Source organism: Iamia sp. SCSIO 61187, assembly GCF_019443745.1.
Classification (GTDB): domain Bacteria; phylum Actinomycetota; class Acidimicrobiia; order Acidimicrobiales; family Iamiaceae; genus Iamia.
Window position 1 is genome coordinate 4,977,770 of the sequence record NZ_CP050948.1, and the last position, 57,671, is coordinate 5,035,440.

The 57,671-nt window shown below is 71.8% G+C and carries 47 protein-coding genes (2 of these 47 running past the window's edge); 20 read left to right on the forward strand and 27 right to left on the reverse strand.

Annotation, left to right across the window (positions count from 1 at the left end):
- The 6 genes from HC251_RS24025 to HC251_RS24050 form a co-directional block, all read right to left on the reverse strand.
- Window positions 1-254 carry the 5' portion of a carboxymuconolactone decarboxylase family protein gene (locus tag HC251_RS24025; RefSeq protein ID WP_219943147.1) on the reverse strand. 337 nt of this gene lie to the left of the window's left edge, so only the first 254 of its 591 coding nucleotides appear in the window; the start codon lies at window positions 252-254; its stop codon lies off the left edge, out of view.
- Between the two features lie 77 nt (window positions 255-331).
- Complete coding sequence (locus tag HC251_RS24030) at window positions 332-1,195, reverse strand: ABC transporter permease (protein WP_219943148.1); 864 nt, start codon at window positions 1,193-1,195, stop codon at window positions 332-334.
- Window positions 1,192-2,181: an ATP-binding cassette domain-containing protein gene (locus HC251_RS24035; protein WP_219943149.1), complete on the reverse strand. Its 990-nt coding sequence runs from the start codon at window positions 2,179-2,181 to the stop codon at window positions 1,192-1,194. Before HC251_RS24035 ends, HC251_RS24030 begins: the two co-directional genes overlap by 4 nt.
- Before the next feature lie 486 nt (window positions 2,182-2,667).
- Complete coding sequence (locus HC251_RS24040) at window positions 2,668-3,957, reverse strand: hypothetical protein (RefSeq protein ID WP_219943150.1); 1,290 nt, start codon at window positions 3,955-3,957, stop codon at window positions 2,668-2,670.
- Window positions 3,954-4,400 (reverse strand): hemerythrin domain-containing protein, encoded by a 447-nt coding sequence (locus tag HC251_RS24045; protein WP_219943151.1) that lies wholly within the window; start codon window positions 4,398-4,400, stop codon window positions 3,954-3,956. The genes HC251_RS24040 and HC251_RS24045 overlap by 4 nt, the downstream gene beginning before the upstream one ends.
- Before the next feature lie 12 nt (window positions 4,401-4,412).
- On the reverse strand, window positions 4,413-4,670 hold the full coding sequence (locus HC251_RS24050) for a DUF2249 domain-containing protein (RefSeq protein ID WP_219943152.1): 258 nt from the start codon (window positions 4,668-4,670) through the stop codon (window positions 4,413-4,415).
- A gap of 172 nt (window positions 4,671-4,842) precedes the next feature.
- Between HC251_RS24050 and HC251_RS24055 the strand changes: the two genes are divergently transcribed.
- From HC251_RS24055 to HC251_RS24070, 4 genes are all read left to right on the forward strand, one after another.
- The gene (locus HC251_RS24055; protein WP_219943153.1) at window positions 4,843-6,132 is read left to right on the forward strand and encodes a hypothetical protein; all 1,290 of its coding nucleotides are present in this window, start codon (window positions 4,843-4,845) and stop codon (window positions 6,130-6,132) included.
- Window positions 6,129-6,623 carry a hemerythrin domain-containing protein gene (locus HC251_RS24060; protein WP_219943154.1) on the forward strand — a complete coding sequence of 165 codons (495 nt, stop codon included), beginning with the start codon at window positions 6,129-6,131 and terminating at the stop codon, window positions 6,621-6,623. Before HC251_RS24055 ends, HC251_RS24060 begins: the two co-directional genes overlap by 4 nt.
- Window positions 6,620-6,961 (forward strand): metal-sulfur cluster assembly factor, encoded by a 342-nt coding sequence (locus tag HC251_RS24065; RefSeq protein WP_219943155.1) that lies wholly within the window; start codon window positions 6,620-6,622, stop codon window positions 6,959-6,961. Before HC251_RS24060 ends, HC251_RS24065 begins: the two co-directional genes overlap by 4 nt.
- A gap of 120 nt (window positions 6,962-7,081) precedes the next feature.
- Window positions 7,082-7,873 carry a VOC family protein gene (locus tag HC251_RS24070; RefSeq protein WP_219943156.1) on the forward strand — a complete coding sequence of 264 codons (792 nt, stop codon included), beginning with the start codon at window positions 7,082-7,084 and terminating at the stop codon, window positions 7,871-7,873.
- Here HC251_RS24070 and HC251_RS24075 read toward each other — a convergent pair.
- Window positions 7,852-8,286 (reverse strand): helix-turn-helix domain-containing protein, encoded by a 435-nt coding sequence (locus HC251_RS24075; protein ID WP_219943157.1) that lies wholly within the window; start codon window positions 8,284-8,286, stop codon window positions 7,852-7,854. The two genes, HC251_RS24070 and HC251_RS24075, sit on opposite strands and share 22 nt — an antisense overlap.
- A 110-nt stretch (window positions 8,287-8,396) precedes the next feature.
- On the opposite strand from HC251_RS24075, the gene HC251_RS24080 reads away from it, so the two are divergent.
- Window positions 8,397-9,314, forward strand: a complete 918-nt coding sequence (locus HC251_RS24080) for an NADP-dependent oxidoreductase (protein ID WP_219943158.1) — start codon at window positions 8,397-8,399, stop codon at window positions 9,312-9,314.
- Window positions 9,315-9,359: 45 nt separating this feature from the next.
- Here the strand turns inward: HC251_RS24080 and HC251_RS24085 are convergent, their stop codons facing one another.
- From HC251_RS24085 to HC251_RS24095, 3 genes are read right to left on the reverse strand one after another with little or no spacing between them, the layout of a single operon-like run.
- Window positions 9,360-9,758: a VOC family protein gene (locus tag HC251_RS24085; RefSeq protein WP_370651322.1), complete on the reverse strand. Its 399-nt coding sequence runs from the start codon at window positions 9,756-9,758 to the stop codon at window positions 9,360-9,362.
- A gap of 52 nt (window positions 9,759-9,810) precedes the next feature.
- Window positions 9,811-11,088 (reverse strand): acyl-CoA dehydrogenase family protein, encoded by a 1,278-nt coding sequence (locus HC251_RS24090; RefSeq protein WP_219943160.1) that lies wholly within the window; start codon window positions 11,086-11,088, stop codon window positions 9,811-9,813.
- A gap of 6 nt (window positions 11,089-11,094) precedes the next feature.
- A complete protein-coding gene (locus tag HC251_RS24095) occupies window positions 11,095-11,880 on the reverse strand; it encodes an enoyl-CoA hydratase/isomerase family protein (protein WP_219943161.1) in 786 nt (261 codons plus the stop codon).
- Between the two features lie 33 nt (window positions 11,881-11,913).
- Between HC251_RS24095 and HC251_RS24100 the strand changes: the two genes are divergently transcribed.
- The 3 genes from HC251_RS24100 (at window position 11,914) to HC251_RS24110 (ending at window position 14,421) form a co-directional block, all read left to right on the forward strand.
- Entirely contained in the window at window positions 11,914-12,510 is a 597-nt protein-coding gene (locus HC251_RS24100) for a TetR/AcrR family transcriptional regulator (RefSeq protein WP_219943162.1), read from the forward strand.
- Window positions 12,507-13,274 (forward strand): enoyl-CoA hydratase/isomerase family protein, encoded by a 768-nt coding sequence (locus HC251_RS24105; RefSeq protein WP_219943163.1) that lies wholly within the window; start codon window positions 12,507-12,509, stop codon window positions 13,272-13,274. Before HC251_RS24100 ends, HC251_RS24105 begins: the two co-directional genes overlap by 4 nt.
- Window positions 13,275-13,542: 268 nt before the next feature.
- Entirely contained in the window at window positions 13,543-14,421 is an 879-nt protein-coding gene (locus tag HC251_RS24110; protein WP_219943164.1) for a hypothetical protein, read from the forward strand.
- A 73-nt stretch (window positions 14,422-14,494) separates the two neighbouring features.
- Here the strand turns inward: HC251_RS24110 and HC251_RS24115 are convergent, their stop codons facing one another.
- The 4 genes from HC251_RS24115 to HC251_RS24130 form a co-directional block, all read right to left on the reverse strand.
- Window positions 14,495-15,049: an MOSC domain-containing protein gene (locus HC251_RS24115; protein WP_255566543.1), complete on the reverse strand. Its 555-nt coding sequence runs from the start codon at window positions 15,047-15,049 to the stop codon at window positions 14,495-14,497.
- Between the two features lie 7 nt (window positions 15,050-15,056).
- Entirely contained in the window at window positions 15,057-15,503 is a 447-nt protein-coding gene (locus HC251_RS24120; RefSeq protein WP_219943165.1) for an ester cyclase, read from the reverse strand.
- Between the two features lie 40 nt (window positions 15,504-15,543).
- Entirely contained in the window at window positions 15,544-16,998 is a 1,455-nt protein-coding gene (locus tag HC251_RS24125; protein ID WP_219943166.1) for an NADH-ubiquinone oxidoreductase-F iron-sulfur binding region domain-containing protein, read from the reverse strand.
- Window positions 16,999-17,104: 106 nt separating this feature from the next.
- The gene (locus tag HC251_RS24130; RefSeq protein WP_370651323.1) at window positions 17,105-19,471 is read right to left on the reverse strand and encodes a glycoside hydrolase family 65 protein; all 2,367 of its coding nucleotides are present in this window, start codon (window positions 19,469-19,471) and stop codon (window positions 17,105-17,107) included.
- A 268-nt stretch (window positions 19,472-19,739) separates the two neighbouring features.
- On the opposite strand from HC251_RS24130, the gene HC251_RS24135 reads away from it, so the two are divergent.
- Window positions 19,740-20,312 (forward strand): hypothetical protein, encoded by a 573-nt coding sequence (locus HC251_RS24135; protein ID WP_219943168.1) that lies wholly within the window; start codon window positions 19,740-19,742, stop codon window positions 20,310-20,312.
- Window positions 20,309-20,698, forward strand: coding sequence for a hypothetical protein (locus HC251_RS24140; RefSeq protein WP_219943169.1), 390 nt, complete (start codon window positions 20,309-20,311; stop codon window positions 20,696-20,698). The genes HC251_RS24135 and HC251_RS24140 overlap by 4 nt, the downstream gene beginning before the upstream one ends.
- Before the next feature lie 50 nt (window positions 20,699-20,748).
- Here HC251_RS24140 and HC251_RS24145 read toward each other — a convergent pair whose 3' ends face one another.
- Together HC251_RS24145 and HC251_RS24150 are read right to left on the reverse strand one after the other, a co-directional pair.
- Entirely contained in the window at window positions 20,749-22,404 is a 1,656-nt protein-coding gene (locus HC251_RS24145; RefSeq protein ID WP_219943170.1) for a YecA family protein, read from the reverse strand.
- Between the two features lie 315 nt (window positions 22,405-22,719).
- Window positions 22,720-23,547, reverse strand: coding sequence for a hypothetical protein (locus tag HC251_RS24150; RefSeq protein ID WP_219943171.1), 828 nt, complete (start codon window positions 23,545-23,547; stop codon window positions 22,720-22,722).
- Between the two features lie 280 nt (window positions 23,548-23,827).
- On the opposite strand from HC251_RS24150, the gene HC251_RS24155 reads away from it, so the two are divergent.
- Window positions 23,828-25,441, forward strand: a complete 1,614-nt coding sequence (locus HC251_RS24155; RefSeq protein WP_219943172.1) for a nuclease-related domain-containing DEAD/DEAH box helicase — start codon at window positions 23,828-23,830, stop codon at window positions 25,439-25,441.
- On the opposite strand, the gene HC251_RS24160 is transcribed toward HC251_RS24155, so the two are convergent.
- A complete protein-coding gene (locus HC251_RS24160) occupies window positions 25,397-26,785 on the reverse strand; it encodes an SIR2 family protein (RefSeq protein ID WP_219943173.1) in 1,389 nt (462 codons plus the stop codon). The two genes, HC251_RS24155 and HC251_RS24160, sit on opposite strands and share 45 nt — an antisense overlap.
- Window positions 26,786-27,215: 430 nt before the next feature.
- Between HC251_RS24160 and HC251_RS24165 the strand changes: the two genes are divergently transcribed.
- Entirely contained in the window at window positions 27,216-27,941 is a 726-nt protein-coding gene (locus HC251_RS24165) for a hypothetical protein (protein WP_219943174.1), read from the forward strand.
- An 82-nt stretch (window positions 27,942-28,023) separates the two neighbouring features.
- Here the strand turns inward: HC251_RS24165 and HC251_RS24170 are convergent, their stop codons facing one another.
- Both HC251_RS24170 and HC251_RS24175 read right to left on the reverse strand, forming a co-directional pair.
- Complete coding sequence (locus tag HC251_RS24170; RefSeq protein WP_219943175.1) at window positions 28,024-28,230, reverse strand: hypothetical protein; 207 nt, start codon at window positions 28,228-28,230, stop codon at window positions 28,024-28,026.
- A 350-nt stretch (window positions 28,231-28,580) separates the two neighbouring features.
- Window positions 28,581-29,813 (reverse strand): IS256 family transposase, encoded by a 1,233-nt coding sequence (locus HC251_RS24175; RefSeq protein ID WP_219942972.1) that lies wholly within the window; start codon window positions 29,811-29,813, stop codon window positions 28,581-28,583.
- A 370-nt stretch (window positions 29,814-30,183) separates the two neighbouring features.
- Between HC251_RS24175 and HC251_RS24180 the strand changes: the two genes are divergently transcribed.
- Together HC251_RS24180 and HC251_RS24185 are read left to right on the forward strand one after the other, a co-directional pair.
- Window positions 30,184-30,696, forward strand: coding sequence for a hypothetical protein (locus tag HC251_RS24180; RefSeq protein ID WP_219943176.1), 513 nt, complete (start codon window positions 30,184-30,186; stop codon window positions 30,694-30,696).
- 64 nt (window positions 30,697-30,760) lie between these two features.
- Complete coding sequence (locus HC251_RS24185; protein ID WP_219943177.1) at window positions 30,761-30,949, forward strand: hypothetical protein; 189 nt, start codon at window positions 30,761-30,763, stop codon at window positions 30,947-30,949.
- Between the two features lie 115 nt (window positions 30,950-31,064).
- Here the strand turns inward: HC251_RS24185 and HC251_RS24190 are convergent, their stop codons facing one another.
- A complete protein-coding gene (locus HC251_RS24190; RefSeq protein WP_219943178.1) occupies window positions 31,065-32,285 on the reverse strand; it encodes a hypothetical protein in 1,221 nt (406 codons plus the stop codon).
- Window positions 32,286-33,548: 1,263 nt separating this feature from the next.
- Complete coding sequence (locus tag HC251_RS24195; RefSeq protein WP_219943179.1) at window positions 33,549-34,895, reverse strand: MGMT family protein; 1,347 nt, start codon at window positions 34,893-34,895, stop codon at window positions 33,549-33,551.
- Between the two features lie 114 nt (window positions 34,896-35,009).
- Between HC251_RS24195 and HC251_RS24200 the strand changes: the two genes are divergently transcribed.
- The 3 genes from HC251_RS24200 to HC251_RS24210 are packed head-to-tail and all read left to right on the forward strand — an operon-like array spanning window position 35,010 to window position 41,286.
- The gene (locus tag HC251_RS24200; protein ID WP_219943180.1) at window positions 35,010-36,197 is read left to right on the forward strand and encodes a DUF6361 family protein; all 1,188 of its coding nucleotides are present in this window, start codon (window positions 35,010-35,012) and stop codon (window positions 36,195-36,197) included.
- Window positions 36,197-38,038 carry a phospholipase D family protein gene (locus HC251_RS24205; RefSeq protein ID WP_219943181.1) on the forward strand — a complete coding sequence of 614 codons (1,842 nt, stop codon included), beginning with the start codon at window positions 36,197-36,199 and terminating at the stop codon, window positions 38,036-38,038. The genes HC251_RS24200 and HC251_RS24205 overlap by 1 nt, the downstream gene beginning before the upstream one ends.
- Window positions 38,035-41,286 (forward strand): helicase-related protein, encoded by a 3,252-nt coding sequence (locus HC251_RS24210; RefSeq protein WP_219943182.1) that lies wholly within the window; start codon window positions 38,035-38,037, stop codon window positions 41,284-41,286. The genes HC251_RS24205 and HC251_RS24210 overlap by 4 nt, the downstream gene beginning before the upstream one ends.
- Here HC251_RS24210 and HC251_RS24215 read toward each other — a convergent pair.
- Window positions 41,226-42,503 (reverse strand): ISL3 family transposase, encoded by a 1,278-nt coding sequence (locus tag HC251_RS24215; RefSeq protein WP_219941251.1) that lies wholly within the window; start codon window positions 42,501-42,503, stop codon window positions 41,226-41,228. The two genes, HC251_RS24210 and HC251_RS24215, sit on opposite strands and share 61 nt — an antisense overlap.
- 433 nt (window positions 42,504-42,936) lie before the next feature.
- On the opposite strand from HC251_RS24215, the gene HC251_RS24220 reads away from it, so the two are divergent.
- A complete protein-coding gene (locus tag HC251_RS24220) occupies window positions 42,937-43,920 on the forward strand; it encodes an EcsC family protein (RefSeq protein WP_219943183.1) in 984 nt (327 codons plus the stop codon).
- 707 nt (window positions 43,921-44,627) lie between these two features.
- Window positions 44,628-44,891 carry a hypothetical protein gene (locus HC251_RS24225; protein ID WP_219943184.1) on the forward strand — a complete coding sequence of 88 codons (264 nt, stop codon included), beginning with the start codon at window positions 44,628-44,630 and terminating at the stop codon, window positions 44,889-44,891.
- 1,659 nt (window positions 44,892-46,550) lie between these two features.
- On the opposite strand, the gene HC251_RS24230 is transcribed toward HC251_RS24225, so the two are convergent.
- Entirely contained in the window at window positions 46,551-49,925 is a 3,375-nt protein-coding gene (locus tag HC251_RS24230) for a TM0106 family RecB-like putative nuclease (RefSeq protein WP_219943185.1), read from the reverse strand.
- 8 nt (window positions 49,926-49,933) lie between these two features.
- Complete coding sequence (locus HC251_RS24235) at window positions 49,934-50,413, reverse strand: hypothetical protein (protein WP_219943186.1); 480 nt, start codon at window positions 50,411-50,413, stop codon at window positions 49,934-49,936.
- Between the two features lie 338 nt (window positions 50,414-50,751).
- On the opposite strand from HC251_RS24235, the gene HC251_RS24240 reads away from it, so the two are divergent.
- The gene (locus HC251_RS24240) at window positions 50,752-55,512 is read left to right on the forward strand and encodes an AAA domain-containing protein (protein WP_219943187.1); all 4,761 of its coding nucleotides are present in this window, start codon (window positions 50,752-50,754) and stop codon (window positions 55,510-55,512) included.
- 64 nt (window positions 55,513-55,576) lie between these two features.
- On the opposite strand, the gene HC251_RS24245 is transcribed toward HC251_RS24240, so the two are convergent.
- The 3 genes from HC251_RS24245 to HC251_RS24255 all read right to left on the reverse strand — a co-directional run.
- A complete protein-coding gene (locus HC251_RS24245; protein ID WP_219943188.1) occupies window positions 55,577-57,046 on the reverse strand; it encodes an ADP-ribosylglycohydrolase family protein in 1,470 nt (489 codons plus the stop codon).
- The gene (locus HC251_RS24250; RefSeq protein ID WP_219943189.1) at window positions 57,043-57,198 is read right to left on the reverse strand and encodes a hypothetical protein; all 156 of its coding nucleotides are present in this window, start codon (window positions 57,196-57,198) and stop codon (window positions 57,043-57,045) included. Before HC251_RS24250 ends, HC251_RS24245 begins: the two co-directional genes overlap by 4 nt.
- 114 nt (window positions 57,199-57,312) lie before the next feature.
- Window positions 57,313-57,671, reverse strand: the 3' portion of a protein-coding gene (locus HC251_RS24255; protein ID WP_219943190.1) for a hypothetical protein. The gene runs 595 nt beyond the window's last position; the window shows 359 of its 954 coding nt (coding positions 596-954); its start codon lies off the right edge, out of view; its stop codon occupies window positions 57,313-57,315.

Consider the following 57,671-nt stretch of genomic DNA (forward strand, 5'->3'; position numbering starts at 1 on the left):
AAGTCGAGGCAGGCCGAGCAGCCGATGAACGCCGCCGCCGCCATGTGGGCGAAGGACCTGAGGTGGGGGTCGAGCTGGTCCCACGCCCGGGTCTTGCGGCCGAAGGTCATGGACGCGTTCAGCACCGCTCGGTTGTGCCACATGACGCCGAGGCTCTCGGGGACGTCGCCGAGCATCTTCTTGCTGAACCGCTTCACCAGGTACCCGTACGGGCCGGTGATCTCGGTCGGGGGGATGCGGGGGGTGCCGGGCATGGTGCGCTCCTTGTGTCGTGGACGCCATGGAGACACCGGCCGGCCCTCGGCTGTGACACCCCCCGCTCCCCGCCCGCTCACTCGGTCCGGCTGAACTTGGCGATGGCGACGGCCAACATGGCCACCCCCAGGACCAGCACGATGGCCACCTCCAGGAGCGGGGGCACGGTCCAGCCCCACCACGTGACCCCGGGTGCGAGCCGGTCGCTCGCCGCCGCGGAGATGTCGAGGCGGTCGAACACCAGCCGGCGGACGGGGTCCACGGCGTAGGTGAGCGGGTTGAGCCGGTTGAGCACGCCCAGCCAGCTCGGCAGGCCCGCCACGGGGTACATCGCCCCCGACAGGAAGATGAGCGGGAAGAGCATCGCCTGCATCACGCTGTTGAACGTCGGCGCCCGGGTGACGGTGGTGGCCACCATGACCCCGAGCGAGGTGACGGCGAAGGCGATGAGGATCTGCAGGCCGAGGAGGCCGACGAGCAGCACCGGGTCGTAGGGCACGCCGGCCAGGCCGGCGAGGGCCAGCAGGACGACACCCTGGACCGTCGCCGTCGTCACGCCCCCCAGGACCTTGCCCAGGAGGAGCGACGAGCGCCGGACCGGCGCCACCATCATCTCCCGCATGAACCCGAGCTCGCGGTCCATGACCAGCGAGGCGGCGCTGATCATGGCGCTGAACCAGATCGCCATGCAGACGACGCCGGGGAACATGAACGTGGTGAGCTCGACGCCACCGGTCGACGCCTCCGACAGCGTCTCGAGCCCGGGGGCGAGGACGAACAGGAACAGCAGGGGCTGGATCAGCGCGGTCACGATCCGCACCCGGTCGTCGGCGAAGCGGATCATCTCGCGCCACCACACCGCCTTCACGACCCGACCCTCGGACCGCCAGGTGCGCTCGGGCACCCGGACGGCGACGACGTCGACCACGGCCGCGCTCATCGGGCCGCCTTGGCGAACACCTGCATGGCGCTCGGTCGTCGGTCCGGTGAGCTCTCGGCGTCCCGGAGCGTGGCGCCCGTGTAGCGCATGAAGACGTCGTCGAGGGTCGGGCGGGCCACCGTGACCGAGGTGATCTCGACGCCGAGCTCGGCGAAGAGGCGGGGGACGAAGGCCTCCCCCGCGGCGACGTGGAACGTCACCGCCCCCTCCGCCGTCGTGGCCTCGATCCCGAACCGGTCGCGCAGCGCCGCCAGGGCGGCCTCGTCGTCCGCGGTGCCGACCACGACCCGGTCGGCCCCCACGCCCGCCTTGAGCGCCTCGGGGGTGTCGAGGACCACGATCTCGCCGCGGTCCATGATGGCGATGCGGTCGCAGTACTCGGCCTCGTCCATGTAGTGGGTGGTCATGAAGATGGTCATCCCCTCGCTCGCCTGCAGCGCTCGGATGTACTGCCAGACCGCGCTGCGGGTCTGGGGGTCGAGGCCGATGGTCGGCTCGTCGAGGAACAGCACCCGGGGCGAGTGCATGAGCCCCCGGGCGATCTCGAGGCGGCGCTTCATCCCGCCCGAGAAGGTCATCACCGGCTGGTCGCGCCGGTCGACGAGGTCGACCATCTCGAGCATCTGGTCGATCCGGCCCGGGACCGCGTCACGGTCGATGCCGTAGAGCTCGGCGTGCAGGCGCAGGTTCTGGGTGGCGGTGAGCTGGCCGTCGAGCGTCGGATCCTGGAAGACCAGGCCGATGTGGCGCCGGACGTCGTCGCGCTGGCGCACGACGTCGAACCCGCTGACCCGGGCGGTGCCGGACGTGGGCCGGGCCAGCGTGCAGAGCACGTTGATCGTCGTGCTCTTGCCGGCGCCGTTGGGGCCGAGGAAGCCGAAGACCTCGCCGGCGGCGACGGTGAACGAGACGTCGCGGACGGCCTCGATCTCGCCGTAGGTCTTCCCGAGGCCCTCGACCTCGATGGCGGGGGTGGTGGGTTCCAATGATCATCCTCTCGTTGGATGTGGGCGGCGTCGTCGCCGGGGCGCGCCGAAGCAGACCCCCTGGCGCCGTCTCCCCCGGCCGGCCCGGCGGCGGGGCCGAGGGGTGGCGACGACCCGCCGATCATCAGGGGTAGACCGCGTTTGCGGCAAGCCCCCCTCCTGCACGTATCGTTCTGTCAAGCGGGGGAAGAGGCGGCCGGCGGAGTGGCCCGGAGGGGTGGTCGTCGGCTGGCGATCCGTGGGCGATTCGACCCCCGACGGGCGGCCGTCCGGCGCCGGCGAGGCGCCAGCCGAGTGGCCTGGAGGCACGGCCGGCGAGGCGCCAGCCGAGTGGCCTGGAGGCACGGCCGGCGAGGCGCCAGCCGAGTGGCCTGGAGGCACGGCCGGCGCGGCGCCCCCGCTTCTGTCAATCCCCATGGGGCGTGGGCGCACATGAGGATTGACAGAACACGGTCAGGAGGTGACCGGCCGGTCGCCCCGAGCGGATCAGCGGGGCGCGGGCGCCTCGCCGGGGCGATCAGCGCGGGCGGTGCCCACCCGAGCGGCGCGCCAGGCGCTGTCGAGCACCCACACGGCGACGACCGTGGCGGTGACGGCGACGGGCTGGTCGGTGGCGGCGCTGAGCCCGGCGACGTTGGCGGCCCCCAGGCCGAGCCACGACCGGGTCGAGGCGAACCCCTCGCTGAGGCGTTGGTGGCCGCCGCCGCGCAGCATGGGCAGCAGGTAGGCGAGCGACCCCCACAGGATCTGGGCGTAGCCGGCGACGACGAGCACGACGAGCCAGCGGTCGCCGAGCACGACCCGGTCGGCGGCGGCATCGAGCGCCGTCGCCGCCACCGCGACCGCCCACCAGAGCCCGCCGGCCCACAGGGCGAGGACGCGGGGCCCGGCCCACTGGAGCTGGCGGCGTGTGGGGCGGGGCAGCGACTCGAGCACGGCGAGGATGCCGAGGGCGTAGCCACCGAAGGCGATCCCGGCGAGCACGGGCGCGTCGGCGGCCAGGGCCACGACGGCGACCACCAGCGTCGTGGCCTGGCCGACCACGGAGACGAAGAGCCGGCGTCGGCTGGCGTGGGGCGCCATCTTCGAGCGACCGACGGTGGACGCGAAGTACGGCAGCGTGCCGCCGGCGACGAGGCCGACGAGGCCCAGCACGTTGATCGTCACGTGCGCCGGTCGCATCCAGACCGACTGCGTGACGACGGCCATCCAGGCGCCGAGCCCGACCCCGACGGTCCCGAAGGCGAGGGCGGTGAGGTAGGCCGCGACGGCCGGGTCGAAGCGCCGCTCCACCCCGCGCCGGGCGGTGACGGCCAGCAGCCCGGCGAGCAGGGCGAGACCGCCGAGGTAGGCGACGGCGGCCACGCCGACCACCGCATCACCGAGCTCGGCGTGGCGGCCGACGGCGACCCCCGCCGCCCCGGCGGCGAGCAGCGTGCGCTGGGCTGTCGCCCACCGGTCCGGGGGGGCGGGCGCCGCCGACCAGGTGACGGTCAGCATGAGCGACACCCCGCTGATGGCGAGCATCATCGCCCCGGCCAGGAACAGGTGCAGCGGCAGCCACCGGGCCGTGCCGGCCGCACCGGCCAGCGCCGCGGCCACGATGAAGGCCAGGGCGACGCGCATCGTGGTGCGCGTCTGGGCGTGGGACAGCCGGACCCGGTCGGCCGCACCCCGGGCGCCCGACGCGGGCGTGGCCCGCTCTCGGCTCGTCGGTCGCTCCGGCATCGACCCACCAGTGTCGCGGCCCGGCGTGGCGCCCGGCGCGGCCGTCACGGGGCGACGGTGGCCGGTCCGGTGTCGACCGTCCGGTGGGCGATGCGGGTCGCCTCCCACTCCTCGTCGTCGAAGCCGAGCATGGCGGCCGGGAAGAGCTCCATCTCCTCGTCCTCGATGTGGGCGGCGAGGGCGTAGTAGTCGCGCCGGTCGAAGGTGCCCTCGGTGAGTGAGCGGCGGATGTCGTCGTGCTCCGCCTCGAGGTCGTCCACGGCGGCGGAGGCGACGGCGCCGATGGCGGTGAGCTCGGGGTAGAGCCCGGTCTCCTCCTTGGCGACGTGGCGGTCGAGGAGCTCGAGCAGGTCGCGGCGCACGGTCTCGTCCGGCTCGGCGCCCGCTCGCGGGGCTTCGGCGAGCGCCCACGCCAGGTGGAGGATCCTCTCGTGGTCGGCGGTCAGCTCGGCGATCGGCGGGAACTCCCGGCATCCGCAGTGGTCACACATCAGGCCTCCGGTTCAGTGCCGGACGAAGGTGACGCGCCAGTCACCGTCGTCGATCGGGTCGGCGGCGAAGGTGAAGCCCATCTCGCCGAGCACCCCCTCGAGCGGGACCGGCTCGAACGGTGCGAAGACGACGAGCGCCTCGCCCACGCCGACCTGGCCCGCGGCGTCCATGATCTCGGCGAAGGGTTCGCCTCCGGCGGCCAGCGTCGGGCGGGCGTCGACGACCCGGGCGGGGCGCATGGTGGCGGGGGGCCCGTCGGGCGTGGGCATGGGTGACCTCCTGGCCATGTGGAGCACCGTGATCGTCGGTGTTATTCTTCTATCTGACACTAGAAGAACATGAGGGAGCGATCCAGTGGTGGTCGGGGACGAGCGGAGGGGGGCACCGGCCCCGAGCGCACCGTTCCTGCCGGGCGGGCCGGGAACGGTGCCGCCGGCGTCGGTGCCGCTCGGGTTCCTCGCCGCCGCCGGTGGCGGCCTGTGGGCGTTCGGGCTGGCGGTGTGGTTCGCCGCGGATCGGCTCGTCGAGACGCCGACGCACCCGGGGGCGGTGTCGGCCGTGCACGTGGGGATGCTGGCCTTCCTCACCACCGCCGTGCTCGGCGCCGTCCACCAGTTCGCCCCGGTGGTCGGCCGCCGGCCGCTGCGCTCGGTCCTCGCCGCCCGGCTGACCCTCGGTGGGATGGTCGCCACGGCGTGGCTGCTCCCGTCGGGGTTCGCCCACGGGCCCGAGGCGCTCGTCGCCGCCGGTGGGGTGATCGGGGCGGTCACCGTGGCGCTGGCGGCGTGGAACCTGTCGGGGCCGCTCGCGGCCCGGGAGGGGGGCGTGCCGGTCGCCGGGTTGCGGCTGTCGGTCGGGTTCCTCGTCGTCACCGTCGCCTTCGGGGTCGTCTACGCCTTCGACCGCCAGACCGGGTGGTTCCCGCTGCTCCCGCACCGGGTGCTGGCCCACGCCCACCTGGGGCTGATCGGCTGGCTCGGTCTCACCTACGTGGCGGTGGCCGAGAAGCTCTGGCCGATGTTCCTGCTCGCCCACCGTCCTCGGGCCCGTGCGGGTGCGTGGGCGGTGGGCCTGATCGCCGCCGGCACGCCCCTGGTGGCCACCGGCCTCCTGGTCGCCGTCCCCGCCCTGGCCTGGCCCGGCGGGGTCGCCGTCGCTGCCGGGCTCGGCTGCCACCTGGCCTCCCTCGCCGGCGCCGTCCGTCACCGTCGACGGCCCCTCGAGCTGCTCCACGGGTTCCTGCTCATCTCGGCCGGGTTCCTCGTCGCAGCCGTCGTCCTCGCCGCCGCGGCCGCCCTCGCCGACGTCGACCCCGCGGCGCGCTCCCGCCTGGTGGCCGCCGAGGTCGCCGCCCTGGTCGGCTGGCTCGGGCTCGCGGTGGTGGGCCACGCCCACAAGATCGTCCCCTTCATCGGCTACTCGGCTCTCCGCGCCCGCGGCGTCACCACCGGACCGGCCGGCCGCCCCCTCCTGTTCGGCGACCTGTTCCACCACGGGGTCGCCCGCACCACCCTCGCCACCGCGACCCTCGGCTTCGCGGCCGCCCTCGGCGGCATCCTCGCCGCCTCCCCGGCGGTTGTCGCCGGCGGCGGCGTGCTCCTGTCCCTGACCGGGGCGCTCGCCACCGTGAACCTCGCCGCCGGCCCCCGTCGGGTGGCACGGACCCACCGCGCCGTCGCCGCGGACGCGACGGCACGGACCGACCTCATCCCCTCCGGGAGGACCGCATGAGCGACCAACGACCGACCGCACCGCTGCGGGCCGAGCACCGCGACCTGATGCCGCACCTGCTCGCCCTCGACGCCGCCGCCGACGAGGCTGCCGGGTGGGGCCGCGACGTGGCCGTCGCCACCCTCGCCGAGATCGTCGACTTCCTGCGCGGGCACCTCGTGCCCCACGCCGCCGCCGAGGAGGCCGTCCTCTACCCCGCCGTCGAGGAGGCGATGTCCGCTCCCGGCGCCACCGCGACCATGCGCGCCGACCACGAGGAGATCGTGGCCCGCATCGACCAGCTCGCCGACGCCGTCTCGCGTGTCGAGCAGCGGTGGCCCGACGCCGAGCTCGGCCGCGACGTGACCCACCAGCTCGTCGGGCTGTCGGCGATCCTCCAGCTCCACTTCCGCAAGGAGGAGGAGGTGCTGCTGCCCGTGCTCGACGCCAGCCTCGACGACGCCACCGCCGCGGCGCTGTTCGCCCGCATGGAGGAGGCGGGCCACCGATGATCACCCTTCCGTCCACCGACGGGGAGGACGCAGCGCGGCGCGAGCAGGTGCTCGCCGCCCTGGGCGACGTGTGGGACCCGGAGCTCGGGCTCGACGTCGTCTCGCTCGGGCTCGTCTACGACGTGCGCATCGACGGCGACGTCATCGAGGTCGACATGACCCTCACCACGCCTGGCTGCCCGGTGTCCGAGCAGCTCCCCGCGGAGGCCGAGGCCGCCGTGCGGGCGGCGGTGCCGGACGCGGACGTGCGCATGGCGCTCGTGTGGGAACCGGCGTGGACACCCGAGCGGCTGTCGCCGACCGCCCTCGAGCAGCTCGGCTTCACCCGCCGCCGGTGAGCGGCCCCGAGAGCACCACCGACCGCCGGTGCCGGTGACGCCCTGACGAGGAGCTGACATCCCCACGACGCGACGGGAAACGGCGGAGTCGCACGCCTCGTGCCGTGGCACGGTGGCGAGGTGCCAGGGAGCGATCGGTCGACGGGTGACGGCACCGCGGCGCGGCTGGTCGCCCTCTCGGTCGACGCCCAGGACCCCCTCCGCCTGGCGCGCGTCTGGGCCGCCGCGCTGCGGTGGGAGGTCGGGGCCGCGACCGACGACGAGGTCGGTCTCGTGCCCACCGACGGCACCCGGTTCGGGATCGTGTTCCGGCGGGTGGCGGAGCCCAAGGTGGGCAAGAGCCGCATCCACCTCGACCTGACGACGTCGTCGCTCGACGACCAGCGCGACTCCGTGGCGCAGCTCGTGGCGCTCGGGGCGCGGCCGATCGACATCGGCCAGCGGCCCGACGAGGAGCACGTCGTGCTGGCGGACCCCGAGGGCAACGAGCTCTGCCTGATCGAGCCGGGGAACTCCTTCCTGGCCGGGTGCGATCGGCTCGGCGCGCTGTCGTGCGACGGCACCCGTGCGGTCGGGCTCTTCTGGAGCGCGGCGCTGGGGTGGCCGCTGGTGTGGGACCAGGACGAGGAGACGGCGATCCGGGACCCGGACGGCACCGGGCCGCTCATCACCTGGGGCGGTCTGCCGCTGCCACCGAAGGTCGGCCGGAACCGCCTCCGCCTCGACATCGCCCCGACCGACGGCACGGACCAGCGGGCCGAGGTGGACCGCTTGGTCGCCCTCGGCGCGACGCCGGCCGACATCGGCCACCGGCCCGCCGGCGGGGTCGGCCTGACCGATCCCGACGGCAACGAGCTCTGCCTCCTGCCCGCCCCGGCGGCCCGGCGGGGTCAGGAGGCGGCGGCGTCGTAGCGGTCGCGGTTGGCGAGCACCTCGCCCATGTGGACCTCGGCCCAGTCCTTGAGCCCGATCATCACGCCGTGGAGGGACCGGCCCAGGTCCGTGAGCTCGTAGGTCACCGTGACGGGCACGGTGGGCGTCACCGTGCGGGTGATCAGCCCGTCGCGCTCGAGCGCCCGCAGCGTCTGGGTGAGCATCTTCTGGCTGACCCCCACCAGGCGGCGGGACAGCTCGGAGTAGCGCATGGGCCGGGCGTCCGCCGGCTCGTCGCACCCGGGCTGGCGCAGCGTGTCGCCGAGGGCGGCCAGCACTAGGGCGACCCACTTGTCGGAGAGCCGACCCAGCAGCTGGCGGCTGGGGCAGGCGGCCAGGAAGGCGTCGAACTCGGCCTTGGCCCCGGCCCGATCCTGCGTCGTCGCGGCCATCGGTCTCCTCCTCGGAGGTGAGTTGCGCACCTTGAGGTGCCTACTTCCGAAAGGAGAGTAACAGTGCGATGGTGAGGCGACCAGCCCCCTGCTCTCCCGGAGGTCCCCCCATGAGCACCCCCACCTTCCGCACCGCCGTCGTCCGCACGCCGGGCGGACCCGACTCCATCGAGATCATCGATGTCCCCGTGGCCGAGCCCGGACCCGGTGAGGTCCGGATCGGCGTCGCCGCGGCCCCGGTCAACCCGGTGGACCTCGGGGTCGTCGACGGCTTCTTCCACGGGATCGGCCTCATCGACCAGCCCCACCACACCGGTCTGGGCTGGGACGTCGCCGGCACCGTCGAAGCCACGGGAGACGGCGTCGACCTGGCCCTCGGCACCCCGGTCGCCGGGCTCGTCACCGGGTTCGACCGCGACTTCGGCACCTACGCCGAGAAGCTCACCATCCCCGCCGCCGACCTCGTCGGCGTCCCCGACGGGCTCGACCTGGTGGCGGCGTCGGTCGTCCCCCTCAACGGCCTGGCCGCGGCCCAGATCGTCGACCTGCTCGGCGACGCCCCGGCTGGCGCCGACCGCCTGCTGGTGACCGGCGCGGCCGGCGCCGTCGGGGGGTACGTGGTGACCCTGGCGCCCGAGCGGGGCTGGCGGGTGACCGGCCTGGCCCGGCCCCAGGACGAGGAGCTCGTCCGCGGCCTCGGCGCCGACTTCACCGCCCGGGCCGAGCCCGGCTGGGACGCCGTCGCCGACGCCGCCTTCCTCGGCGAGCAGGCCATCGCCCTGGTCCGCGACGGCGGCGCCATCGTCGGCGTCCGGCCCAACGTCCCGCCCGTCGCCGAGCGGGGCATCGCGGTGTCGGTGGTGGAGACCCGACAGGACCCCGACCGTCTGGCCGACCTGCTCGCCCGCGCCGCCGCTGGCGAGCTGCCGACCCGGGTCCACGCCGTCGTCCCGCTCGACGAGGTGGCCGACGCCCACCGCGCCGTGGCCAAGGGCGGCGTCCGCGGCCGCATCGTCCTCCGCCCCTGACGGCACGGATCACCTCCGAGGCGATCCGTGCACGGCACCGGACCGCTACGCCGACGGGGTGACGAAGATGCAGAACGGGTGGCCGGCGGGGTCGGCGTAGACGTAGAGCTCCTCGTCGGGATCGTCGGAGCGGTCCCGGAGGAGGCGGGCCCCGAGGGCGAGGGCCCGGTCGTGCTGGCGGCGCAGCTCCTCGGCGGTGCGCACGCCCATGTCGAGGTGGAGCTGCTGGGGCACGGCGGCGTCGGGCCAGGTCGGCTCGGCCACCTCGTCGACCTGCTGGAACGCCAGCCGCTGGCCGCCGGGCCCGGTGAGCACCAACCAGTCGCGGCCCTGGGGGTCGGGCTCCTCGGCGGGCGGGGGCTCGTCGCCGGCGCGGTACTGGTAGCCGAGGAGCTGGCGGTAGAACTCGGCCAGGACGCGGGCGTCGGTGGTGTCGAGGACCATCGAGATGAGGGTGGGGTGGCTGTCGGTCACGGCGCCGAGCCTGCCCCGATGCTCAGCCCCGCACGCTCCCCACGCCCTTGGGCGCCTGCTGGCCCATGAACCCGAAGAGGTAGCCGGCGACGCGGCGCATCTGGATCTCCTCGGCGCCCTCGGTGATGCGGTAGCGGCGGTGGTGGCGGTAGATGTGCTCGAAGGGCTCGTGGCGGGAGTAGCCCATCCCGCCGAAGACCTGCATGGCCCGGTCGGCGGCGTCGCAGCACAGGCGGTTGGCCGTGTAGTTGCACATCGACACCTCCTTGGAGACCGAGAAGGCGCCGTCGCGGTCCATCTTCCACGCCGTCTGGCGGATGAGGGCCCGCAGCATCTCGCACTGGGTCACCAGCTCGACGAGGGGGAACTGGATGCCCTGGTTGTGGGCCAGCGGCTTGCCGAACGGGGCCCGGGTGCGGGCGTGCTCGATGGCCCGGTCGAGGCAGTACTCGGCCGCGCCGAGGGACGAGGCGGCCTGGCGGATCCGGTTCTCGTTGAAGAACATCTGGACCACGCCGAGGCCCTTGCCCTCGCCGCCGAAGATGGCGTCGTCGCCGACCCGCACGTCGGTGAGGCGGATGTGGGCGTGGTCGGTCGGCATGTTGAACGTCCACAGGTACTCGACGATCTCGAAGCCGGGGCTCTTGGTCGGGACGAGGAAGGCGGTGATGCCGTGCCCGTCGCCGGCCTCGCCCGAGGTGCGGGCGAAGATCAGGTCGTAGGGCGCCTTGTGGACGCCGGTGTTCCAGGTCTTCTCGCCGGTGATGACCCACTCGTCGCCGTCACGGCGGGCGGTGGTCTCCATGTGGGTGGCGTCGGAGCCGTGGTCGGGCTCGGTGATGCCGAAGGCGAACCCGCTGGTGCCGTCGAGCAGCTTGGGCACCCACTCGGCCTTCTGCTCCTCGGTGCCGTGGTGGAGCATCAGCAGGAGGCCGACGTTGTTGCCGACGATCGAGCTCTCGTTCTGGAGGTCGTTGTGGAGGCCGAGGCCCTTGCGGGCCAGGTGCTCGCGGATGACGGCCATGCCGAGGTTGGTGCCGTCCTTGCCGCCGTACTCGGAGGGGAAGGCGTAGCGGTAGTGGCCGGCGGCGTCGGCCACGTCGCGCATCTCGCGCAGCAGCGCCTCCCAGTCCTCGTTGGGCAGCCCGCCGCGCTCCCAGTCGGTGCGGGCGTCCTCGCGCCGGTGGTCGAAGAAGCGGATGTTGTCGTCGCGCTGCTCGATCGGCTTGATCTCGCGCTCGATGAACTCGTCGAGCTCGGCGAGGTAGTCGACGAGGTCCTGCGGCAGGTCGAAGTCCATGGTCGGTCAGCTTCCTTGGTAGGTCGGGGGGCGCTTCTCGAGGAAGGCGGCGACGCCCTCCCGGTGGTCATCGGTCTGGAAGAGGTCGGCGAGGGTGGCGCTCACCCAGCGCCCGAGGTCGTCCCAGTCGGGGTCGAGGGCGCGGCGGAGCCCGGCCTTGAGCGCCCGCACGGCCAGGGGCGGGTTGGCCGCGATCTCCTGGGCCAGGGCCATCGCCGTCGGCAGCAGCTCGTCGTGGGCGACGACGCGCCGGGCCAGGCCGATGTCGCGCGCCTCGGCGGCGTCGATCACCCGGCCGGTGAGGAGGAGCTCGGTGGCCGCCTCCCGCCCGACGAGCTGGACCAGGCGTCCGAGCCCGGCCACGTCGCTGCAGAGCCCCCGCTTCACGAACAGCTCGCCGAACCGGGCCCGCTCCGACAGCACCCGGATGTCGGCCATCACGGCCAGCTCCATGCCCCAGCCCACCGCCGCGCCGTTGACCGCCGCGATCACCGGCACGTCGGTGCGCAGGAGGGCGCCGGCGGCGGGCGTGAGGCGGGGCGCGCGGTCGCGTGGTGCCGACGCCACCGCCGTCATGACCTGCTTGACGTCGTCGCCCGAGCAGAACGCCGGGTCGGTGCCGGTGATGACGAGGCAGCGCGCCGTGGTCGTCTCCACCGCCTCCTGGAGCTCGGCGTAGGTGGTGAAGGTGAGGGCGTTGCGGGCCGCGGGGCGGTCGATGGTGAGGACCTCGACGTCGCCGTCGCGGGTGACCCGGATCTCCCGGGGGCTGGCGGTCTCGGGATCGGCCATGCACTGAACTTAGCGATCGCTTAGTTTCGGTGCATGGCGCACCGGCCGGGCAAGGCGGCGATCCTGCGGGCCGCCGTCGAGGTGATGGGCGCCGACGGCTACGAGGGCAGCTCGACCCGGGACATGGCCGCCCGGGCCGGGGTCACCGTGGCCGCGCTGTACCACCACTTCCCGTCGAAGCTCGACCTGCTGCGGGAGTTCCTCGACGAGGCCCACGAGATCACCATCGCCCGGCTCGAGCGCCGCCTCGCCGCCCTCGACGACCCGACGCCCGCGGCCCGCCTCGACGAGGCCGTGGCCACCCTGGTCGCCACCCACCTGCACGACGACTTCGCCCAGCGGGCGTCGAACGTCGCCCTGCGGGAGTACACCCGGCTGGCCCCGCCCGACCGGGCCGCCATCGACGCCAAGCGAGCCCTGCTGCTGGACCGGGTCACCGCGCTGGTGGCGCCGTTCGGCGTCGCCGAGCCGCGCGAGACGGCCCGGGCCCTCGTGACGCTGTGCAGCTCGCTGGTCGAGCCCTTCGCCGCCGGCGAGCTGGGCTCGATGGCCGACGTGATCGCCCTCTACCAGGACCTCGCCCGCCGCCTCGTCGGCGCGCCCCCCACATCCCCAGGAGCCCCACCGTGACCTTCGAGCAGATTACCGAGGAGCGGCGCGACGACGTCGTCGTGCTGACCCTCCACCGCCCCGAGCGGCTCAACGCCTGGACGCCGCGCATGACCGCCGAGCTGGTGGAGGCGATCGACGCCGCCGACGCGGACGACGCCGTCGGCGCGATCGTCGTGACCGGCGCCGGGCGGGGGTTCTGCGCCGGCGCCGACATCGAGGCGACGTTCCAGGCCCAGCTCGACGGGGACGCCTCCGCCGCCGCGCCGGCCAGCGACCGCGACTGGGTGGCGCTCGTGCGGGAGACCAAGCCGATGGTCGCCGCCGTCAACGGCGTGGCGCTCGGCGTGGGGCTGACGATGTTCCTCCCCTGCGACCGGATCGTCGCCTCGGACCGGGCCCGGTTCTCGCTGCGGTTCGTGAAGATGGGCCTGGTGCCGGAGCTGGCGTCGTCGTCGTTCCTGCCCCAGCGGGTCGGCTTCGGGGCGGCGTCGGACCTGATGCTGTCGGGGCGGATGGTCGAGGCCGACGAGGCCCTCGCCCTGGGTCTGGCCGACGAGGTCGTCCCCCACGACGACCTGCTGGAGGTGGCCGTGGCGCGGGCCCGCTCCTACGGGGCGAACCCGGCCGGCGCCCTCCGCTCGATCAAGCGGCTGCTCACCGCCAACGCCACCGAGCCCGACACCACGGTGGTCCAGCGCCGCGAGATCGCCGCCCTGAAGGAGGCCTACGCCAGCCCCGAGCACGCCGCCGCCGTCGAGGCGTTCCTGTCCTCGCGCCGCTGACGGACGCGACGGCCCAGGCACCTTGCGGCGGGTTCGGCTCTCGTCGGGACGGGACCGACGGTCACCTTGGTGCCAGGCTCCACGTGGCCCTGCCCAGCCCCGTGCGCGCGGCGATCCCCGGCCACTTGGTGCCTGGCACCACGTGACCCGCGCCAACCAGGCCCGGCGCACCATGCCTCCGGCGGTGTCGTCCGGAGAGGCACGCCATGCTGGCGGCTGGGCGGGCTGGCGGCGGCGGGCACCGCTCCCGCTGGGTCATGATCCGCCGGTGACCGACGACGACTGGGTGGGGCTCTCGCGCCGGATCGCCCGCTCCGTGCAGACGACCATCGGGTGGATCTTCTGGGACCCGGGCGCCGTCGCCCGCACCGAGGCCCTCGGCCTGCCCGGACCGCTCGGCTACATCGCCGCCCGCGGCGCACCGCTGGCACCGGCAGGGCCCGACGCCGTGATCGCCTCGTTCGGCTCGATCTCGCCGGCCGCCATCCGCTGGGCCTTCGACCTCGTCGCCGAGAAGGGCACGACGTTCGAGGACGTCTGGGCGGCGCGCGACGAGGCCGTGGGCGAGGGGCTGGCGGCCCACGCCCCGGAGATCCGGGCGCCGTTGGCCGACACCGGTCCGGCGCTGTGGGACGTCGTCGACGCCCTGCCGACGGTGGGTCGGGTGCTGATGGCCGCCCACCTCCGCATGCCCCGGCCCGAGGACCCCGTGCTGTCGGGCTGGCACGCGATCAACTGCATCCGGGAGTGGCGGGGCGACACGCACTGGGCGCTGGTGGCGGCGGCCGGGCTGTCGGGCCAGGAGGCGTCGGTGCTGCACAACGCCTGGCTCGACTACGAGGACGGATGGCTGCCGACCTCACGGGGCAGCACGCCCGACGACATCGCCGCTGCCTGGGCGTCGCTCGCAGCACGCGGCCTCGCGAACGACGGCCGGGCCACCGAGGCCGGCCTCGCCCTCCGCCAGGAGATCGAGGACGACACCGACCGGTTGACGGTGCTGCCCTGGCAGCTCCTCGGTCGGGCCGAGACGGTCGCCCTCGCCGAGGCGCTCGAGCCGCCGTGCGAGGCCCTGCTGCGCCGGGTCGACGTCACCGCCGGCCCGAACTACCAGCCCGCCTCCCGCATCCGTCCACCCCGCCCCTAGCCGGACACGGATGGTGCCAGGCACCTTCCGTGCCGCGCTCCACGGATGGTGCCAGGCACCTTCCGTGCTGCGCTCAGATGCGTTCGAGGGGGACGTGCGGGCCGGGTGGGAGGGCGACCTCGATGCGGTCGCCGGCGCGGACGGTGCCGCCGTGGACGACGACGCCCATCACCCCGGCCCGCCGGACCACGGCACCGGACGCGTCGCGGCTGCGGACGTGGTCGAGCAGGCCGGTCCGGAACCCCTCGATCTGACCGCACGGGTTGCGCAGACCGGTCAGGGCGACGAGGGCGCCGTCACCGATCCGGAGCACGGATCCGACGGGCAGGTCGTGGAGGTCGATCCCGGAGGTGGTGAGGTTCTCGCCGAGGTCACCGGGGCCGACGGCGAAGCCGGCGGCGGCGAGGGCCTCGAACATCTCGGCGCCGATCAGGTGCACCTGGCGGAGGTTGGGCTGGGTGGGGTCGGCCCGCACGCGCGAGCGGTGGCGCACGGTGCTGCCGCTGTGGGCGTCGCCCTCGACCCCGAGACCGGCGAGCAGGCGGGCGCCGGCGGTCGGCGTCTTCGAGAACCGGTGATCACCGTCGACGTTGACGCTGGCGACCGTCCCGGTGGGTGGCTGGTTCACGCTCGGCTCAGCTCGGCAGGAGGTCGGTCCGCCCGATCTGGGTGAGGAGGCTGACCAGGTCGAGGTAGACCCGCTCGTTGGTGATCCCCTCGCCGCCGGCCTCGAAGGAGAACACGGCGATGGTCGGCACCCGGAAGGCCTGGCCGGTGGGCTCGCCCCCGAGGAAGGCGCCGAGGTTGGTGCCCAGGAGGTCGAACTCGGCGATGACGGTGTCGTCGTCGGCCACGTGCATCGTGACCCCGTCGTGGCGCTGGTCGGGGAAGGCGGTCCGCTGGGCCCGGTGGTAGGCGAGCACCTCGTCCTCACCCTCGTGCACCTGGCCGGTGGGGATGATCTCGTACCGGGGCGTCCCGGCGAAGGTGGCGATGGTGCGGTCGAACTCCCGGTCGACCTCCGAGGCGAAGTGCTCCGCCAGCACCGCCAACCGCTTCGCCCTCAGCTGCTCGTCGATCATCGCCGGAGCCTCCCACGCGCCGGGCTCGGCCGCGCCCGGGTCAGGCCGGGGCGGTGCCGTAGCCGAACCGCTCGACGGGGGTCTTGCCCGAGTCGGTGGCGTCGTGGGTCCAGTCTGGCTGCTTGTCGGCCTGGGTGCGGTCGAGGACGGCACGGCCGTCGACGATGTCGATGATCGGCGCGACGAGGGTGGGCGGGGCGACGGGCAGCCGACCGTCGAGGTGGGCGGGGATGGCGTCGGGGAAGACCTCGAGCAGGCTCCGCACCACCGTCTCGTGCTGGATCCCCAGGTAGCAGCGGGCCCCGTTCGACACCGTGGAGCTCCGCCGGGTGACGACCTCGAGGTCCGACTCCTCGGCGGCGTTGCTGCCGGCGATGCGGGCCAGGCTCTCGGAGATGGCCAGGCCGTCGACCTTGCACGGGGTGCACTGGCCGCAGGACTCCACGGCGAGGAACCGCGACACACCGGCGACGACCGAGGTGAGGTCGGAGGCGTCGTCGACGACGAGGAACCCGGCCGCCCCCATCCCGCTGCCGATGGCCGACATGGCCTCGTAGGTGAGCGGCGTGTCGAACAGCTGCTGGGGGACGAGGGCGTTGGCCACACCCGACAAGGCGGCGATGAGGCGTCGGCCCTTGCGGTGCCCTCCGCCGACGACGTCGATGGCGTCGCCCAGGGTGGTCCCCATGGCCAGCTCGCGCACGCCGTGCCGGACGGTGTCGCCGCTGATGGTGCACAGGAACGTCCCGGGCGAGCCGGCGGTGCCCATCTCGCGGAACCACTGGGCACCCTGGGCGAGGATGGCGGCGGCGTGGGCCGCGGTCTCGACGTTGTTCACCAGCGTGGGGGCGGCACCGCTCCCGCCCTCCTGTGTCATGTCGGTCCCGGCCGCCTCCCCGGGCGAGAGGGACGGGGTCTCCTCGACCCCGTGGCGGAAGGGCGGGGCGATCCGGGGGAACGGCGGGCGCCCGTCGAGGACCTCGAGCAGGGCCGTCTCCTCGCCGTAGAGGTAGGCGCTGGGGCCGGCGACCACCTCGAGGGAGACGCCGTCGGCCCAGCCGGCGGCGACCACCTCGGCGACGGCCGCCTCGAGGCGTTCGCGCTCGACGGTGAAGGTCTCCTTGACGGCGATGACCACCCGGTCGGCGGCGGTGGCCTCGGCGGCGATGAGCGCCCCCTCGATCACGCCGTAGGGGCTGCGGCGCAGGAGGGTCCGGTCCTTGAACGACCCGGGCTCGCCCTCGGCCCCGTTGATGACCACGGTGGTGTGCTCGGCCGTCGAGGTGTGCTCGGCGATCGTGCGCCACTTCGTCCCCGTGGGGAAGCCGCCGCCGCCCCGGCCCCGCAGGCCGGAGGCCTCGATCTCCTCGATGGTCCCCACCGGGCCGAGGCGGCGCGCCGCCTCCAGGCCGCAGCCCCCGCCGGCGGACTCGTAGTCGGCGAGGGTGGCGATGGGCTCGAGGGGGAGGACGCGGCTCAGCTGGGTGTCGGCCATGGGGCCATGATCACACGCCCGCCTCCGGGCTCGGCGCGCCGGGCCCGGCACCCGCCGAGGGGCGGCGCTCGCCCACCCCGAGCCCGACGATCTCGCCGTGATCCGATCAGGGACCGGTCGCCGTCTGGGTGCGGGGGTCCGGGCAGCAGTCGGGGGGCTGGTCCGGGATGCCGGGCGAGAGGGGGCGGCGGGGCGCCAGGTCGACGACGGTGGGGGCGCCGGTGCCGACCTCGATGTCCTCGCCGGCGTGGCGGATCGTCAGGGTGCCGTCGGGGCCGTCGCGGACGGTGAAGGTGACCTGCTCGTGGGTCACGGTGACGGTCAGGCGGAACTCCCGCCACCGCAGCCGGAACGTGAGGCGGCCGATCGGGCCGGGGAGCACGGGGTCGATGGCGAGGACGCCCTCGTCGTCGTGGAGCCCGCCGAAGCCCTGGACAAGGGCGGTCCAGGTCCCGGCCAGCGAGGCCATGTGCAGGCCGTCCTTGGTGTTGCCGTGGAGGTTGCGGAGGTCGACCATGGCCGCCTCGTAGGCGTAGGAGTGGGCCAGGTCGAGGTGGCCGACCCGGGCGCACATGACCGCCTGGCTGCAGGCCGAGAGCGACGAGTCCCGCACCGTGCGGCGCTCGTAGTAGTCGACGTTGCGGGCCTTCTGCTCGGGGGTGAACAGGTGGCCGCGCACCTGCATGGCCAGCACCAGGTCGGCCTGCTTGATGACCTGGGCCGGGTACAGCCGGACGTAGGGCTCGTGCAGGAGCAGCGGGTAGTCCGTGTTGCCGGTGAAGTCCCACTCCCGCAGCCGGGTGAAGCCCTCGCACTGCTCGTGGACGCCGAGCTCGTCGTCGTAGGGGATGTGGACCGCGGCGGCGGCGTCGCGCCAGGCGGCCGTCTCCTCGGTGGTCACGCCGAGGCCCCGGGCGGCCTCGGGGTGGCGCTCGCAGGCGGCCGCCGCGCTCTCGAGGTTGTGGGCGGCCATGACGTTGGTGAAGAGGTTGTCGTTGACGACGGCGGTGTACTCATCGGGGCCGGTGACCCCGTCGATGTGCCAGGTTCCGTGGCGGTCGTGGTGGCCGAGCGACGCCCACAGCCGGGCCGTCTCGACCAGGACCTCCAGCCCGCACTCGCGCTCGAGGGTGTCGTCGCCGGTGACCAGCCGGTAGCGCTCGAAGGCGGCGGCGATGTCGGCGTTCACGTGGAACCCGGCGGTGCCCGCCGGCCAGTAGGCCGAGCACTCCTGGCCCCTGATCGTGCGCCACGGGAACGTGGCCCCGGCCAGGTCGAGCTGCCGGGCCCGGTCCCGGGCCAGGTCGAGGGTCGAGGCCCGCCACCGCAGGGCGTCGGCCGCGGCGTGCGGGAGGGTGTAGGTGAGGACCGGGAGCACGAACATCTCGGTGTCCCAGAAGGCGTGGCCGTCGTAGCCGGGGCCGGTGAGCCCCTTGGCGGCGATGGCCCGGCGCTGGGCCCGGGCGCTGGCCTGGACGACGTGGAACATCCCGAAGCGGACGGCCTGCTGGAGGTCGGGGTCGCCCTCGACCTCGACGTCCGCGCCGTCCCAGAAGTCGTCGAGGTAGCCCCGCTGGTCAGCGACGAGCCCGGCCCAGCCGGTGTGGCGGGCCGAGGTGAGGGCGGCGTGGACCTGGTCCCGCAGCGCCGGGCGGGACCGGACGCTCGACCATCCGTAGGCCAGGTACTTGACGAGGCGCAGGCGCTGGCCGGGCTGGAGCTCGCAGGTGACCGTGGTGCGGGCCCAGTCGGCCGCAGAATCGGTCTCCAGCGCACGACCCGACGGGAGCTCGAGCTCGTGCGCCATGCCCGCCGCCATCATCAGCCCGCTGCGCCGGGTGCGGTGGACGAGCAGGGCGGTGCCGTCGCCGTGCTCGTGGTGGAGGCCCTCGAGGACGCCGCTCAGGGGGGCGGCCGACCGGGGGTCGTCCGACTGGTCGGGGAGGTCCTCGTTGGCGACCAGCTCGGACTGCACGGTGATGCGCAGCGGGGCGTCGACGGCGGTGACGACGTACTCGATGGCGGCGACGCTGCGGTGGGTGAACGACACCAGCCGGGTGCTCTCCACCTCGACGAGGCCGCCGGCGGGCGACCGCCACCGCAGCCGGCGGGCCAGCGAACCGGCCCGGAGGTCCAGGACCCGCTCGTGGGCGAGCAGCTCGCCGTAGCGGACGTCGAGGGGCTCGTCGTCGACGTAGAGGCGGATGATCTTGCCGTTGGTGACGTCGACGATCGACTGGCCCTCCTCGGGGTACCCGTAGCCCGCCTCGGCGTAGGGCAGGGGCCGGGTCTCGAAGAAGGACCCGAGGTAGGTGCCGGGGAGACCGTGGGGCTCGCCCTCGTCGAGGTTGCCCCGCAGCCCGATGTGGCCGTTCGAGAGGGCGAAGAGCGACTCGGACTCGTCGATCAGGTCCAGGTCGAGCCGGGTCTCCCGCACCCGCCACGGCTCGACCGGGAACACGTCGGGACCGATGACGTCGGCGGGCGAGTGGTGGGTCGTCGTCTCGACCCCCTCGTCGATCCTTCGTTCGCTCACACCCTCACTGAACCACGAACCGGGAGGAGGGGTCGGCTCGGGCGGCACCGGGTGCGACGCCCGCCCGTGGGCTGATGCGTGGCGGCGGGGGCGGCGGGGTACCCCTGTCGACGTTCGGAGGCGCCGCCTCCGTCTTGGACCTCGTCCCGAGGGATCGCCTCCGTCGGAGGCCGCCACCCATCCCCCTCACCGACGAGGTCCCGCCATGGTTCCCGACGATCGCGACCTAGGGGTCGCGCCCCGGACGAAGTTCTCCTCAGCCCACGCCGCCGAGCTGGCGCTCACGACCTCGGGTCCTCGCCGGACCCCGAGCCGAGACCGCATCCTCCGGGCCGCCACCGTCCAGTGGTGCCGCGACCTCCAGTTCCCCACGGCGCGAGACGTCGCCCAGGCGACGGGCCTCAGCTCCGTCTCGAGCGTGGTGACGCCGTTCGGGCGGTGCGTCGACCTCCAAGCGGAGATCATCCGCACCGAGTGGGGCCTGGTGTCCCGGGGGTGGGCCGCGGCGCCCGACGGATCCCGGCCCCGCTGGCTCGTCGAACACGCCCGTCGACTGGCCGAGCTCGACGGCGCCTGCCTGCGGCTGCCGAGCCTGGTCTGCTCGGCGGTCGCCGCCGCCGGCGTCACCGCCCTGCCTCGACCCGACCTCCTCGTGCCGCTGCACGCCATGGCCGCCCTGGCCCGTCCCGATGCGGGCGACGACCCCCGCGCCCTCGTCATCGAGACGGTGGCCCTCGCCGGTTGGCCCGATCGCCGCCAGATGGCGGTGCCGGCATGAGGCCCGACGACGACGCCATCCACATCACGATGCCGGGTGAACCGACCCCCGGGACGGCCACCGAGCGCGACCGCAACGGATGCCTGGTCGAACGGCGGACCATCGACGGCGCCGAGGTCATCGTGCACTTCGACGACCTGCCCGAGTGCGACCGAGCCGTCGTCGACGGGATCCCGTGCACGTCGGCCGTCCGCACGATCATCGACATCGCCCCGGACCTCTGCGCGGCCGAGCTCGACCACATGATCCAGGCCGCGCTGGCGCGTGGGCTCTTCACGCCCGACGAGCTCCGAGCCCGCTGCACCGCCCCCGACCTCGCCCGCCGGCCCGGTGCCCGCATGGTCCGGCGCGCTCTCATCCGCCTCGGTCTGGGCCACTCGCGGTGACCGGACGCGCCTCGCCACCGAGCCCGCCGAGTCGGGCCGCGAGCGGTCGATCAGGCCGGTAGGTCGGCGACGTCGCGGACGAGGGTGCGGAGCGCCCGCTCGTCGAGCTCGTCGGCCAGTGCCTGGCGCGCCGGGTCGAGAGCATCGGGGCGGACCGGGAGCGAGTGGCCGACGAGGTGCGACGAGCCCGGGCCGGCGACGACCAGGCCGATGACGTGGCGACCCGGCACCAGCTCGTGCGCCCGCGGTGCCGCCGGGACGGTCACCACCTCGCCGGTGGCGGCCTCTCTCAGCTGGGCCCCTCCATCGGCGGTGACGGACTCGACCTTCCACAGCCGGTGGCGGGTGGCGCTCCACGACCGAGCGAGATCGACCTCGTCGTCGGGGAGGAGGTCCTCCAGCTCATCGAGGATCCGGTCCAGCCCCTCGCCCTCGGCCATGTAGGCCTGCACCGAGAAGATCAGGCGCTCCATCGGTCCGGGGCCCACCAGGGAGTTGGTGAAGGGCAGGTCATCGAGGTGGTGGGTGAGGGCCCAGGTCTGGACCTTCCACCACACGAACGGGGCCCGGGCGGCGAGGTCGGGCGTCGCCGGGCGGCGCAGGCAGCACTGCTTGAACTTGCGGCCCGACCCGCACGGGCAGGTCTCGTTGCGTCCGACCGCCTTCGGCGGGATCGGGCGCCAGGGATCGAGCTGGGCGCCGCGCTCGTCGGCGCCGGCCAGCTGCCAGGTCCGCTGGGCCGCATCGACGTCGCCGGCGACAGCCTCCAGCTCTCCGAGGAGCTCCCAGGCCTGGTTCCAACCGTCGCCGGGTTGGGGAGGCCGCGTCACGGCGGCCTTGGCGAGCAGGTCGCGAGCGGCGCGCGCCATGCCATGGTGGAGGGCCACGAGGGCGAGCAACCACATGGGGCCGATCGTCGGCGCCGGCGCGACCGACCGGATCCGACGGGCCACGTGGTCCACGACGGTGGTGGGGGCCTGCCGCAGGTTCGCGGCCACGACGGACACGATCTCGGCGGTGCCTAGGAGCGGGCCCACCGCCGTCGGGACCTCGTCGCCCGAGTCGGCCGGCGCCATCAGGGCGAGCCACAGCACGCCCACCTGCTCGATCGGGGCGTCGTCGTCCCACAGCCCCGCCGAGGCCAGCAGCTGTCGCCCGACGGCGTGGAGGACGAGCTGCTCCTCGGTGATCCCGGTCCCGCCGACCATCGGGCCGGCGTGGGCCATCCCGGCCGCATCCAGGGCCTCCTCGAAGGGCTGGCGCAGTGCTCGGATCACGCTGCGGTGATCCGCTAGCAGGTCCGGGACGACGTCTCGGAGGTCGAGCACCCACCCGTCAGCGTTCGTCGGCGGGGTGCCGAGGTCGCGACCGAGCTCCTCGAAGGCCGTGCGCAGGTGGCCGACGGCAGCCGGGCCGGCGGCTGTCCCGTGGTCGGCGCGCACCAGGCGGAGGTGCTCCCCGTCGAGCACCAGACCCACGAGGTCGTCGGCCGCGAGGCCCGGCTCCCACGTGTCCGGGAGGGAGATGACCGGCAGGCCCGGCATCACCGGGTGCGGTGTCGGGTCGGGCTGGAGCTCGACGGTGTCGTCACCGACGAGGACGACCTCGACCGCGGGGAGGGCGACCCAGACGAGGAGGCCGTCGAGCCCGATGCGGATCTGACGCTCGGAGGCCTCGTCCGCGGCGAGGCGATGCCACGCTGTCACCCCGTCGAGCAGCCACGTCCCGCTGGCGACGCGCCCGTCCTCCAGCTTGATGGCGCGACCCCGGTGGATGGCCTCGTCGAGCGCGTCGAGAACGGGCCCGTCCTCGTCCCCGAGCCCGGTCCAGCTGGATCGACTGGCTGACCTTTCCGACGTCCTGTCGGTCGGTGGAGCCGTAGGTGTCGAGCTGCAGGATCCGCTCGCCGTCCGCATCGAACCAGCGGTAGCCGCCATCCGTGGGCCGATGGCGACCGCCGGGTCCGGGGTTGACCTTCGTGAGCGAGCGGATCAGTGCCATGTCAGATGTCTCCTTGGTCATCAGCCGCAGGCGTCACAGACGCCTGTCAACGGAAGCTGGGTGAAGCACGTCGGGCACACGGCCTTCTTCTTGGATGCGGTGCTCGACGCCCGGGTTCGCTCTCGGCGAGCCTGCTCCTGCCGCGTCAGGGTTGGTCTCCCTCCATCCGACGGCAAGGTTGCGCCGAAGTGGCGGTAGCAGCGCAACCGCTCTTCTGCGGCATGCGTCTGCAGATCGTCCGGGAGGGAACCGGTCGCTCGTTCGACGGCAGCGCCGTAGCCATCGCCGACGACGCCCGTCGCCTGAACGCAGACGGCCGTCACCGACGGCTCGCCAGCGTCGACGCAGGCGTCGGCGACACGAGCAAGGACGTCGCCGATCCAGTAGCGCATCAGCTGCGCGGTGGTGATGTCGGTCCGCGCCTGAACCTCCGCCGCCAGCTCCGAGTAGGTGATCGTGGCGTTGTAGGTCTGGGCGACCGTCACCAGCACCTCGTGAGCGGCGATCGCCCAGGCTTCCCGCGCCGCATCGGTCGACACCGCCTCGCCGGTCGAGCGCCGTGGCGTCGCCGGCAGCTTGCGGCCCGGGTCAGCCGTGGGCTCCTGCTCCCACTCAGCCCGCATGGCGGCAGCAACGTCCGAGAGCGCCTCTTCGTACCGCTCGGTCCGCTGGTCCTCCGCGTCGACCATCCGCTCAGGGATGGTGCCGTACATGGCCACTGCGGCGACCCGGGCAGCGTCCATCCCTGCGGCCCAGCTCCCGCCGGTGTGGCACCACTTGCTGTGGCGGGCGACAATCCCCTCGGAGATCTCACCCGCCACGACCGCAGCGTCGAGCTCGTCGGCCATCGTGACGGCCTGGGTCGGCATGCTCTCCCGGAGCCGGCCTGATGGCTCGCTCGGCGGCGACGTGGTCGACCACCCGCAGCGGGATCCTCCTGTCCACACCACCTCGCTACCAGAGCCGGGCGCCTTGCGCGGCGGCATGCCGGCAAAGCGGGTTGTTGCGAACGTGTCGGTGTCCACATCGGGCGTCGCCATCGACAGCCGTGCGGACGGACCGGCCTCACGCACCCCCGACGTCGAGCCGATGGGGCATCATCGAGCCAGGCTGACGGAGGGAGAAGCCATGGGTGTCCTCGTGCCGGAGGACTTCGACCTGTCCACGTTGCGGAACGAGGCCGAGCGCCGGGTCGTGGAGGCGCTGCGCGACGGGCTCACCGACGGCTGGCTCGTGATCCCCCACGTCCCGCTGAGCCTGACCGACCGCGACCGGGAGATCGACGTGGTCGTCGTGCACCCCGGCTTCGGCGTCGCGGCCCTGGAGGTCAAGGGGCACCGCGGGATCACCGTTCGCAGCGGCGTGTGGCACGGACCGGACCAGCCCATGACGCCGCAGCCGCCAGCGCAGGCCCGGCAGAACGCCTACGCCCTCCGCGACCTGCTGAAGGCGGCGAGCCCGACCCTCGACCGGATCTTCGTCGAGTACGCCGTGGTGCTGCCCAACGCCGCCACAGTGTCAGGGGCGGTGCAGCCCGAGCTCAAGACCGTCCAGGTCCTCACCGGCGACCAGCTGGTCGACATCGCCGACGCGGTCGAGGACCTGATGCTCGCCCGGACCCAGAACCACGCCCTGACCCCGCCGCAGGTCGAGGCCGTCGTGGCCGCGGTCCGGCCCGACGCGGACTTCCGCTACGACCCGTCGGCGCGCATGGATCGGGCCCGGGCCCGACTCGAGGAGCTGTGCCGGGTGCAGACCCAGGCCCTCGAGCGCCTCGACGTGAACCGCCGGGTGGTCGCCGTCGGCGCCGCCGGCACGGGCAAGACCCGCCTCGCCGGGGCGTGGGCCAGCCGGGCGTGGAGCCGGGGCGAGCGGGTGCTGCTCACCTGCTACAACGACCCGCTCGCCGAGGTCGTGGCGGCGGCGATGCCCCACGACGAGGCGCTGACCGTGGGCGGGTTCTTCCGCACCGCCCTCGCCCTGCCGGGCATGCCGCACCTCGACATCCCCGCCGGCGCCGACCACGAGTGGTGGATGGTCGTGGCCGTCGGCCACCTCGTGGCCCACTGGCACCAGGTCGAGGCCCGGTTCGACACCATCGTCGTCGACGAGGCCCAGGACTTCAGCCCGGCGTGGCTGGCCATGCTCGAGGCGCTGCTCGACCCCGACGGGCCCCGGCGGTTGCTGATGGTCACCGACCCGGCGCAGGTGCTGCACGACCGGGGGTTCCGGGTGCCGTCGCCCGACGACGGGTGGACGGTGTGCGAGCTGGTGACCAACTGCCGCAACAGCCACCAGATCGCCCGGTTGCTGCGGCGGCGACTCGACGGCGCCCCGTCACCGATGATCGGCCCCGAGGCGGTCGACCTCCGGTGGGTCCCGGTCGACGTCGCCGCCACCGACGCCGCGGTCCACGCCGTCGGGTCCGAGCTCGCCCGGTTGATCGACAACGAGGAGCGCCCGGCCCGGTCGATCGGGGTGCTGACCTTCTCGTCCGCGCTCCGGGATCGCCTCCGGGCCGCAGGCCTCGGTCTCGTCCGCTGGGAGGACCGGGACACCGGGGTGCTCGGTGAGAACGTCCACCGGGTCAAGGGCCTCGAGCTCGACACCGTCGTCCTCGTCAGCGACCGTGACGTCGAGCCCGACGACCTCCTCTACGTCGGCGTCAGCCGAGCCGTCAGCGAGCTCATCGTCATCTCACCCGACTCGATCGCCGGACGGCTCGGTCTGACGGGCGGCTGAGCCCAAGGAGTCGAGTGCGTCTTCGACGGCGACCCGGAAGGGAGATCTGACGCCAGGGCGGGCTGCGGCGGACCTGACCTCGAGCAAGGCAGCGCGGAGAGCGCGCTCGTCGGCACTCAGCACAGACGTGTAGGCATCGTCGACCATGTGGGCGGAGCCGCCTTCGGCTTCGGCGCCGATGAGGTCGATCAACCGTGCGACCTCGCGGGGCCCCGAGCTGCCGCCGACGTTGACCACGTCGATGTCGCCAGCCCAGAGGTCGCTCACCAGACTCGGCGGGCCCGGAGCGAGGGCTGTCCCGAACGGCTTGCTCTCCGGCCGAGCGTCGGCGGGGCCGACGGCCCGGCGCACCTGGTGGACGAGACGGTGGAAGTTGTCGTCGGACAGTGAGTAGCCGACGAAGAGCATGTGCCGGGTCAGAAGCATGGCTTGCACGATGCCGGCGAGGGCGACGCCCTCTCCCTCGAAGCGGAGGTAGTCGTCGCGGGACAAGACGACGGCGCGCCCGGCACCGATCGACCCGTGGAGCTTCAACAGCCACGCCGGCGCACCCTGGGCCGACTGATCAGGGAGCACGACATGGGACGTGTGCCCGGCGTCCCGCCACGCCTGCTCGAACAGGGTGTCGTAGTTCGTCGTCACCGCCTCGTTCACCGGCAGCGAGGCCAAGAGCTGGTGCATCAACGAGACGTGGGAAGACGTCACCAGCGGTTCGATCGCGGCGCACAGGTCGATGCCCTGAGAGACCAGACGCCGCTCGATCACCGCTGCGGCGTCGCGGGAATCCAGCTTCCCGACGGCCTTCCGGTCGGCCCCCGTCATGCCGGCGTCCCGAGCGAGCCGATCGAGGAGGTCCGTCCACCCTGGCAGTCCTGCGCCGATGCCGGTACCCGCACCCATGAAGGTGACCAGGCCGCCGGACCGGGCCCGATGCCCGAGATCTGCGGCTCGCATCCGCAGCGGCGCGGAGATGTCGCCCCACAGGTCGTGACCCAACCCCGTTCGCGCCTGCTGGACTGCCGAGTACTCGCTCGCCTCCCTGACGACGAGCGTCACGTCGACGTCCCGGAGGGCTGCGGCGGTGGCTGCCGCCGACACCACCGCCTCGACGACCTCCCCCTTGTCGCCGGCACGCCCGCCACGTCCGATGCCGACGAGCGGGACGCCCAGCAGGGGACGGTCGTCAGCGAGCGGTCGTGGCCCCGGACGACGAGCGGACCCGGCCGCCCTGATGAACCTCTCGATGGCGGTGACGAACCACTCGACGGGTTCGTGACCCTCCTCGCCGGTGTGGCCGAGCCAGATGCCGGGCGCCTCTCTGCTCGGCTCCGAGATGCGGGCCACGCGAGATGCGCCGGTCGGGGCGCCGATCACGAGGCCCTCGGCATTGCGTCTGAGCCCGGGGACGTCCCACGACGTCTCCCCTCGGCGACCCTGGGCGTTCGTGCCGCTCGGGACGAGGATGGCGTCACAGGCGAGGTGCGTGAGGTCCCCACGGACGACGAACAGGTGACCGCTCATCGAAGGGACGGTAGGCCAGGGCCCCCAAGGGCGGCGGAGCACGGCGGCCAGATCCCAGACGGGTACACCATCGCCACCCGCTTGCCTGACCGAGGCCAGACACGGGGCACTGCTTCTCGCTGGTGGTCACCGGTCGGTCGTGGGACCATCGGCCCGTGGGAACGACAGACCTCGAGGAGCGTGCCGTGCATCTGCAATGAGCCGGTGACACACGGCCCGCCGGGCCCCCACCGGTTCCCCCTGGAGGGGACCGATGCGCAACCACGACCAGAAGGCGCGCGACATGGCGCGCGCCGTCCTCCCGTCGACGTCTCGCCGAGGCGCCCGCAAGGCCAAGCGCGCCGTGCACGCCGGTGAGCGGGCCCGCCTGCGCCTCGCGCTGCACGATGCCCGCACCACCGTGCACCCCGACGACGTGCAGGTCGACCTGCACTGGCTCGATCGCAGCGGGATGATCCACGTCGTCGCTGAGCGGCGCTCCTACGACAAGGTCGCACCGCTCCTGCGGTGGGCCGAGGCCGTGGTCGAGCGGGATGCGGCGCTCGCTGCGGCGAGCTCGTCGGACCGGCAGGTCTTCTTCCGCAACGTCCTCGGCGTCGGTCTGGTCGCCGACCACGCCCTGTTCCACCTCGGGTGGTCCGTGCTGCGGCTGGAGACGGACCTCGTCCCTCGGTGGACGCACCAGCGGCGGCGCGTCGAGGGGCTGGCGCTGGCCGCCCTGGTGCAGGCCCTCGTGGATGCCGGGATGCACGGTCCTCTCAACCGGGCGCTGAAGGCCGAGCGCCACCGCATGGCCCGCCCGCTGACCCGCCGAGAGCGCGTCGAAGCGAAGGAGGCGGGCGACAGCCCGTGGTGGCGGGAGCGCGTCGAGGGCCGGCTGCTCGCGGGCGCCCACGACGTCGTCGCCTTCGCCGCTGACATCGGCGTCGACCACCTGGCCGTCCGCGTCGTGCATGACCTCCACGTCGATCTGCTCTGACCCCGTGGAGGGATGGAAGCTCCGATCACGCGTCGTCCAGCGCTCGGGTGACGCGCCATCGAGCGGTGGGTGGGTCGACCCCTTAAGCCACCAGTGCGGCGACGGCCACCTCGGCGTCGGGGACGAGGGCCCGCACCGCTCCTTCGATCAGCTGCACGGCCTCGGAGGGGTCGGACACGGCCACGTGCGGGAAGGCCGTCGCGTCGCCCACGAACAGGCGCTCGGTGACCATGCGGGCGGCGGCCTGCCGTCCTCGGGTGGCATGGCCGTCGACGACGATGCCGAGCACCGGGCGCCCGGCGAGGACCGCAGCGGCCGAGCGGTGGTGACCGCTGAGGATGATGGCTCGCCGGCCGTCGTGGCGGCGCGGATGTAGACCACGGGTCGCAGGTTGCCAGCGTCGCCCTGGTCGGCCCGGGTCGTCCCGGTCCTCGCGTAGGTGTCGTGGTGCAGGTGGTGGTCGACGCCAGCCCAGGTCAGGCCGGGTTGGGAGCACCAGAGCAGGCAGGGGTCGATGGCCTCCGGCGGCGGCGGCCACGCCAGCGCGGCGGCCACAGCATCCCTGTGTCGTAGTTGGCGTCCCGCGAGGTGGTGTAGGTCGGCGTCGGTCTGGTCCTCGACGCTGGCTATCAGTGTGGCTCAGGCGGTGATGGCCAGGGGCGGCTCCTCGGGATCGGTCGTGTCGGCGGTGGCGTAGAGCTTGGCCATGGAGGCTTCTGAGAGGTAGCGGCGTTCGGCGACGGCCCATTCGTCGTGGGTCTCGACGACCACGGCGGTGATGAGCCGGGCGACCGATGCGTCGTTGGGGAAGATCCCGACGACGTTGGTGCGACGCTTGATCTCGCCGTTGAGCCGCTCGAGCGGGTTCGTCGACCAGATCTTGCGCCAGTGCGCCTGGGGGAAGGCGGTGAAGGCCAACAGGTCCTCGGCGGCGTCGCCGAGGAGGGCCGCAACGTCGGGGAACTGGGCGGCAAGCATGGCCTGGACTTCGTCGAGCTGGGCGCGGACGTGGGCGGCGTCGGGTTGGGCGAACACGGTCCGGATGGCGGCGGCGACCATCTCGACCGACGCCTTCGGCACGCGAGCGAGGACGTTGCGCATGAAGTGGACCCGGCAGCGCTGCCACGCCGAGCCCACGAAGGTCGACTCGATCGCGGCCTTGAGGCCGAGGTGGTGATCGGAGATCACCAGCTGCACCCCGGCCAGGCCCCGGGCGCGGAGGCCCTTGAAGAACGCGGTCCAGAAGGCCCCGGACTCACTGTCGCCGACCTCGACGCCAAGGACCTCCCGGTCGCCGTTGGCGGTCACGCCGGTGGCGACCACCACGGCTCGGGACACGACGCGGCCGTTGATGCGACCCTTGACGTAGGTGGCATCGGCGAACACGTACGGGAACTCGACATGGCCCAGCGAGCGGGTGCGGAACGCCTCGAGGTCCCGGTCGAGCTCGGCGCAGATCCGCGACACCTCTGACTTGGAGATCCCCGAGCTGACACCGAGGGCGGCGACGAGGTCGTCGACCTTGCGCGTCGAGACGCCGTGGACCCAGGCCTCCATGACCACTGCGAACAGGGCCCGGTCGATGCGGCGGCGCCGCTCGAGCAGCGACGGGAAGAACGACCCAGTCCGCAGCTTGGGGATCTTGAGCTCGACGTCACCGGCCGGGGTCGCCAACAACCGGGGGCGGTGCCCGTTGCGCTGCGCGGTCCGGGCGTCGGTGCGTTCATGGGGCGCGGCGCCTATCACGGCGGTCGCTTCGGCCTCGATCAACTGCTGGAGGATCCACTCCAGGCTCGTGCGGATGGTGTCGGTCAGCTCCCCGGCGCGCAACGCGTCGAGCAGCTCGGACAGGTCAGACTCTGAGAGGGCCACCGGCGGTGTCTCCTTGTTCGTATCCCGGCTAGGACACGTCGAGGATCTCGCCGGTGGCCCACCCAAGTGGTGGACCCCGCCGACCTACACCACCCCAGGGGACACGATCCTGTCGTAGAGGCCCTGGCGCGTCCTGGAGGCCTGCGCCACGGCGTCTGCGCCGTCGGTGCCGGACCTCGGCCCCGGTCGAGGAACAGGGTCCCGATGTCTCGGCCGCAGAGCTCCGGGGCGCGCGACACCTGCGGTCGGAGGAGATCGAGGTCCGTGGGGACCGGGGCTTCACTGTCACACACCCCCGTCATGATGGGGTGTGCTCGACGAGGTGCGTCGAGAGGGAGGGGATCTCATGGTTGTCGACGATCGAGGTGGGGTGACGGCGGCGCAGGTCATGGCGGCCGTGCTGGGAGTGCCGGGTGTGCGCGCCATGGCGGGGATCGACAGCGTGACGGTGTGGCCCGGCGGCGATGCACCTGCTGTCGAGCTCGACGTGCGCACCGTCGTCGGAGTGGAGCAGATCCGGTCGCCTCAGGGCGCACCCTCCGTCCGGCTGGCGCTGGCCGTCGGCACCGGGCGTCCGCTGCCCCTGGTCATCGTGCAGAGCGATGTGGCGTTCGTCCCGGACGTGGAGGGCGGTCGACGACGGGTCGGTGGGGCGTCCTCCTCCTCTCTCGTCACCGTGGCCGACCTTCCGCCGATGCTCGGCTGGAGCGAGGTGCTCCGGTGCCTGGACGCCCTCGAGGGTTCGCTGAGCAACCTGGACCGGGCGCAGGCCCAGACCCTGGTCGCCGCCGCAGGAGTGGAGGGCGCCCGCCGCTCCGGGGTCGACACCTCCCCCGCCGAGGCCCGCCTCGATGCCGCCATCGCCCGGGCCGCGTCCTGGTGACCGTCGAGGTGATGAGCCCCACCGCTGGCCACGTCGCACGACCGCTCACCAGAAGGAGGAGCCTGTGATCGAGTTCTACAAGGTGGCGAACGGGACGCTCATCGGAACGCTCGACCCCTTCACGATGGAGCCGAGCAACGGGACCGTCGCGTCGGTGGTGCGGGCCAAGCGGGAGATGGGTTGGTCGGACGAGCAGATCCTCCTCTGGGCCGACGGCTGGTCCAACGGATACTTCGCCAGCCGCCGGGTCTGAGTTGAGTCCGGCCGCTGGGGCCCGACGGGACCGCCACGTTGAGGCGGTGACCGGAGAAGACGAACTCAGCGCCCCCGCCGCACTCTGCGCGCCACGACGTCATGGTGAAGAATGGCTAGCCCCATCGTGCCTCAGTCGCCCGTGCGAAGCGGTCTTTGCCGAGCGGGTCGAGCTCCACCATCCTTTGGGCTGCGGCGGGCGGTTGCGCATCGAGTTCGTTGAGGGTCCATTGGGTCGGATGCGCAGGGTCAGCGATCCCAGGCACGAGCCGGTCGTCGAAGTCATCCCAACACAGCATGACTGCGCCGGGGATGCTCCGCTCGAGGATCTCTCCGACATCTGGGTGCACGAAGGCGATGCCTAGCCATTCGGCCCCTGCATCGTCGATGACCACTGCTGTTGCGGGTTGGTCAAGGATCTCGGCCTGTGCGCTGGTGGCTTCGGCGTCCACCAACGCCAGCACATCGGCGTCCGGGGCACTGGCTGGCACGACCACGATCGAGGTCATCCCGTTCATCGGCGACGTCGTTCGCTCACCGACTTCGTAGTGGCTCCAGGCCAGGTCGGTCCCGTGGGACGTAGGGATGACGGACTGGATGTGGAGGAACTGGGGGTGCTCGAGCTGTGAAGGCCGGATCAGGTCGGCGCCGATGTCGGCGGGTTGCCACCGGTCGCCTGCTGCTCGCCAGAGCTCGCCATTGATCCAAACGGTTGTCCAGGCGTTCAACGAGGGCGGCGGAAGCAGGGCCTCTACGGCGGCCTGATCGCCAGGCTTGAGCTCGGGGTGGGTGAGGCGGGTCACGAAGCCCCAGTAGTCCTCCGAGCTCAGTGTGAGTGCAGCCTCGTTCGCGTCCTTTGCCCGGAACCAAGGTTGCCTGAGATCGTTCGAGTCCTCCACGAAGGAACAGCCCACGCTCCACAGGTCACCGCCGACCCGTTCGGCCCAGATCCCCCCCGCTGGCGAGCCGCCTGGGCTCCCCCGGCCCGGCATCTTGAGCTGAGCGCTGATCGTGTCGTGAGCGGCCACTGACAACGGCGGGTTCTCTGGCACGAAGCGGATGTCCTCGGCCCAGTGGGACACCCATGTCGTCCCGTTGATCTCGACGTCGAGGGCGTCCCCCCTGAGGCGGGCTGCGATGCTCCAGTCGGGCAACTGGTCGCTGACGATCGACCACGATCCGGAAGCGTCGACGGCGCTGAGATCTTCGACGGTGGCCAGCGCATCGGAGAGCGACGCAAGTCGCCGGCCGGTCGATTTCACGACGACCCCGCCGTCGACGGCGCTCACCGAGTCGACGGATCGTCCGTCTCTGGAGATCTTGTAGAGCAGGCTCATGCCAGTGACCCAACGACCCTCGCCGATTCCGCCGTAGCGGAACGTACCGCAACTGCGACAGGGGGCCCGGTCATCGGCAACAGCTCGGCTCAGCTCAGCTCGATCCTTGATCCTCGCCCCGTTCAGCCGACGAGAGGTCACCATGGGGGCCGATCAGGACCTGGGTTGGGACGGTGGGTGGACCGACATGGTCGACCACGGCCATGACTTGGGCGAGTACATGCTTCAAGCTGAGCACCCTTACGACAGGGATGACGGGTACATCCCACCGCCACGTTCGGCGACTCGCCACGAGTTGACGTCCCGGCCGTTCTCCGACCCAGCGTCGGACATGGACGACGGCACGCTGCCAGCACTCGCGTCGCCGATCGTCATGGCGAGCTCGGCGCCCGTCGTTCGGACGCGAGCCCGATCAGGACCGCCAGAATCAGGTTCCTCAAGCGCACCCCGGCCGACCGTGTCGCCGGAGCAGGCCCGAGCCGAGCTTCAGCGGCGCCAGTCCAACCGCGAGGTGAAGAAGACCGGCCGGGGGACGAGGCGGAAGCTCTCACCTCACCTGAGGCACCTTGGCCACGTTTCGGGGCATGACCTAGCCGTAATCGCTCGTGGCGGGTCGAGAGCCGCTAGCGAACCGCGCCAACAGGGCCTCCAAGAGAGACCTGGCAGCGAGCCGGCAGCCCGTCAGCGCCTACGCGTCGATCCCTCCGATCGCACTCGAAGTCGGGCGGCGAAGGCGGCAACGTCTGCCGGTGTGAAGGTGGACGAGGTACTCGAGGTGGTCTGCGGGCTTGGGTCAACCGAGGCGAAGGCCGATCGTCTCGGATGGCCCCAGAGCCAGGTTGTCCTCGTTCGCAAGGCCTACGACGACACCAAGTCCGGAGCTGCTGACGCCGGCCCGCCTCGACGAGTCGGCCGCTCCACCGGCGTTACAAGTTCGGCGCGCGCGACCGCTCGACGGGCCTCCACACGCACACCTAAGCCGACCCGAGGCAAGACCAGCAGAGCGAAGCCCGCTGGCAAGGGCGGAGCAAAGCCGCAGACCAAGAGTGGAGCTCACACGAGTCGGGTGCCGGCCCTCGCGCAGGTGAGTCCCAGATCGACCTACCCCGAAGCCACTCGGGCCTGGTGACGCAGGCCAACCACACGATCCGTAGCAGAGCTCTCCACCCAGCCGGCGGTGCGCCGTTCCAGGCAATCCAAGGGCAACCTCTCCAACCGCAGGCTTCGCTCCTCGTCCGGCCAGTCGATGCACGTGGCTCCGGTTCAGAGCAACGCACGGAGCTCTGGTGCCCGGATCCGCAGGATGTCGGAGGCCACTCCGTTGCGGAACTCGACCCCCTCGTCCTCGAGGGCTTGCTGCTGGGACCTGCCGTCCTCAGGATCGCTCCAGGTGAAGCCGTCGCGGGCTCGCCCGTCGCCTCCGATGACCCGGTGGGCGTTCGGGCATCTCGAGCACTTCATGATGTGCTGGCCGAGGGGCTGGGCGGCCGTGCCCACCAGCTCGGCGAGGTCGCCGTAGGTCGTCCATCGTCCAGTGGGGATGGACGCCATCAGGTCGTGGAGGGGCTGCCAGTCGAAGGCGCCTCCTCCTCCGGGCCCGGCGGCATCGGTGAGCGAGCGTCCGTCGGGTAGGCGCCACCAGCTCGGTCCGCGGGTGGATCGGGTCGCGCCGGCAGCTTCGAGGAGGATCCGGCTCACGATGGCGGTCGGTCGGTAGGCCAGCCCATCGGCCGCCCAGATCAGGGGGGCACGGGTGCTGTTGGTCCACGTGGCCTGCCCACGGGACGGGTTCTCTGCGATCCACTCGACGATCAGGTCGCGGACCTCAGGCGACACCTCGGTCGTCGGGTCGAGTACCAAAGCGGTGCCATCGGCGACCGACCCGTCACGCACGAGGCGCACCACCGTGCTCGCCTCTCGACTCTTGGTCCGCTTCCTCCCTGCGCCGTCGGTCTGCTCGCGGAGGGGTGTCACGAGCAGCTCGTCGACTTCGGGCAGGGGGTACAGCTGCGACACCGTCACCACGGTGCGGTCGCCGAAGACCCGGTAGGCCTGCACGGTCTGCAGGGTGATGTCGAGCCCCATGGAGGTGAGCCACACAACGGACGCGGTGACGACGGGCGGGAACGACCCGGCGACGATCACGATGCGCGGCCGTGCGAGTGCGTCCACGTCGAGCTCGGTGGCATGGGCGAGGAGCAGGTCCAGCGCTGCGTCGGCATCGGTCGGCGCGCCCCGGCGGGTGAGGAACGCTGCGTGGTGCTCAGCGAGGGTCTCTTCGTCGAAGCGGCTGGCGAGTGCGGCGTACTTGATGGACTGCATCTCGACGGTCTCGGGTGCACGGTCCCGCTTGAGCTCGGCCACGACGAGGCGACCATCGGTCCCGAGGCCGAGCACGTCGAGCCGGTCGCGCTCCCGGTCTCCCGATGCGGATCGCCACCGGTCGAACTCGAAGGCGACGACCATCACGTCTTCGCCGAGGATCTCGGGGTGGGCGAGGACCCACTCCTGCAGGTCGTCTCGCTCCCGCAGCCCGGCCTCAGCCAGCGAGATGGGCGTCGCAGGCGTCGCGCCCGCCGCGTCGACCGTGTACACCCGTTCACCGCTCATGGACGAACCTCCCCTGCCGACCCTAGGCGTAGGTGGGTAGGCGGTCTTCGCTGTCACACCCCCGTGACACGATGCCTGGGCGTCCCGAGGGGGCGCGGGCGGGAGGAGGGGACCATGGCCGTCGCGACGTTCACGTGGCTGGACCACAACGACGAGGATGCGCAGCGGGTGCGGGAGGCGCTGGCCGCCTTCGACTCGCCCGGGATGATCGACCCGCTTGGCTTCGGGCCGGTGCGGGATGCGTTCAGCGAGCTGCTGTTCCCTGGCATCAGCACGGTCCAGACCCGAGCCCGCTACTTCCTCCTGGTGCCCTGGGTGTACCAGCGCCTCGACCTGGAGGGTGTGCGCAGCAGCGACGGAGCGGCGCAAGCTCGGGAGTGGGAGGTCGCTCTGATCGGTGCTCTGCTGGCCGGGTCGACGGACCCGTCGGGCATCATCGGCCGCGAATCGCGGGACGGCACGAAGCAGCTCCCGAGCCAGATCTACTGGGGCGGGCTCGGGCGCTGGGAGGTCCGCCTCTTCTCCGGTACCCGTCGGGAGTACGTCGCCGGGATCGACCGCCGACGTGCTCGTCGGCGACGCGCCGATGACGAAGGGGGCGGCCAGGGCGAGCTGTGGCACGTCTTGCCCCCCATGCCGGAGGACGTGTTCGACGAGTGCACCCTGGCGCTGGAGCCCGGGGAGGCCGAGTACCTCCGTGCCCGCGTCCTCGCGTCGATCCCCGACTCCTTCCTGGCCGACCTGATGCGCGCCCCGAGCGACGGTGACCTCGGCGACTGGCCGTGGGATGCCGACGGTGCGAGCGCCGCGAACGGTGAGGTGCTGCACCACGCCCGGCTGTTCTCGCTCGTGTCGTGGGGTGCCAACCTGCTCTACAACCGGGTGCTGGAGGATCGCTACCTGGCCGACGGCACGGGCGACTTCGGAGGAGCGCCCGACTCGCTCCTCGCGGACTGGGTCGAGGCGATGCAGGCGGAAGCCGCCGAGCTCGCGCCTTGGGGCGAGGACCTCGACCGGCTGTGGTCCATCGTCGCCCGAGTCAACCCCCGCGTCCTCCGGCTCCGGCCGTTCGTCGACTCCTGGTTGGTGCGGGCGATCGCCGATCCCGGCTCGATTGCCCGCGACGCAGCGGTGATGGCCGACCTCGTGGCACGCGAGGCGTCGATCAAGGGACACCGAGCTCGGCTGTCCAGCAAGAGGGCTCGGGAGACGAGCAGCGGCATGCAAGGACAGGTCCGGATGGCGTTCCGTTGGCAGCAGGTGAGCGACATCGTCACCGACATCCGGGAGGGCCTCGTCTGATGCTGGCTCCCCACGACCGCGCCGGGCTCTTCGAGGCGCTGCGGCCGCCGTCGGGCTTCATGCTCGACCATGCCGTCGGCACCTCGTTCACCCTCGACCTCGAGGCGTTGCTGACTGCACCGATCGCCTTCGCCCTCTACGCCGCGTCCGACCTCGACGCCGCCGACGGCCTTGAGCCGGTAGGCCTCCTCGAGGCCGTCCGCCGCCATGCCGAGCGCATCACCCTCTTCTGCCAGTCGGGGCACATCGCCGTGCCGGCGGCCCACCGCACCGTGTTCGCGTGGCTCGAGGACGTGGTGGTCCCGGTCGAGCCGGTCCGCCGCGGCTACCTGTTCCACCCGAAGGTGTGGGTGGTCCGCTTCGTCAGCGCCGATGGCGACCGTGCGGTGCTCCGAGTGCTGTGTGCGACGCGCAACCTCACCTTCGACACGTCGTGGGATTCGTTGCTGCGGGTCGAGACCGACCCATACCCGGTCGAGACCGGCCCCGCCGCCGAGCAGCCGAACCTGGCGCCTCTCGGCGACCTGGTCCGAGCGTTGCCCCGTATGGCGGTCGATCCAGTGTCGAGCCCCTCGATCGCGGACGCGATCGAGAGGGTCGCCGCAGACCTCGACCGGGCTCACGCGCTGCCGCCGGAGCCGTTCGCGGACCTGGCGTTCACGGTGCACGGGCTGGCGGGTTCGGTGCCACTGCCGGTCCCGGCTGACGCCGACGGGGTCGCGATCGTCTCCCCGTTCGTCGACCCGCGGTTCCTGCGCGACGTCGAGGAGGTCGCTCCCATCCGGCTGCTCGTGTCGCGTGACGCCACCCTCGCCGGGCTCGGTGAGGCCGTGGCCGATGTCGGCCGCAGCGCCGTGCTCAACCCGGCGGCCGAGGTCGACGCCAGCTCCGACGGTCGGATCGGGGCGGCGCCCCTGCACGGAGGCCTCCACGCCAAGCTCTTCGTGTCCGATGGTCCCTCGCACAGCACCGTGGTCACCGGCTCGGCCAATGCCACCCGGGCCGCATTCGGCGGGAACGTCGAGGTGACGGCGACGATGACCGGCCCGATCGACCAGGTCGGCATCGATGCCCTCCTGGACCCCGGGAGCAAAGGTGCCGCCGGCTTCGGTGCCGTGCTCGTCGACTTCACTCCGAGGGAGGACCCTGTCGATACAGCCGCCGACGAGCTCATCCGGGTCGTCGACGCCGTGCGCCGGCGGTTGTCCGTGAGCGCGCTGTCCGCTTCGGTGACGGCCGACGGGGCCGACTTCCGCATGGTGCTCTCGGGAGAGGTCGACGTTGACGGCGGTGACCTGCTCGACCGGCTCGACGTGTCGGTCCGGCCGGTGACCCTGGCCCCGGCGGCTGCGGTGGCGGTGCCCGCCGGAGCGGCGATCGACGCGACCTTCTCGGTCTCCCTCGAGGGCATCACCGCCTTCTTCGTCCTGGAGGTGATGGGCGAGCGTGCGGGACTCACCCACTCCACGGCGACGTTGGTGAAGGCGACGCTCGAGGGCGTTCCCGACGACCGGCGGCGCAAGCTTCTCGCCGCCATGCTGCGTGATCCCGAGCGGCTCCTCCGCTACCTCGTCCTGCTCCTCTCCGACGGACCGGAGGGCATGGACGGCGACGGCGACGGGTCGGGGATGGCCTGGCTGCGGCGGCTGGGCGGTCGGGGGTGGGACGACGTGCCCCTCGTCGAGCTCCTCGTACGGGCCGTCGAGCGGGACCCGGCTCGCCTCGACCACATCGACGGGCTCGTCACAGACCTAGGCGACCAGCGGGGCGAGGTCCTGCCGTCGGGGTTCGACGATCTGTGGGCCGCGGTGTGGGAGATCCGACAGGAAGCCGGACGATGAACCGCTTCGAGGCCGAGCCGACCCTCAGGGGGCTGAAGGTCTTCCAGCGGACCACCGCCGAGCACGTCTTCCGTCGGATGTACACCGACCCCGACCCCAGCCGCCGGTTCCTCGTGGCCGACGAGGTCGGCCTGGGCAAGACCCTCATCACTCGTGGGGTGATAGCCCAGGCGGTCGAGCACCTCCAGGACAAGGTCGACCGGATCGACGTCGTCTACGTCTGCTCCAACGCCCAGATCGCTCGGCAGAACGTGCGACGCCTCCGCATCGGCATCGAGAACGACCTCGCCGTGCTCGACCGCATCACCAAGCTCCCGATCGTCGCCGGGGACCTCGATGCCGCCCGTCGATCCTCGGGAGAGGAGCTGCGGGTCAACCTGGTGTCCTTCACACCGGGGACGTCCTTCGAGCTACGAGGTGGGTCGGGCCGCAGCGACGAGCGGACGGTGCTGCGCCTCCTGCTCTCGATGGTGTGGGACGACAGGTCGTGGGCGACGAAGGGCTCCTACCGGGTGTTCCAGGGCGGGGTGCAGAGCTTCGACCGTTTCAAGCAGCAGTGCCAGCGGACGCGCCGTGACCACGGCCGCACGATCACCGGCGACTTCGTCGCTGGTCTCCGCAACGAGATCGACCGTGAAGACATCGCTCGGGTCGCTGCGGGAGCGCCGACGCTCCGAGTGGAGTTCGACGAGGTGGCCGACCGCTTCGCCCACGAGCGATTGCACTGGAAGGACCGCCGTCGGCGCAACGAGCTCGTCGGCGCCGCTCGAGCCTGCCTGGCCCGCGCGTGCCTCACATCCCTCGAGCCCGACCTGATCGTCCTCGACGAGTTCCAGCGCTTCAAGCACCTCCTGGCCGCCCCCGGCGACGAGGTGAGCGACGCTGCGGCCCTGGCCCAACAGCTCTTCGACTTCGTCGACGAGGAGGCCGACCTCGAGGCGCGTGTGCTCCTCCTCTCAGCGACGCCCTACAAGATGCTGACCACCGGGCTCGACACCGAGGACGACCACCACGAGGACATGATCCAGACGGCGGCGTTCCTCATGAACCACGACGGGGCGCGGGTCGAGGAGCTGCGGTCAGGCCTGCGTGACCTCCGCCAGGGGGCGCTCCTGCTCGGCCGCGACGGCGGGGCGGCAGCTCGGTCCGCCAGGACGCAGGTCGAGGACAGCCTCCGGCGCGTCATGGTTCGGACCGAGCGCCTGGCCGCCACCCCCGACCGGTCGGGCATGTTGGCCCCCGCCGACGATGGTGGGGTCCAGCTCCGAGGCGACGACATCCGCCGGTATGTGGGGGCGGCCCGCCTGTCCCGTGCGCTCGGTGTCGGCGACCCCATGGACTACTGGCTGTCGGCCCCGTTCCTCGCCAACTTCCAGAGTCGGTACAAGCTCGGCCAGGCCCTCGGGGTTGCGGCGGAGGGCGGCGCCGGGGCACCTGCCCTCGTCGGTGGCGACCTCACCGGCTCCGGTCTGCTCGACCACGACGCCGTCGAGCGCTTCGACGAGCTGGCCATCGACAACCCCCGGATGCGGTGGCTGGTGGACGACACCGTCGGTCGGGGGGCGTGGCGGCTGCTGTGGATGCCGCCGTCGCTGCCCTACGTCGAGCCGTCGGCGGCGTACGCCGACCCGGCGCTGGCCGGGTTCACCAAGCGCCTTGTGTTCTCGAGCTGGACGATGGTCCCCACCGCCATCTCCACGTTGGTCACCTACGAGGCGGAGCGGAAGATCGTCAACGCCGGCTCGGGCCGACCTGCGTACCGCAACTCGACCGAGGGACGTGCCTCGCGTGGGCGTCTCCTCCGCATGGACGTCTCCGGCGACCGGCTGACCGGGCTCCCGGTGTGGACGCACCTGTACCCGAGCACCGTGTTGGCCCGCATCGGCGATCCGCTCGACCTGGCAAGGTCCAACGGAGGCCAGCCCGTCAGTGTCGCTTCGGCCTCTGATGCGGTGCGGGAGCGCCTGGAGGTCCACCTCCGAGCGCTGCGGGAGGACCTGGACAGCGAGGGAGTCGTCGTCGCCGAGGAGGGCCCCGTCGACGAGCGCTGGTACTGGGCCGCCCCTATGTGGCTCGACTGGCTGGCCGACAAGGCCAGCACCGAGCGCTTCTTCGACCTGGGCCGCAAGGGCATCCAGGACGCCCTCACCGCCGACGACACCGACCGGGGCGGCGAAGCCGCGGGCCTCCGGCAGCACCTCGTCGAGGTCATCAAGGCCTACTGGGACTACCCGGCCACGATGGGCCGTCCACCCGACGACCTCGTCGACGTCCTGGTGGCGGTGGCGATGGGGTCGCCAGCCGTCGTCGCTCAGCGGGCCCTGGCCAGGGTCACCGGGCGCCCCGTCACCGACCTCGACCTGCGGCGCTCGTCGCTGTCGCTGGCGTGGGGCTTCCGGACGCTCTTCAACGGCCCCGAGGCCACCGAGATCGTGCGCGCCGCCCACCGGGAGGAGCCGTACTGGCGCCGGGTGCTCCGGTACTCGATCGCCGGGAACCTGCAGGCGGTGGTCGACGAGTTCCTGGCCGTCCTACTGCCGTCGCTCGGCGAGGCGCACCCCGGCACCGAGGCAGCCCTGGCGAACCTGACTGCCAACATGTTCAGCGTCCTCCACGTGCGGACGGTCTCGTACGCCGTCGACCGCATCGAGGTCGATGGCGACATGTGCGAGGTCACCACCGAACGGATGCGGGCCAACTTCGCCCTCCGGTTGGGGACCGACGCCACCGACGAGGGCAGCGCCATGCGCGAGAGCGAGGTCCGAGACGCCTTCAACTCACCCTTCTGGCCGTTCGTGCTGGCGACCACCTCGGCCGGCCAGGAGGGGCTCGACTTCCACCACTACTGCCATGCCGTCGTGCACTGGAACCTGCCCGGGAATCCGGTCGACCTCGAGCAGCGGGAGGGTCGTGTGCACCGCTTCATGGGCCACGCCGTGCGCCGCAACGTGGCCCTCCGCCACGGGGATGCCGGCCGGCGGGCCTCGGGCGATCCGTGGCGGCAGCTATTCGCCCTGGCCGACAAGGATCGCGACCCCGGTGAGCCGGAGATCAGGCCCTGGTGGGTCTACGCCGTGGACGGCGGACGGATGATCGAGCGGTACGTGCCGGCGCTGCCCCTTTCACGCGACCGGGCGAGGTCCGAGCAGCTCCGCCGAGCCATGGGCCTATACCGGCGCTTCGGATTTCACGGGGGTGGAGCGGGGGTGATCGTGGCGAGCTGGTCCCAGTTGGGGCGGCCGGCGTAGAGCAGGACGCGTAGGCGGTAGTTCCGGAACCGGCGGAACCCGAACCCGACGCGCTTGATCCGCTTGATGAGGCTGTTCATGGCCTCGGTGGGCCCGTTGGTCACCTGCGCTTGGTGCCAGGCGACGATCTCGTCGGACCAGCGCCGCAGCGTCCGGCCGAGCTGCTGGAGCTCTCTGGGCATGGAGCGGTCGAGGAGGCTCTCGATGAGCTCGGCCAGGTAGCCCGCCGCGGCCTCGGCGGGCTGGTCGAACAGACCCCGGAGGGTCTCCTTGGCGTGCCAGGCCATCCGGACCTCGCCGTGGGGGTCGCCGGCGTCGAGGAAGCTGAGCAGCTTCGCCTCGCCTTGGTCGTCGAGACGCTCGTGAGCCTTGGTGAGCAGGCGCCTCGATCGGTAGAGCGGGTCGTCTCGGTGGCCGCGGTGGCCGAGGGTCTCTTGTTGGACCCGGCGGCGGACGTCGTCGAGGCGGGTGTTGGCCAGCTTGATGACGTGGAACGGGTCCGCGACCTGCACGGCGTCGGGGAGCGTGTCGTTGAACGTCTTGCGGTACGGACCCGACAGGTCCAACGCCGCCCACGCGATGTCCACCCGCCAGGCGGCAGGTCGGGCCTCGAGCCACGCCGACGGGGCCTTGGCGGTGCGGCCCTCGACGACATCGAGGAGCTGCGCAGGCTGGGTGACATCGACGATGGAGGTCACCCAGGACCGGCGCCGCCACGTGCCGGTGCGGACGAAGAGCGTCTCGTCCAGGCCGAGCGCGCTCACCTGCTCGATGCGGTCGGGGTCCTCGATGAGCGGGGTGCCGTAGGCGACGACTGCGTCCATGACGGTGTGCCAGTCACAGCCCAGCTCCCCGGCGACCGCAGAGACCGGCTGGCCCTGGCCGACTTGGCGGGTCATCCACCGACCGGCCCGGTCCGTCACCCCCGCTCGGGGCGCGGCGATGGCCGGCTGGGTCTCGGTGAACGTGGCGGTCCCGCAGGCCGGTTCCGGGCAACGCCACCGGCGCTTGTGCCACACCAGCACCGCGGGGCGGCCGAACGCAGCCAGGTCCACCAGGGCCACCGGCCGCTGGTCCTTGAGCCACGCCCGAGTGCCACACGCCGTGCAGCCGACCACGGTCGCGGTGGTCTCGACGTGGACCCGCAACGGCTCGCCCGGGTCGTCCTCGACGCCCAGCACGCGGATGGCGGGCAAGCCCACCACAAGGGCGCACATGCGCGTAGCGTCAGTCTCCACAGGGGCTCTCCAGGCTCGGTTGGCTTCGCAACCCCGATCCTGGTTGAGCCCCTGTGCCGCGCCCGCGGACCCTCAGATCAACCGCCTACACCCCCCGCAGATCCGAAGCGCCCCTATACCGCCTCGCCTTCGGACAGCCCCGCCAGGACGAGCTCATCGCCTACCTCGGCACACAGGTCGACCTCGCCGACCTCGACCGCCTCGCCGACACCCTCCGCATCGACCTATCTCCACAATGATCCTCTTGGCACTAGGCGAACCCAGTCCTTGCGCCGACGAGCCTGGGCCAGAGGGGGAAACGCTGAGATCCCTACCCTGGAGTAGGTCGTCACCTAAACGTGACTCGGCCGGCGCTGCTCGTCGCCTTTCCGTAGTTGATCGCCGTGGGACGCGCCCCGAGTAGCGTGCGCATGTGATTGAAGGCCTTGGGAACATGACCGCAATGTCGCCTTACGAGGCGCGACGATGGGCACACCTGCAACAGCACTGGGAGAAGAAGGCCGAGCGCCGAGAGCTCCCTCTTCCCAAGGCGCGTGCCGCACTCGGGGAGGCAGGGGGACAGATCAGGGACGTCGCCGGTAAGGGTGCGCAGGCGGTCGCCAACGTCACTCCACCCGGCATCAGAGATGGCTTCGAGAAGGTGACCGACGGCGTTCTTGCCCCGAGCGTCACGGGAGCGGTCCACCTATTGGAGTTGGTGACCGACTGGACGACCGAGCTCATGAATCCCGAGAGGGTGCTCGATCATCACCGGGCAAAGGGTCGCCCCGTCTCGAACCTCGAGGATCTACGTGCCGTGGATCTTGAAGGCCTCAATGACTACACGCGCACCATGGCTTTGAGGTGGCGTACGAATGGCGCAGTCGAAGGCGGGGCTCTTGGTGCTCTCGCCATGGTTCCGATTGCAGGTGGCGTTGCCGCTATAGGCCTCGACATGCTTGTCATGCACGTGTTGAGCACAGCGCTTGCGACGAGAGTTGCCTTCTCGTACGGGTTCGACGTAAGAGACGATGAGATGCGGCATCTCGTCGACCGCATGGTCCTGCGTGCGTACCGAAACCAGCTTCCGAAAGCTCAGGCTGCGCAGAGGGCAGGCGCAGCCTTCAATGCGGCAAGAGGACGAGCCAGGAGGAGCCAGAAGCTTCTCAGCGATCACCGCATCCTGGACGCGGCCGACAAGCTCATGCAGCAGTTCGCCAGTGGCAAGGCGGTGCCAATCAATAAGGTGGCGAAGGCAATGCCTGTCATTGCCATCGTCGCAGGTGCCGGTACCAATGCCTACGTCCTAGGAGACGTCGTTCATCAGGCGCGCCTGTACGCTCAGACGCTCTATTTGGCCGAGAAGCATGGCCTTCCACTTCCGGAGAACCTCCGCCACCACGGCGACATCGATTGATGCAGCCTTATCTTGAACGCCGCTAGAGGCCTCAGCAGTCGGTGGCTTGGGGATGCCTCAGGCTTCGGCTCCTTCGGACCTATCAGTCGAGAGGAGGGCGAGCCAGCAGACGAGGTGAACGTCTTCCTCGGTGATCTCCGGGAGAGGGGTTGGCGGCGGGCTGGGGGCCAGGCCGAGCTCCTCGGCGTGCGGGCGATGACCGTCACCTGCTCGGCCGGCGGAGCAGTGGTGCCAATACCAACGCGGATGAGGCGTACGGTGCGCTCGGGCCACGGGGTCTGGAGCGAGTCGATGAGGTAGTCGGCAGCTTCCTGTGTCATCGCCGGCGGTCGGTGATTGCGGACCAGCTCGGCAGCACGGTTCATCGCGGTAGGCACCGATGGGGAGAGGTTGGCGGGGTCGGCTGCCTTGTTCCACTCGACGACTATGTCGGTGAGAGCTGCCGACCAGGCAGCGAAGGCACCCCGATAGGTGTCCTCGTCGAGCACCCGCGGGGTCTCGGGGCCCTCGAGCGGTCGGGCACGGTCCAGGCAGGCCAGGGTGTCCTTGATGGGCTCGTCGGGGCGACTGGCGTCGATGTAGCGGAACACAGGCCTGGGGTGGTCGGCGACCTTGGCGCAGAACACGTAGCCCGTCCCCCCGTCTGGGCTGGTGGCCATCCCGGAGCCAGAACCCCACGGGAGGCCTCTGATGTCGGGGCCCTTGTCGTGCTTGTCGATCGCCTCGCGGAGGGCTTGCCGGTACTCCTCGCCCGAAAGGGACGATCGGGCGGTGCCTCCCATCTCGAAGAGCGAGGCGTCCTCGCGACGGAGACGCTCGATCTCGTCGCGGGTGTCGGAATGGTTGACCTCGTTGGACTTGCTGCCCGGCAGGATCTCGCTGACGCCGACGGCTGCGGCGGCTTGCGCGATCTTGCGGTGGAGGCGGTCCTCGAGGCCGAGGAGCTCGTCGATCTGGGCGTCGGGACGTAGCTGCCCTTCCTGTCGGTGACCAGGTCCGTCTGGGCGACGGAGAGCATCGACTCGAGGAGGCCCTCGTAGATGGTGCCGAACTCACGGACCGACAGGCTGCGGAAGTCCACCGGCCCGATGACGCCGTCGGCACCCTCGTCGACCAAGAGGCTGGCCAGGGCCGGGCCGAACTCACCGTCGGTGAGACGGATGCCCCCCAGCGCAGCGCCGGACCGGTTGACGGTTGCATCGGCGGAGAACAACCCCCCGTTGTAGGCCGGCAGCCCCCACGCCTGGTTGCCCTTGTCGACCGCCCTCCACAGCTGCGTGACGTCCTCCCACAAGTCCTCGGCGTCGAAGCTCGTCGAGCCGGAACGTCGGTCCTCAGAGAGGTGCCGGGCGATCCTCTTCAGCGAGTGGTCTGCGTACCTCGAGTTGGACTGGTACGGGAGCAGGTCGCGATCTTCGCCGTAGGCCACGAACAGCAGCCTGAACAAGACGACGAGTGTCTGCTCGTAGGCGGACTCCAGGTCCTTGTCGGTGAGGTCCCAGGGATCGCCCATCCGGGAGGCGATGGCCTCCGCAAGCCGTGGGACGGCCTCGAAGTAGACGCGTTGCCGCAGTCGGTCGCCGAGCCCGGCGGCGAAGTCCTCCGAACGCCGGAGGATGTCCTCGATCGTCCCGTTCTCGGAGAGGGCACCGGCGCCGAAGAGCAACGGGAGGTAGCCCCGCCCGGTCGTCGGGCAGGAGCGCCAGGTTCGCCTCGACGAACGTCTCCGACCGGCCCTTGCGGCCGACGCCGGTGTCAGCACGGGCTGCGTAGAGGCGGATCTCTCGCCCGCGGGTGAGGACGACCCACGGCAGGCTCTCGGTGTCGGCGACGTTCAGCGCGTGGGACAACGCCGTGGTGCCGTTGAACCCCTCCGACGGGGTCTCGAACGTCTCGCCGTCCTCCAGGAACACGGCCACTGCACGCTTCGGCCCGCCTGGCGGGTGAGGACGCTGGAGCGCACTGACAGGCCGTCGATCTCGAAGCCGAGCCTCTCCACGAGCGTCCGCCCAGACAGGGCCAGGAGGGGCTTGCCTGAGGCGCATGCTGCGTCCCAGTCGGGCCGGCGGGGGACGCCGTGGCGGAGCTCCTGGCCGGCCAGCAGCCCAGAGTTGCGAACGCCGGGGAGGTCGCTGTCGGCCTCGGGCAGCATGGCGATTAGGAACCGGATCGCGGCGTGTCGTGTCGGCTCACTCAGGGCGGCGTCGGCCAGGCGTTCGATCTGAGAGACGTCGAGGCCGTTCAGCAGTGTCGGGTGCTCTCCCGCAGGACCGCAAACGGTCACCTTCGTGGCGCCCTCGACCGGGTACCCCACGATGAGGAGCAGAGGGCTCGGACGCTTGTTCTGACGAGCGGTCCACAGCTTGCGGACGTCGTCGGCCTTCGGTTGGCCGGCTGCCGATGCGAGGGCGACCTCCAACGCGTTCGATCCCCGCCCGAGGAAGACCGAGTGCGGCGTCAGCGCCGTCGGTCCGCCTTCCTGTGAACGCCAGCCCAACGGCTCACGGTCGACCAGAAAGTCCTCGCACCACTCGCTCGATGTCAGGCCCCTCCACCAGTCGACCCGCCGGGCCGGAACAGTAGGACGCCGGGGAACAGAGCGTTGGCCGGAAGTGCTGCATCTCGTCGGGTCAGCCGCCTCCAGCGCGCTCTGGCACACCATCGGTCGACTCGACGAAAGCGCAGAGGGTGGAGATGAGCTGCAGCTCGTCGAGGGTCCGGGCCCGGCTGTTGAGCAGGGCGTCGGTGCAGACGAGGTAGGCGAGGCAGCGGGCCCGGCTGACGGCCACGTTGAGGCGCTGGCGGGAAAAGAGGAAGTCGGCGCCCCGGGTCAGGTCGGCGCCCGACGAGGTCGTCATGGTGAAGAACACGACCGCTGCCTGGCGGCCCTGGAACTTGTCGACCGTGCCTACGGGGACGCCGGCGGTGGCCGGGTCGGAGTCGAGCCGGGCGCGCAGGAGGGCGACCTGATCGTTGAAGGGGGCCACGACCATGAGGTCGGTCGGCTCCATCGGGCGGGTCACGCCGTGGTGGTCGGTCCACGAGGCCCCGATGAGGCGACGGGCCTCGGCCCACACGACCTCGGCCTCCTCCGGGGACGACGTGGTGCACGCCTCGTGCTCGGCCCGCAGCCAGCGCAGGCCGGTGCCGAGCTCGGTGCCCTGGACGGCGCACGACGGGTGGCTGGTGAGCCGCCCGTCGTAGATCTCGTCGGAGATGAACCGGCACACGTCGGGGTGCATCCGCCGCGTCTCGGAGATGAACACGCCCCGGTCGCTCGGCATGGTCGGGTCGTCGCCGAGCACGTGCCCGAGAGCGCTGTGGCCGCCGACGCCGGGGTGCGACGCCTGTGCCACCTGCGGGAGCTGGGCCGGGTCGCCGAGGAGGACGATGTTCCGGGCCGCCCGCCCCGCCGCCAGCGCATCGGCGAGGGCGAGCTGGCCGGCCTCGTCCACTATCAGCACGTCGACCGGTGCGTCGGCCATGAGCTGGTTGGCGAAGAGCCAGGGCGTGCCGGCGACGAGGTTGACGTCGTCCTTGGCGCACGCCTTGTTGGACGACGTCAGCTTGACCTCCGAGGGGCTGGCGGCCTTGGTGTTGGTGACCTTCCGGACGGCCCGCAACAAACCCCGGTCACCCTTCTCGTCGAAGACCTCGATGATCTGGTTGAGGAAGTTGCCGATGGCGTGGTGGCTCATGGCCGTGATGCCGACCCGCCGGCCCTGGGTCACCAGCTCGTGCACCATGTGGGCACCGCGGTAGGTCTTGCCTGTGCCCGGCGGCCCCTGGACGGCGACGCACGTCCCGTCGAGGTCGCGCGCCCAGCGCCGCATCTCGTCGACGTCGTCGCCGAAGCGCCCACGGGGCGGGCCGCCGCCGGCCACGAACGCAGGGGCGTCTCGGCGCAGCAGGGCGAGCGAGGCCGGGTTGGCCGCGTCACCGGCGAGCACGTCGGCCGCCAGCTCGGTCAGCGCATCAGGCTTCGGGTTCGGGCTCACCCAGTCGTTCAGCACGACGGCGGTCGGCACCACCCCGAGCTCCTGGCACCGCTCCGACCAGTTCAGGTCGAGGGTCCCTGTCGCCCGGTCGAACGAGTCGACGTTGGCGAAGCCGGTCGGGCCGTCGACGGTGCCGTAGATGACCTGCCCAAGGTCGTTCCCTAGGGCCGAGGTGTCCTGCTCCGGGAAGCGGAACCGCATCGCGTGGCCCTTGAGCGGACCACCCTTCTTGTTGACCCGATCGCGAAGGCCGAGCGACTCGAGGCCGGCAATGACCTCGGGGTCTTCGAGGGCGATGTCGACCTCGGCCTGCGCCCGGACCAGCTTGGGAGCGAGGAAGGCCAGCCACTCCCGCCGCCAGTACCCCAGCACGTCGCCGAGGTCGTGCTCGGTCGTCCCCGGGTCGAAGGCGTGGAGGGCGGCGACCTGCTCGTCGAGCTCGGGGATGCCCTCGTCGGGCTCCAGGCGCGCCGCCCGCCACGGCAGCCCCGGGTCGCGGTGGTCGACCAGCCAGTCGCGGACCGCCAGCGTGGCCCGCACGTCGTCCTCGTTGTACCGGGCGATCTGGTCGAGGTGGACCGGATCGCCGTCGGCCATGCAGGCCTCGTAGGCCAGGACGGCCCCGGCGCCCTGTTCGATCTCGTGCGAGCGGACGAAATCGGTCAGCTCCTCGACCGCCTTCAGGCCGTAGGACTCGGCCCCGATCTGCACGGCGTTGCGCACGATGCCGAGGAGGTCGACGAACAGGCCGGTGTCGACCAGGGTGGCCAGCTGGGCCTCGGCCACGCCGTGGGTGGCGGTGAGGCGGTTCAGCGACGATCGCTCGGTGTGGTTGTAGTGGTACACGTGCATGTCGGGGTACCGCTCCCGACGGGCCGCCAGGTGGTCGAGGAGCGCCTCGGTGGCGGCGGCCTCCTCGTCCGGGTCGTGCGCCCAGAAGGCTCGGAACCGCCACTCGCCCCCCTCCCGCTCGATCAGTCCGAGCAGGAAGAACAGGCCGGCCTCGGCGGTCCAGAACGGATGGCCCTCGAAGTCGAGGAACACGTCGCCCTCGTCGGGCGCGGGCAGCAGCTCGAGGCCCCGGCCCCACGTCGGGTCGTCGCCAGGGGAAACGAGCCGGAACGGGACCGGCCCGTCCGGCGAGGTCCGGGCCTGGGCCTGCAGGGCCGCCTGGTCGGTCAGGATCGACGAGCGGTCGGGGCGGATGCCGGTGACCGGCGACGTCAGTCGCCCGAGCGCATCGAGGGTGGCGCACCCCTCGGCGACGAGGGCCGCCCGCTCGGGCGCCCGGATGCCGGCCACGAACACGAGAGAGTCGGCGTCGCGCCACCCCGAGGTGCAGTGGCCGGCCAGCTCGCAGAACGTGCAGTGGCCGCACGGCTCGGGCGGGTGCTCTGGTGCCGGGTCGTCGATGGCGGCCCGCACCTGCGCCCGCAAGCGGCGCCAGTACGGCAGCACAGTGTGGGCGGCGATGGTCTCGATCCGCCCCGAGCCCAGCCACAGGTGCACGCCCCGGGGGGCGACGCCCGTGGCCGCCTCGATGGCCTCCGCGTAGAAGCAGAGCTGCAGGACGTGGCCGGGCTTGGCCTCGGCCCGGGCCAGCTTGGCGTCCACCGGTTCGTAGCTGTTCCGCCCGTCGCGCTCGACCCTGACGAGGAAGTCGGCGATGCCCCGCACACCATCGTGGACGAGCGGCAGCTGGTAGAGGACGTCGTGGCCCTCGTCGAGGAGGTGGGCCGTCCGTTCGGCCCAGGCTGCGAACCTCTCGTGCTCGTCGCGGGGCGGTACCTCGCAGACCGAGAGGCCCTCGGCCCGGTAGTGGTCGAGGCAGGCCGCCTCGTGGGCGGTGCCCTTGTCCGCCAGCAGCTGGGCGAACGAGCCGAACCCGCCGAGCTCGGCTTCGAGGGTCCCCTCGTCGACCTGGTGCCGCAGCGCCAGGTAGTGCGGGCACTCCAGCCACGCACTGATCTTCGACGGCGTCAGCAACCGCTCTGTCACGTCCCCCATGTCGTCGCTCACACCGGGTGCGAGATCACTCGCGGGTCGGATGTCATCGGGGTTTTGGCGAAGACTCGATGCCCGTTCACCGTAGGGACGTACTTCGCGTGCTCGACCACGACGTCGTACGGGATCTCCCACATCTCCAGGACGTCGAGCTGCGCATCGAAGATAACGGCGACCAGGGCATCGAACTCCCGCATCTCAAGCTTCCGGAGGAAGCCGAGCTGCCGGCTCGCGTTCTGCTTGGTGAGGCGGCGCGACTTGACCTGGTAGCGCCGACCGTCAGGTCCTTCGGCGTCGTAGCCCCGCGCCACCTTGGGCGCGAGCGTCAGGCCGAGTCGCTTCGCCACCAGCGCCTCTGCGATGTCGGCGACCGGGTTGTTCGACGACCGAACGAGGTCTCGACGACGCATCTCCTCCATGGCGATCGCCCAGATCCTGGGAAGGTCGTCGTCTGCTGCGCTGCAGATCAACGAACGGATCTCGTCGGTCATCGTGTGGGCCCTCCCGCCGCAGTGATCAAGAACGCCTTCGGCGCTTGCAGAGTGGAAGTTAGGCGTCTGAGGGCGACGTCGGGGGTGGACTCGCGGTGGATGAGCCAGGCGAGCGCGGCAGTCCCCTCGGCCGCCGACGGACCTCGAACCCCTGATGGCCCTGTTGGGATCGGTCATCACAGTTGGGGGACGTCCGCTGACTTCATCCGACGGGGTCGTTGGTCGATGGTAGGCACACGCCGTTGAGGGTCTCAGCCCACGTGATCTGACGGCGGACCGGTGGCCGGTACCTTTGCCGGCGTCGGTCGAGGAGGGGTGACGTGACGACTCAACGAGATGTGACCGAGCTGCGGGCGTCCCTGGTGGACCCGACGGCCAGGCTGATCGAGTTCCTCCGACGGCTGGCGACGATGCGTCACCGGCCGGTCGTCGACGTGGCCGACCACCCACTGGTCCTGTGGCTCGCAGATCTCCCGGCGGGCGTCCACCTCGACCGTGAGGCGACCGGCGGGGAGCCGCTTCTGACCATCGAGCCCGTCCCCGCTGAGCCCCCGCCCCCGCTCCCAACCTTGCTGGCTGGGTGGATCGACCCAATGGCGATGGGCGACTCAGCGGGCGGTGATCCTCCGCTGCGTCGCCCACCCGGTGGCCCTCAGCCGGTGCCACCGGACCCCGACCCGGAGATCCCGCCTGACGTCGTCGTCGCACACCGGCGGTGGCTCGACACCTGGCGTTCGTGGGCGGAGGTCGACCGCCGCACCGCGCCCCATCGAGCTTGGTACGACGACTTGTCCAACGCCTACCAGCAGCTCGATCAACACTCGGACGAGGTCGAGCTGGTCATCGCCACCGGGTTGGTGTCGTGGTCCAACGGCACCCGTCGACCGGTGCACAGTCACCTCCTCCAGACGCGTCTGGTGGCGACGGTCGACCGTCGCACCGGCACGATCCAGATCGGGATCGACCCGGACTCCACCACCCGCCTCGGGGACAAGGACCTTCTGGACGGCTTCGACGGCTTCCTCCCAACCCGGGCCGACTCGGTTCGCCAAGACCTCCGTCAGGCTGCGCCGCACCCGCTGGGAGACGAGACCAAGGAGCTCCTGGATCGTTGGACCCAGCTGTCGGTGCAGGGGGCACGCGCTTACGAGCACGACGAGTGGGCGCCGTCCGACCCGCCAACCGACGGTGAGCCAGCACTCGTCCGGCTGGCTCCGGCGATCGTGCTCCGCCAGCGCGACGCAGCCTCCCTCGTCGCCTACTACGACCGGATGCTGGAGGTCCTGTCGGGCCCGGCGGCAGTCGCCCCCATCGGAATCGCTCAGCTCCTCGCGGCCCTCGAACCCGAGGAACGTCAGGAGTGGCTCGCCCTGGAAGGCGCGACGGGGTCACTCTCGGCCGACCCGCTGTTCCCCCTTCCGTCGAACGAGCAGCAACGACAGATCATCGAGCGACTGCGCACCGACAACGGTGTCGTCGTCCAGGGCCCGCCCGGCACCGGCAAGTCGCACAGCATCGCCAACCTGATCGCCGCTCTCCTCGCCCAGGGCCAGCGTGTTCTCGTGACAAGCCAGAAATCCCAGGCCTTGCGCGTCCTGAGGGAGAAGCTCCCGCCCGACATCGCCGAGCTCTGCGTCTCGATGACCGACATCGCTCGCGGCGGTTCGTCGGAGCTCAATCGCAGCGTGAGCGCAATCTCCGAACGCTTCGCCGACCACGACCCGGCCGTGCACCAGCGGAAGGTCAACGACCTCGCGGCCCAACGCCAGGAGATCCGCGGCCGAGTCGCCGAGCTGGAGGAGAGGATCAGGTCGCTGCGCGAAAGCGAGACCTACCAGCACCCGCAGGTCGCTGTGGGCTACTCGGGCACCCTGGCATCGATGGCTGTGCAGGTCGCCCGCGACCGTCACCTGCACGACTGGACGCCCCGTCCGTACCCGCCCGAAGCGCCGATGGCGGCACCGCTCTCGGCGGCCGAGCTGGGCGAGCTGAGGCGACTCCTGCTCCGCTCGTCACCCGAACGGTCTGCTCGTGCCAACCAGATCCTCCCGACGGTCGAGTCGTTGCCCACGACCGTGATGGTCCGAGGCTGGGTCTCGTCCGAGGCAGCAGCGGCCCGAGTTGCCAGCGAGACAGCGACCGACGTCTCTCGCCGTCTCGGGAACCTCGACCAGGATGGGGTCGGGCGTCTACGGGAGCTGCTTGCCTCCGGCACCTCTGCGCTGGAGCCCGCCGGCTTCATGGCGACCGGCGGCGCGCCGTCCGACTGGCGACGGACGGCCCTCGAGTCGTTGCTCACGGCGCGTGACGCCCTCGTGTGGCACCAGCTGCTCGACGTCATCCCCGAGATCGACCGGGCCAAGGAGCTGATCGCGTGGCTCGGGCTGCGCCACGTGGTGCTGTCACCCGAGGTCGTCGCCTCACCCGAGGCCGCCGGCGGCGTTCGCCAGGCGGCGGCGGAGCTGCGTGATCACCTCGCTGCCGGTGCGACGCTCCGACGCCGCATGCCGAAGCCGGTCCAGCGCGCCGCGCAGCCGATCATCGACACCACAACCGTCGACGGTGTGCCTCCCACCACGCCCCAGCTGCTCGACGTGGTCATCGCCCAGCTGGACTGCGAGCAGATCGCCGCTGCGCTGGGACGGCGATGGGCTGAGGTCGGTCTCCAGCTAGACCCATCGGCATCGCTGCGGATGAGGATCGGACAACTCTCAGATGCTGCCGACGCTCTTCGCTCGCTGGTGGCCTTCGTCGCGACTCGGGACGACGTCCGTGCGCTATTGCAGGCCGGCCGGGCGGACAGCACCCTCAACTCAGTCGCAGACTGGCGTTCGCTCGAGGACGCAGTTGATGCCGTGCGCGCACAGCTCGAGGCCGATGCCGCCACTCGTGCGGTCGACGAGCAGGTCGAGGTGCTGTCCCGCCACGCCGCGTCAGGGTCCGCACCTCCTGAGCTGGGACGGCTTGCGAGCGCACTCGCCGGTCGACACGTCGACGAGTACGAGTCGCTCCTGGCCGCGATCGCCTACGCCCACGAGGAGAAGGACGAGCAAGTTCGCGCCGACGAGCTGCTCACTCGCCTGCACGAGGCCCATCCCGGCCTGGCCCAGATGCTCGAACGGACGTGTCAGGACACGGCGTGGGAGGGCCGGGTCGGCTCGTTCCCCGAGGCGTGGGCATGGGGGATGGCGTCCACGTTCATCGAAGGACAACGACGGGAGGGGCTCGACATCGAGCTCGAGTCCCAGCTGGCCGATGCGGTCAGTCGGCTCGAGACCGCCACGGCCAAGCTCGCCGCCGAGGAGGCCTGGGGAGAAGCAATGGCGCGCATGGATGCACGCCAAGCACAAGCGCTCCATGTGTACCGACAGGCGATCGCCGACCGTGGCGCCGGCAAGGGCCGGTACGCCCACCGCTACGAGGCCGCCGCCCGGGAGGCGATGGTGGCGGCGCGGGGAGCCGTGCCGGCTTGGATCATGCCGCTACCGGAGGTGCTGGAGACGGTTCCTCCGGATCAGAACAGCTTCGATGTGGTCATCGTCGACGAGGCCAGCCAGGCCGGGCTCGAGTCGTTGTTCCTGTTGTGGCTGGCGCCGCGAGTGATCGTGGTAGGTGACGATCGTCAGTGCACCCCGTCCCAGGTGTCTCACGGTGAGCTCCAGCCGATATTCGACTCGCTCGACGAGCACCTGCCCGACGTGCCGAAGTACCTCCGGGTCGCCTTCACGCCGCGGTCGAGCCTGTTCAGCCTGCTCACCACGCGGTTCGGCTCGGTGATCCGCTTGCGGGAGCACTTCCGGTGCATGCCCGAGATCATCGGGTGGTCCTCGCAGCAGTTCTACTCCGATGCACCACTCATCCCCCTGCGACAGTTCGGGGCTGAGCGGCTGCGCCCGCTCGGTGTGAGCCACGTCGAGGGAGCGTTCGTCGAGGGATCGGCGACCCGCGTTCGCAACCCCGTCGAGGCGAGGGCCATCGCCGAGCACATCGCGAAGCTGCTGGACGATCCTGCGTACGACGGGAAGACGTTCGGCGTCGTCGTCCTCCAAGGCTCGGGCCAGGTGCACCTGATCCGCGACCTCCTGCACCAGCAGATCGACGCCGCTGAGTGGGAGCGACGTCGTCTGCGGGTCGGCTCTCCGCCTGACTTCCAGGGCGATGAGCGTGACGTGATGGTCCTCTCGATGGTGGTCGCGTCTCCACCGCGAGCGGTCACGATGCTCGACTGGCAGCGTCGGTTCAACGTTGCGGCGAGTCGCGCCAAGGACCAGATGTGGCTCTTCCACTCGGTGACGCTCGACGGTCTCGGGCCATCCGACCTACGGCGCAGCCTCCTGACGTACATGCAGCGCCCCCCGGTGGTCGATGCGGCCGGTCAGGTCGACGACGTGCGAGATGATCAACCCCACCCGCGCTTCGACTCGCTCTTCGAGCAACGGGTGCACAACCGGATCAGGGCCAAGGGCTACGCAGTGACCCCGCAGGTCGAGGTGAACGGTCGTCGCATCGACCTCGTCGTCACGGGCGCCAAGGGCCGGCTGGCGGTCGAGTGCGACGGCGAGGCCTGGCACTCGACCGCCGAGCAGCGAGCCGAGGACCTTCACCGTGAACAGGAGCTCAAGCGAGCCGGTTGGCGGTTCTGGAGGGTGCGCGAGAGCGAGTTCTACCTCGACCCAGAGCGTGCCCTCGCACCCCTCTGGTCCGCGCTCGCTGACCGCGGGATCGAGCCGTACGACCACCTGAACACGCCCGACGAGGCCACGAACGCAGGTGATTCGAGCGACGCCAATTGGTCTCCCTCGCCTCTGTCCGACATCGAGGGAGCAGACGGGATGGAGGACATGCTGGCGAGCGATGACGGGTTGGTGCTCCAGTCACAGCGTGTCGACCAGTCGCCATCCCGTCGGCCCGCCATGGCGGAGCTCGGGATCACGCCGCAGTCCCCGGCAGCGGGTCCTGCAACGGTGCGTCCGGCGACCTCGGCTGAGGTCAGGATCTGGGCCCGCCGACGTGGCCTCCGGGTCGGCGAGAGGGGCCGCCTCCACCCTGATGTCATCCGTGCATGGAACGAGGCCAACCCGGATCGACCTCTGTCGTAGCGCAAGCGATCCCGTCGTCTTGCGGGTCCTGGCACTGTCGAACAGGTCACAGTTGGAGTCGAGCTCAGTTGGTCGCGGCCTCAACCAAGAACGGCTTGGGGCGGTTGAGCGCAGCAGTAACGGTCTCCAGCGCCTCGTCCGCGGTGGCGCCACGGAGGACGAGCCAGGCCAGCGCCGCCGCCGGGGTGCGGTTCTGGGCCTGGACGCAGTGGACGAAGGGGCGCCTGCCCTCGGCCACCCACACCTCGAGCTGGGCGGCCAGGTCATGGAGGAGGAAGCGGACGTTGGGGTTCTCCTCCGGCGTGGAGTCGATCAGGCCGAGGACGTGGTGATCGACATCGGGCGGGGCGTCGTCATCGCCCATGCGGCACAGGCTCACGACCACGTCGCACCCCTCGGCTGCGCCCTGCCCCATGGCGTGGACGTTGCCGAACACGACACCGTCGAGCTCGACGGCCAGGGGCTCGGCCGGCCAGACCTCCCGGTAGTGCGGCAGCATCGTCGCGGTCCTCAGCCAGTGGTCCGCGCCGACCCGACCGCCGGCGTACGCGAGCCGGGCCCGGCGCTCGAGGTCGATGGCGTCGGAGCACAGCTCGTCCTCGTAGGTCACCACCCCGTGGACGAGCCGACGCCAGGCCAGCGGCACGGCGGTGCCGCCCCACCGGGCACCCAGGAGCGCCCCGGCGATGGCCGCCACCGTGTCGGTGTCGCCCCCCGCCCGCACGGCGGCGGCCAGGGCGTGCTGGAGGTGCGTGCACGGCTCGGCGTCGGTGGGCACCGGGGTCGAGGTGATGGCGGCCACCGCAGCCTGGAGGGCGTGGACGACCCAGCCGTTGTTCGGGAAGTCGGTCGGCCGGGCGCCGAGCGCCTCGTCGATGCGGGCCGACCAGACACCGCGACGGACGACGGGGAGCAGCTCGAGGCCGGAGCGCAGCCCGCCCGCCCAGTCGTAGGCAACGTCGGACGGCGGGGCGTGGTGGACGGCGTGGTCGATGGCGACGCACCAGAGCACGCAGGCGTCGATGCAGTCGTCGGTGGCGTGGGTGAGGGCCGACACCTCGACGGCCAGGCGGGCGATGGCGGCCGGGTCGCCGGGGTGGGACAGGGCCACCGGCCCGGTGCGCATCAGCGAGCCGTTCCCGCTGGCCTGCCGGTTGCGGGCGGCGATGGCCGCCGCCGCCTGGGCCAGCGGCGGACCCGAGGAGAGCACCTTCCGGGTCTGGCTGCCGACGTCGGCGGGCTGGGAGCTGAACCAGTCGAGGAATCCGTCCTCCGCGGCGAAGACGACGTCCGGCGAGGCACCGGCCAGCGGGGAGAGGACGGCGAGCGCCATCTGCGTGTCGTCGGTCCACTCGCCCGGCGCCCAGCCGAACGCACCGCCGCCGGTCATCTCGACCACGACGGAGTCGTCGAGGGCGGGGCCGAACTCGTAGCCGGCCCCGAGGGCGTCACCGCACGCCGAGGCCAGCACCACGCCGGCGGCCCGGTCGGACCGCACCGCCTCCGGGACGACCGAGGTGAGGGGCCCGCTCACGACGCCCCCACCAGCTCACCCACCGACGCGGTGCGGGGGACGCCGATGCGGACCGGGCGGCAGGGGACCGGGGCGTCGGTCCACACCGGGAACACGGTGAGCGGGCCAACGACGCTCGGAGCGCCGACGTGGAGGACAGGTGTGACGGGCATGGTCCCTCCCAGGACGGGAGGGCGCCGAGGTGACCGACCCGACCGAGCTGGTCGCACCGGGTCGGTCTGTCCCTCCCCACCGCACATCATGCAGAGGGGGTGTGACAGTGAGCCTCAGCCGTCGAGGTAGCGGGCGGCGAACGGGTCGGCGACGGACCGGCGCAGGTCCGGCGAGGCGACGACCTGCTCCAGGGTGCGGCGGTCGAAGGTGGCGTCGTCGACGAGCAGGGCGCGGTAGCGGGCGATGGCGTCGTCGAAGCTCACGTTGCCGGCCGGGTGGAGGATCACGAAGCGCCCCCAGTCCCATCCTGCGCTCGGGTGCTGGAGCATCGACAGCAGCAGGAGGTGGTCGAGCCAGACCTGCACCAGGGCCCGGTCGTCCTCGCCGATCCGGGCGGGGATGTCGTCGACGAACGCGCCGGAGCGCTCGGTGACCTCCCGGTAGCGCTCGGCGTTGTCGGGCCGGGGGACCT

Coding starts and splice junctions, on each gene's coding strand:
- HC251_RS24080 (WP_219943158.1), top strand. CDS start 8,397: ATGAGCACCCCCACCTTCCGCACCGCCGTCGTCCGCACGCCGGGCGGA.
- HC251_RS24250 (WP_219943189.1), bottom strand. CDS start 57,198: ATGCCCGTCACACCTGTCCTCCACGTCGGCGCTCCGAGCGTCGTTGGC.
- HC251_RS24165 (WP_219943174.1), top strand. CDS start 27,216: ATGCGCAACCACGACCAGAAGGCGCGCGACATGGCGCGCGCCGTCCTC.
- HC251_RS24125 (WP_219943166.1), bottom strand. CDS start 16,998: ATGGCCGACACCCAGCTGAGCCGCGTCCTCCCCCTCGAGCCCATCGCC.
- HC251_RS24100 (WP_219943162.1), top strand. CDS start 11,914: ATGGCGCACCGGCCGGGCAAGGCGGCGATCCTGCGGGCCGCCGTCGAG.
- HC251_RS24050 (WP_219943152.1), bottom strand. CDS start 4,670: ATGCCCACGCCCGACGGGCCCCCCGCCACCATGCGCCCCGCCCGGGTC.
- HC251_RS24205 (WP_219943181.1), top strand. CDS start 36,197: ATGCTGGCTCCCCACGACCGCGCCGGGCTCTTCGAGGCGCTGCGGCCG.
- HC251_RS24045 (WP_219943151.1), bottom strand. CDS start 4,400: ATGTGTGACCACTGCGGATGCCGGGAGTTCCCGCCGATCGCCGAGCTG.
- HC251_RS24235 (WP_219943186.1), bottom strand. CDS start 50,413: ATGACCGACGAGATCCGTTCGTTGATCTGCAGCGCAGCAGACGACGAC.
- HC251_RS24095 (WP_219943161.1), bottom strand. CDS start 11,880: ATGGCCGATCCCGAGACCGCCAGCCCCCGGGAGATCCGGGTCACCCGC.
- HC251_RS24195 (WP_219943179.1), bottom strand. CDS start 34,895: ATGAGCGGTGAACGGGTGTACACGGTCGACGCGGCGGGCGCGACGCCT.
- HC251_RS24065 (WP_219943155.1), top strand. CDS start 6,620: ATGATCACCCTTCCGTCCACCGACGGGGAGGACGCAGCGCGGCGCGAG.
- HC251_RS24135 (WP_219943168.1), top strand. CDS start 19,740: ATGGTTCCCGACGATCGCGACCTAGGGGTCGCGCCCCGGACGAAGTTC.
- HC251_RS24230 (WP_219943185.1), bottom strand. CDS start 49,925: ATGGGGGACGTGACAGAGCGGTTGCTGACGCCGTCGAAGATCAGTGCG.
- HC251_RS24190 (WP_219943178.1), bottom strand. CDS start 32,285: ATGAGCCTGCTCTACAAGATCTCCAGAGACGGACGATCCGTCGACTCG.
- HC251_RS24210 (WP_219943182.1), top strand. CDS start 38,035: ATGAACCGCTTCGAGGCCGAGCCGACCCTCAGGGGGCTGAAGGTCTTC.
- HC251_RS24200 (WP_219943180.1), top strand. CDS start 35,010: ATGGCCGTCGCGACGTTCACGTGGCTGGACCACAACGACGAGGATGCG.
- HC251_RS24215 (WP_219941251.1), bottom strand. CDS start 42,503: ATGTGCGCCCTTGTGGTGGGCTTGCCCGCCATCCGCGTGCTGGGCGTC.
- HC251_RS24030 (WP_219943148.1), bottom strand. CDS start 1,195: ATGAGCGCGGCCGTGGTCGACGTCGTCGCCGTCCGGGTGCCCGAGCGC.
- HC251_RS24120 (WP_219943165.1), bottom strand. CDS start 15,503: ATGATCGACGAGCAGCTGAGGGCGAAGCGGTTGGCGGTGCTGGCGGAG.
- HC251_RS24075 (WP_219943157.1), bottom strand. CDS start 8,286: ATGGCCGCGACGACGCAGGATCGGGCCGGGGCCAAGGCCGAGTTCGAC.
- HC251_RS24060 (WP_219943154.1), top strand. CDS start 6,129: ATGAGCGACCAACGACCGACCGCACCGCTGCGGGCCGAGCACCGCGAC.
- HC251_RS24140 (WP_219943169.1), top strand. CDS start 20,309: ATGAGGCCCGACGACGACGCCATCCACATCACGATGCCGGGTGAACCG.
- HC251_RS24085 (WP_370651322.1), bottom strand. CDS start 9,758: ATGGTCCTCGACACCACCGACGCCCGCGTCCTGGCCGAGTTCTACCGC.
- HC251_RS24155 (WP_219943172.1), top strand. CDS start 23,828: ATGGGTGTCCTCGTGCCGGAGGACTTCGACCTGTCCACGTTGCGGAAC.
- HC251_RS24150 (WP_219943171.1), bottom strand. CDS start 23,547: ATGGCCGACGAGCTCGACGCTGCGGTCGTGGCGGGTGAGATCTCCGAG.
- HC251_RS24090 (WP_219943160.1), bottom strand. CDS start 11,088: ATGGACTTCGACCTGCCGCAGGACCTCGTCGACTACCTCGCCGAGCTC.